The following is a 57,671-nucleotide window of genomic DNA, read 5'->3' on the forward strand; positions in this document are numbered from 1 at the left end:
ACACCGAAGCCGACGGCCACGCCCACGCCGACTCCCACGGTGAAGCCGACGCCCACCCCCACGCCGACCGCGACGCCCACCCCGACGGCCACGCCGGTACCCACCGCGAAGCCGCTGACCGTCGTGAGCCTCACCTTCGATGACGGCAACGCCGACCAACAAGCCGCGGCCACCACGATGGCGAACAACAACATGAAGGGCACGTTCTTCATCAACTCCGGCTTCATCGGCGGCACCGGCTACTTCACGGTGGCCGACCTCACCGCTCTCAAGGCGGCGGGAAACGAGATCGGCGGCCACACGGTGAGCCACCCCGATCTGACGACGCTGAGCGCGGCCGAGGCGAAACGACAGATCTGCAACGACCGCATCAATCTCACGAACTGGGGCTTCGCGGTTTCTGACTTCGCGTACCCGTTCGCGAGCAGCAACGCAGCGACCGAGTCGATCGTGAGCGCCTGCGGCTATAACAGCGCCCGAGGTCTCGGCGACCTGCAGACACGCTTCGGCTGCGCCGGCTGCGCTTACGCCGAGAGCGTGCCGCCGGCCGACAAGTTCTTGACCAAGGCGCTCGACGAGGTCGACAGCACCTGGACGCTCGCAGACCTGCAGAGCGCGGTCACCAACGCCGAGAAGACCGGCGGCTGGGTACAGTTCACGTTCCACCACGTATGTGACAACGTCTGCGACCCGCTAGCCATCACTCCTGCGCTGTTCAGTCAGTTCACGTCGTGGCTCGCGCCACGGGCGACCACGAACAATACGCAGGTCAAGACGGTGGCCCAGGTCATCGGGGGAGCGGTGAAGCCGACGGTGGCCGCCGCAGCGGTGCCGCCCGCTGCGGCGGGGGTCAACGGCATCCAGAACCCCAGCCTCGAGACGCTGAACACCACGACCGCTCTGCCGGGCTGCTGGATGATCGGCGGTTACGGCACGAACACCCCCGTGTTCTCGAACGTCTCACCGGGGCACACCGGAACCGCCTCTGAGAAGGTCGCGGTCTCGAATTACGCCTCCGGTGATGCGAAGCTGCTGCCCCAGTTCGACCTCGGCGCGTGCTCGCCCACCGTCGTGCCCGGACACACCTACTCGCTGCGATCGTGGTACACATCGACGGTCGTGACGCAGTACGCCATCTACCTGCGCGACAGCGTCGGCGTCTGGCGATACTGGACCTCGAGTCCGTGGTTCGCCGCCACCACGACGTACACCCAGGCGGCCTACACCACGCCGGCCATCCCGGCCGGAATGACGGGCATCAGCTTCGGCATGAGCGTGTTCTTGAACGGGTCCGTCACCACCGACGACTACGCGCTCTACGACAGTGTGGGTGCGCCGGCACTGGCTCCCGCCGCGGCCGCGGCGCCGACGCCGACCGTGGCACCGCCGGTCACGGGCAAGATCGAGATGCACGCCCCGACAGTCTCCGCCGACACCCCGGCGGGCTGAGAGGATGCGGTGCAGTTCACAATGACGCAGGCGGAGCCGGTGTGAACCGGGTGGCCTGGGTAGCCCTGGGGGTGGCGGTCACCACGATCGCCACCTCTCTCGGCGTTGCTGCGGCGCTGACGGCCCCGGGCATCCCGTCGCCGGCCGCGTCGAGCGGCACGGGGTCAGGGTCAGGAGGCTCGGGGTCAGGCAGCTCGGGTGCGGGCGCGTTGCCGACCGACGGATACCCGTGGCACACGAACATCGTCTCGACGACGTTCTGGGTCGGTGAGGTCTTCGACCCCAGCGCCGCCGACGGATCGCAGGTCTATTCGACCTACGACTCGAACTGGTACGCGAACTACGGCGGCTGCGACGGAACGATCGTCGGCGGGGTGTGCCAGACCGAGGCGCGAACGGCCGCCAACGGCTACTTTCCGAGCGCGTTCACCCCGAAACAGAATCCGTTCTACCTCGATTTACCCTTCGACGACGTCAACGACCCGGCCGCCTTCGCCCGACGCGGCTCGGTGATTCCGTGGGCCTCCCAGCCCGAATACGCCTCGCGCGTCGGCGACCCCTCGTACAGCCTTATGAAGAATCGCTGGGTCGAGCTGCGACGCGGATCGCAGACCTGCTTCGGTCAGATCGAAGACGCCGGCCCCGGCCAGTACAACGACGCCAACTACGTGTTCGGCTCGAACGACGCGCGCCCCGAGAACGCGCGGTACGGGGGAGCGGGAATGGATGTCTCACCCGCACTCAACGGCTGCCTCGGCTTCAGCGAGCTCAACGGCGACACCGACCAGGTGTCGTGGCGGTTCGTCGACGACGCGGATGTCGCGGCCGGGCCGTGGATGCAGGTGGTGACGACGAGCGGGGTGCAGTAGGCGCCGGCGGTGCTGCGAGCGGGCGCCGGTACGGGCATCCGCTCGCCTACTGATTCACCTTGCGGTAACCGCTCTCGAGCAAGGTGATTGCGCGGCCGCGGTACAACTCTTGAACGTGTTCGGGCGCCTCGGCCCACGAGTCGTCGGGCTCCATCGTGTGAAAGATGAGCCGCGCCAGCCGCTCGAGTTCGCGCGGGGTGGCGTCTTGGGCGCGCCACTCGTTGGCGATGCGGGTGACGGACTCCATGGTCTCTGCGTAGGACTGGGAGTGGTCGGCGATGGTCACGCGAATGCGCTCGACGAACGCCGCGTCGGGGGAGTACCGAGGTTCGATCGTCGCGTTTCGTCGCGGGTAGATGTTCCAGTCGGCACGTGCGTTGCCGTAGGGGGCCATGCGGGTGAAGCCTTTCGCGCATCGAGCCGTCGAGCCGCGTGTCGGCATCGACGAACCTTCACCCTACGAGAAGCTGGTGAAAACTCAACACCCCAGAACTGGGGCGTCTGTGTTTCTGTGGGCGATACCGGACTCGAACCGATGACCTCTTCGGTGTGAACGAAGCGCGCTACCAACTGCGCCAATCGCCCGAGTGTTCGACGCGGCCGGGGCCGGCACGAATCTCTTAGCTCGTCGATACTAGCCGACCACGGGCATCCCGTGCACATCGACGCGGCCGCGAGCGGGTGTGACGACACACGATCGGCACGGTTTGGTTTTGTCGCTCGCGTTCAGGTAGAGTCTTCCGAGCACGCAGTAATGCGAGCGAGCAACAGCAGAGCGGGTCGAGCGAAAGCACGGCGTGCGAATGCGGATGTGGCGCAGTGGTAGCGCACAACCTTGCCAAGGTTGGGGTCGCGAGTTCGAATCTCGTCATCCGCTCGAGTGTAGATGTACCTTTGGGGTTACCCTCCATATGGTGGCGTGGCCGAGAGGCGAGGCAGCGGCCTGCAAAGCCGTCCACACGGGTTCAAATCCCGTCGCCACCTCGCTCAAATTGTTTTCGACGCCCCCGTCGTCGAAAACATGATACTCATGTGAAGTTCGTGTTCAGATGCACGGGGAAATAAAAAGAACTGAAGAGCAAGCACATGTATTTGGGCGGTTGGCGCAGCGGTAGCGCGCTTCCCTGACACGGAAGAGGTCGCTGGTTCGATCCCAGTACCGCCCACAAGCAAAGTCCCCCGGAACTTCCCGGGGGACTTTTTTGTTTCGTCAGACCATCGATCTATATCATGAGAGTAGCTCGAATATGCTGAGCCCACTAAGCCGCAAACCGAAGGATGTAACCGACGTCAGGTTTTGACCCAGAATTGAATCTTATGGTCTATATTTGGTTCATAGGAGAATGATCATGAACCTTTCGCATCCACTGGACGACCTCGTCGGACGGAACGCCGGACGCCTTCTTGAGCGTTTGGCGAGCGTCGCAGATGGGCTCACCGGCCGCCGCCTGGCCGAACTGTCGGAGACCCCGGTCGGCACCACTCAACGCGCCCTGGCGCATCTCGAGCACGTCGGATTGGTGCGGTCGCGTCAAGTCGGGCGGGCAATCCTCCACACACTTAATCGTGATCACCTGCTCTGGGCCGTGCTGAGCGAAGCAATGAACTCTCGTGCATCGCTCGAGCAACGGATCGCCGAGCGAGGCCAGCAGCTCGGCGGCGTCGGCACGACCGTCGCCCTCTACGGATCTACGGCGCGCAATAGTGCCGACGGCGACAGCGACATCGACCTGCTGGTTCTGTGGGATGAGTCCCTCAGTCAGGACAAGCGCGATGGACTCCTCGCGGCGCTGAGCGACGACGTCAGTAATCTGACCGGCAATCCGACAGAGCTCGTCGATATTTCTGCTGCCGATCTCAAACGCTTGGTCTCTGCCAACGACCCACTTGTTGCGTCGTGGAAGCGTGATGCTCGTACCCTCAGCGGTCCCGACTTGAAGATGCAGATCCGATTGGCATCAGTGTGACGGCAAGAACCACCCGCATGTCGAAGTCTGACGTTCAGGCAAGAGCAGGGCACGCTGTCGCTTTCTTGACGGCGGCCGACCTCGTCGTTCAATTCGGCGAAGATGCAGGCATCGACGAAGCGAGCAATCTGATCGGTTCGCTGGCTGTTCTTGCCGGCATCGCCGCGTCAGATGCGATCTGTGGCACCTTGCTCGGCGAGCGAGCAGCAGGTGAGAATCACGGCGAAGCGATCGCTCTCTTGAGGCGGTGTGGTCCGAGAGCGGGAAGCGCAACCGCTCAACTCAAGCGCCTTGTCGACGCAAAGACAACGACGCAGTACAGCCCGATTCTCATCGGAGAAACAAAGGCTGATGCGCTGCTCACGGTAGCGAGGCGGATGATCGAGACGATGCATTCCGTCCGTATGGAGTCGATTTAGCGCGTTCGAGCGAGATCGCGGCCGCCCGCCCTAGAGGGTCAGCGGGATGCGCGCAGCGACTTCAGCGCACCGGTCGACCAGAGGGCCCAGGCCACGAGCAGCGGCTGGAACACGAGCCGCACGGCACGAGCGCGGTCGGAGTTGAGGCCGAACGCGTCGGTGTGCGTGACGAGCTGCGAGATGTTGCCCGGAAAGATGCCGGTGAAGAACGCGGCGGCGGCCCAGCCGACGGCCGTGCGCTGCTTCGGTAGGGCGATGAGGGCCGTGCCGAGGGCGATTTCGACGACTCCGGATGCCACGACCACCGTGTCAGCGTCGAGCGGAATCCACGTGGGCACCTGCGCCTGAAACTCCTCGCGCGCACGTGTGAGGTGGCTGATGCCGGCGAACGCGAGCACCCCACCGAGCAGCAGGCGCGCGGCCAGCTGTGGCTTGGAAACGGGTGTGCGGGTGAGAGCAGCGGGAAGTTTGGTCATACCCCATTGTCTCCGAATCGGCGTCGGCTGCAGCAGGCCGCGTCACGAAACGCACAAACGTGCGTCTCTTCAACGAGGCACCCGCCACGACGAAGGGGAGATCGTTGACGAAGAAGAAACCCAGGCCATCGCTACCGACTTTCACGGCCGTGCTGCAGTACCCGGGGGAGCCGCCGCGCTACTTTCACAGAGATTTCGAGCGCGTCACGACTCGGCCGCCCCGGACGCTCAGCCTGCCCTCGCTCGAGAAACCGACGTCGCAGGTCGATACCTTCGCCCTGACGAGTTCGGCCTCGTGGCCGACGGTGGCGATCTACACGCTCATCTCGTCGCCTCCGGCGGACTGACGGATGCCCGGCCGCGACATCCCTCGGATTCAGAACCCGAAGTCGCCGCCGAAGTCGCCGCCGAAGTCTGTGCCGGTGTCGTCGCCCGACGCGTAGTCGCCCGACGCATAATCGCCCGCCGCATAGTCTCCCGACGCGTAGTCGCCGCCGGAACTGTTATCGCCTCCGGCGGCGTCACCCGACGCATAGCCGTCAGAACTAGAAGAGTCGGCTGCGCTGTCTCCGCTCGAGTTGTCGGTCGATGAATCCGAACCCGAGTCGCCCGATGCGGACTCTGTGCCGACCGAGTCGGGGATGAACGCCTGGGCGATCGACGAACCGATGACGTAACCGGCGACCGAGCCGAGCAGCGAACTCGCGAACATCCCGCCGAAACCGATGCCGCCGCCACCCGCACCAACACCGCCACCCGCTGCACCGCCGCCCGCACCGACCCGACCGAACGACTTCTCGAGCAGACCGGGCTGCCGCAACTCCGACCGCGTCGCCGAACGGGCAAGCGCATCGGCCGAGTTGTCTGCAGGTGCATCACCGGCCGGAGCATCAGCCGTGAGCTGCTCGAACATGATGTCGCGCTGCTTCGGCGTCAACTTCGAGAACGCTTCGCGGTGCACCTCTTCGATCGACTCCGGGGGAGCCGTGCGCAGCAGGTACCGGTAGCGATCGACGGCGATTTCGTCTTCGCTCTTCGCTCGAGCCGAGGGTGCCGGGGGTGCCGAGGGTACCGGGGCTGGTGGGGCTGCAGAAGCGGGCGGCGAAGACGGCAGGGCCGCCGTCGAGGCCGGTTCGCGGCCCAGCAGGCGATCGAGAAATCCCATAGTGCTGCTCCTCACGTGACGGTGCAGCCACGATATTCCGGCCGCGTGCGCGAAGCCTGTGAGAATTGACAGAAAAGGGCCATCGCCTGACCCTAATATGCTGGAGCAGTGCGTAATTTCAGCTGCGAAACCTGCGGCGCTCTGGTCTTTTTCGAGGACTTCGTCTGTGGTACCTGCTCATCGACACTCGGCTTCCGGCCGGATGAACGGCAGGTCGTCACGCTGCGAGACGGTGTCTCGCCCTCCGACCACGGCAGCTGGCTCACCTGCAGCAACCGCGACTGGGGCTGCAACTGGCTCGTGCACGAAGACGCGGGCAGCGGCCAGTGCGACTCCTGCCGTATCACCCGGGAACGCCCGGCAGCCACCGACACCCTCGCCCTGGAGCAGCTCTCACAGGCGGGGTACCCGAAGCGGCGCCTGATGTTTCAGCTCTACGATCTACGGCTGCCGATCATCCCGTACTACCAGGTGGCAACGCACGGGCTCGCCTTCGATCTGCTGTCGTCTGCCACGGGCGAGCGGGTCATCACCGGGCATCTGAACGGGGTCATCACCCTCGACCTCGAGGAGGTGAACGACCCCTACCGCGAGGGCCTGCGGGTCGCGCTGAACGAACCGTATCGCACGATGCTCGGGCATTTTCGGCACGAAATCGGCCATTACTATTGGCAACTGCTCGTGGGCGACACGCCGCGCATCGACAGCTTTCGGGCGATGTTCGGCGACGAGCAGGCGAGCTACCAGGAGGCGATCCGCCGGCACTACAGCCAGGGCGCCCCCGCGGGCTGGCGCGAGAACTTCATCTCGGAGTACGCCACGATGCATCCGTGGGAAGACTTCGCGGAGTGCTTCGCGCACTACCTGCACATGCGTGACACGCTGCAGACCGCCGCCGCAACCGGGCTCGAAGTCGACGCCGCTGACACGCACCGCGCGCTGGGCAGCGGGCTCTACCAGCCGAAGCTCGACTACACGGGCGCCGAGTTCGCCGAGGTGCTCTCGACGTGGAACGTCTTCACCGTGGCCTTCAACGAGATCAACCGCTCGATGGGGATGCGCGACATCTACCCGTTCACGCTCTTAGCCCCCGTCGTCACGAAGCTGGCGTGGATTCACCAGCTGGTTCTGGATGCCCGGCTGCCGTAAGCGCCGAGACACCCGGATCGCCGATACGTTCGGCCGGCGCCGACGCGAACAGGTTGAGCCCGAGCAGATCGGAGAGAAACTTCGAGGCGAGCTGGCCGCGCACGCTGTTTCCGGCTTCGTCGAGCGGGGGAGAGTAGCTGGCGACGCCGCCTTTTCCGGGAGCGATAGTGATGATTCCGCCGCTCACGCCGCTCTTTCCGGGCAGGCCGATGTCGTACATCCACTCGCCCGAATGCTCGTAGAGGCCGGCCGTTGCCAGCACCGCGAGCACCCGCTTGCACGTATCCGCGCTGACGACGCGGATGCCCGTGAGGGGGTTCACGCCGCCGTCGGCCAGAGTCGCCGCCATCACCGCCAGATCGGTCACGTTCACGCGAATCGAGCACTGTTTTGTGTAGACATCGGTCGCGGCGATCGGATCGAAGTAGATGCGGTCGTAGCTGTCGAGCAGCTGGGCGATGCCCTCGTTGCGCGTGTTGCTCGCCGACTCTGAGGCGTACACCTCGTCGTCGAGTTCGAGCTGCCGCCCGGCGAACGCGGAGAGTCCGGCGAGCACAAAGGCCCACTTCTCGTCTGCCGTCTCGCCCGGGGTGAGGCTCGTGGTCGCGATCGCGCCGGCGTTGACGAGTGGATTCACGGTGCGGTCGTCGTTCAGCTCGATGGCCATGATCGAGTTGAACGGCAGGCCCGAGCTGTTGACGCCGATACGCTTGCGAGCCTCGTCGTAGCCGATGGTGTCGCAGACCAGAGCGAACACGAAGGGCTTCGACACGCTCTGAATCGAGAACTCGGCGTCATGGTCGCCCACCGCGAAGGTGCGTCCACGCACGCCCGCCACCGCGAGCCCGAACAGGTCGGGCGAGGCCTTCGCGAGCGCGGGAATGTAGTCGGCGACGTGCCCGTCGGTCACCGTACGGTACCGGGCGTGCGCCTCGATGAGCAGCGTGCGAACGCGCTCGCCCGAGGGCAGCTGGCCCGTCGAGATGACTGGTTCGTGGTCGCGCTCGTCGTCGCTCAGATCTGCATGCACGGCGCCAGCTTAATGCGAGGCGAGTGTCTCGGCCTCAGCCGGAACGGTCTATCTCTCCCGTGGGCTCAGGGCTTTCGTCGGACGAGACGCCGCATCCCCGCAATACGCGGACATGGCCCGTGAGCTCCGACCAAAGTCGCCCCCGCCCTCAGCGACGGCCGGCTGGAACGGCGTCAGCGCGTGCGCGAGTACTTGGTCAGCAACATGCTGCCAGCCAGCAAGACGTGGTCGAGGCGCAGCTGCTGCAGGTCGATCGCCTCACCCGGCGCGGTCACGATGCGCGGCCCCGAGCCGCCCTCGAGCAGCGGGCTCACCGTGAGGCACAGCTCGTCGAGCAGATCGGCCGCCACGAGCGAGCCGAGCAACGACGGGCCACCCTCGCAGTGCACCTGAACGAGCCCACGCTCGGTCAACGCCGCGACGAGCTGCCGCGGCTCGACTGTGTTCTCGCCGCACGTGATCACCTCGGCGACCGCCTCGAGGTGCGCTCGCTTCACCGGGTCGGCCGCGGCCGTGGTCAACACGATCGGCCGCACGGGAGCTGCCGCGAAGACATCGCTCGCCGGGTCGAGGTCGAGTCGCCCCGACACGATGGCAAAAGTCGGATGCTCGGCGAATCCGTGCGTGAGCCGCCAGGCCGTGGCGGCCGACGACACGCGCATCGCCCCGTAGCCCTCGGCCCGAACGGTGCCCGCTCCGACCAGCACCGCGTCGCAGACCCAGCGCTGCAGGTCGAAGACACGTTTATCGGCGGGGCCGCCGAGGTCACCCGAGAGCCCGGCCGCTGAAGCCGATCCGTCGACGGAGCTGATGAAGTTCGCCGACACCCTCGGTTGCCAGCGCTTCTCGGCCGCATACAGAGCGAGCAGATCGTCGTCGGTGAGGGCCGCGGGGTCGGAACGGGCATCCGGAGCTTCAGACTGCCGCGACAGGTCGACTGTTCGAGCCGGGTACAGCTGGGTGATGCGGGATTCGGTCATCGGTTCTCCAGCGCGGCTCGACGAACGTGCAGGCTCACACGTTGTGAACAGCGTAAGCGGGTTCGCGCCAGCCGAGAATCGCCTCGACCATGTGCATCGCGTCGACCGCGGCGGTGACATCGTGCATACGCACGATGCGGGCACCGAGCAGCGCGCTGACCGTCGCGGCGGCGAGCGAGCCGGCGAGCCGATCGGCCTTGTCGCGACCGAGGGTCTCGCCGATGAAGTCTTTGTTCGAGACCGCCGCCAGGGTCGGAAAACCGAGCGCGACGACCTCACCGAAGCGCCGCGTCAGCTCGAGCGTCTGCCGGGTGTTCTTGTTCAGATCGTGCCCCGGGTCGACGATGATGCGCTCGTCGGGCACACCGTGCGCGCGTGCCAGGTCGATTCGGTCGGCCAGAAACGCTGTCACGTCGCCCGCCACGTCTGCGTAGCGCGGCTTCGGGTACGGTTGCCGCGGGGCGGCGAGGCTGTGCGTGATCACCAGGCTCGCGGCGCTGTCGGCCACCACGTCGGCCAGCCGGGGGTCATGGATGCCCGTGGTGTCGTTGATGACCGCAGCACCGGCAGCGATCGCCGCTTCGGCCACCTCGGGCCTGAACGTATCGACCGAGATCACGACATCGCTCTCGGCGGCGAGTGCTTCGATCACCGGAATCACCCGGTCGAGCTCCTCAACCAGCGGCAACTCCGGGCCCGGAGCGAAGGGAACACCGCCGATGTCGACCCAGTCGGCTCCGTCATTCGCGGCCTGCACCGCCGCCTCGACCGCCCGGTCGAGCGCGAACGTGCGGCCCTGGTCGTAGAACGAATCGGGGGTGCGATTGACGATCGCCATCACGGCGATCTGCCGCGAGAAGTCGAAGGTGCGAGAGCCGATGATGCGCACAGGATGCGTTATCGAGGGCAGCTGGATGCTCTGCGATACTTCAGTCTCCACCCAGCTACTCCATTCGCGGTCTGGCCAAGTTTATAGCGGCACTAAAGTTGAAGCGTCTGAAACCAACTGCAGGGAGTACACGGTACGTGAGTGACATCATCCAGGTCGAGGCCGAATTCACCGGATTCGAACTGTTCACCGACCGAACGATCGTGGCCATGAAGGTCAACGGCGAACTGCGAGACCTCGCGACGACGGTGATCCCCGGCGACTTCGTGGAGCCGGTTCCGATTTCGTCACCCGACGGTCTGAACATTCTGCGGCACTCCGCAACGCACGTCATGGCGCAGGCGGTGCAGTCGATCAACCCGGAGGCCAAGCTCGGTATCGGGCCGCCCGTCACCGACGGGTTCTACTACGACTTCGACGTGACCACCGCGTTCACCCCCGACGACCTGAAGACGCTCGAAAAGGCGATGGAACGCATCATCCGCCAGGGCCAGCGCTTTGTGCGCCGGGTCGTCACCGACGACGAGGCGCGAGCCGAGTTGGCGGACGAGCCCTACAAGCTCGAGCTCATCGGCATCAAGGGCGGCTCGACCGCTGAAGACGAGTCGGTCGAGGTCGGCGGCGCAGAACTCACCATCTACGACAACGTCGACCCGAAAACGGGCGAGACGGTCTGGAAAGACCTCTGCCGTGGGCCGCACCTGCCCAATACCCGCATGATCGGCAACGGCTTCGCGCTCACCCGTCTCGCGGCCGCGTATTGGCGCGGGTCGGAGAAGAACCCGCAGCTGCAGCGCATCTATGGCACGGCGTGGCCGTCGAAAGACGAACTGCGCGCCTACCAGGCGCGTGTCGAAGAAGCGGCGAAGCGTGACCACCGTCGCATCGGCGCCGAGCTCGACCTGTTCTCGTTTCCCGAAGAGATCGGGTCGGGGCTCGCGGTATTCCACCCCAAGGGCGGCATCATTCGCCAGGAGCTCGAGGGGTACTCGCGGCAGCGGCACACCGAGGCCGGGTACGACTTCGTCAACACGCCGCACATCACCAAGGCGAACCTGTTCATGACGAGCGGGCACCTGCAGTGGTACTCGGAGGGCATGTTCCCCCCGATGCACCTCGACGAGGAGCGCGACGCCGAAGGCAACATCACCCGGCAGGGCCAGGACTACTACCTCAAGCCCATGAACTGCCCGTACCACAACCTCATCTTCCGGGCCCGCGGCCGGTCGTACCGCGAACTGCCGCTGCGGCTGTTCGAGTTCGGGTCGGTGTACCGCTACGAGAAGAGCGGCACCCTGCAGGGCCTCACCCGCGTGCGTGGAATGACGCAAGACGACTCGCACATCTACACCACGGCCGACCAGGTGAAGCCCGAGCTCACCTCGATTCTGAAGTTCGTGCTCGCGCTGCTGAAGGATTACGGTCTCGACGACTTCTACCTCGAGCTGTCGACGCGCGACGCCACCAACCCCAAGTTCTTGGGCCCCGACGAGCTGTGGGATTCGGCGACCGAGACCCTACGCGAGGTCGCTCTCGAGTCCGGGCTCGAGCTCGTGCCCGACCCCGGGGGAGCGGCGTTCTACGGCCCGAAGATCTCGGTGCAGGCGCGCGACGCCATCGGGCGCACCTGGCAGATGTCGACCATCCAGCTCGACTTCAACCAGCCCGAGAGGTTCGAGCTCGAGTACACCGGGCCCGACGGCGAGAAGCACCGCCCGGTGATGATCCACCGCGCGCTGTTCGGGTCGATCGAGCGATTCTTCGCCATCCTCACCGAGCACTACGCCGGGGCGTTCCCGGTGTGGCTGTCGCCGGTGCAGGTGGTGGGCATCCCGATCGCCGAGCAGTACGTCGACTACCTTCAGCCGGTCATCGACCGGCTCAAAGCGCGCGGCGTGCGGGCTCAGCTCGACTACTCCGACGACCGTATGCAGAAGAAGATCCGCACGCACACGAAAGAGAAGGTGCCCTTCCTGCTCATCGCCGGTGACGAAGATCGAAGTGCGGGTACCGTGAGCTTTCGGTTCCGCGACGGCACGCAAGAGAACGGTGTCTCCATCGATGACGCTATCGACCGAATCGTCGCCTCCATCGAGAACAAGGTGCAGGTCACCACGGCGGGCCAGATCTAGTGCCGCCCGAACCCTCTGAGGGCGCATCTGGCGGCGCGGATCCCCTCGCCCCCGGCATCCCCGACTTCGAAGGCGTCGAGATCACCGATTCGAGCCACCTGGCCGGGGTGCCCGACGAGTTCCAGCGACTCTGGACCCCGCACCGCATGGTGTACATCCAGAACGGAACGCAGCCACACGAAGAGCAGTGCCCGTTCTGCATCGCCCCGTCGATGTCAGACGAGGATGCCCTCATCGTCGCTCGCGGAACGCACGCGTATGTGCTGCTGAACCTGTTTCCGTATAACAGCGGTCACCTGCTGGTATGCCCCTACCGGCATGTTTCGCTCTATGACCAGGCCACGCCCGAAGAGACCGACGAGATCGCTACGCTGACGCAGACCGCAATGCGGGTGGTACGCCAAGTGTCGAAGAGCGACGGCTTCAACATCGGCATGAACCAGGGCCGCATCGCCGGTGCCGGCATCGCCGATCACCTGCATCAGCACATCGTTCCGCGCTGGGCGACCGACGCGAACTTCTTTCCGATCATCGCCAAGACCAAGGCACTTCCGCAGCTGCTGGGTGAGGTTCGGGCATCCATTGCCGCCGCCTGGCCGCTGGCGCACACCGAATAGAATAGAAAGCACTATGACTGACTCCACCCCCACCACCTCCGTCGGCTCGAGCCGAGTCAAGCGCGGCCTCGCCGAAATGCTGAAGGGCGGCGTCATCATGGACGTCGTCAACGCCGAGCAGGCCCGCATCGCCGAAGACGCCGGGGCTGTCGCCGTGATGGCGCTGGAGCGCGTGCCGGCCGACATCCGTTCGCAGGGCGGCGTTGCGCGCATGAGCGACCCCGACCTCATCGAGGGCATTCAGAAGGCCGTGTCGATCCCGGTGATGGCCAAGGCGCGCATCGGTCATTTCGTCGAGGCGCAGATTCTGCAGGCGCTCGACGTCGACTACATCGACGAGTCCGAGGTGCTTTCACCCGCCGACTACGTGAACCACATCGACAAGTGGAACTTCACCATTCCTTTCGTGTGCGGTGCGACCAACCTCGGCGAGGCGCTACGGCGCATCAACGAGGGTGCAGCCATGATCCGTTCCAAGGGTGAGGCCGGTACCGGCGATGTCTCTGAGGCGACCAAGCACATTCGCAAGATCTCGGGCGAGATCCGCGCGCTGAGCTCGATGGCACCCGACGAACTATACGTCGCCGCGAAAGAACTTCAGGCCCCGTACGAGCTCGTCGTCGAGATCGCCGAGACGGGCAAGCTCCCCGTCGTGTTGTTCACTGCGGGCGGCGTGGCCACCCCGGCCGACGCTGCGATGATGATGCAGCTCGGCGCCGACGGCGTGTTCGTCGGCTCGGGCGTGTTCAAGTCGGGCGACCCGGCGAAGCGCGCGGCGGCCATCGTGAAGGCGACGACGTTCTACGACGACCCGGCGGTCATCGCCGAGGCATCGCGTGGGCTCGGCGAGGCGATGGTCGGCATCAACGTCTCCGATCTGGCTGCGCCGCACCGCCTCTCTGAGCGTGGCTGGTAACGCCGCGCGCCCTGTCGGTGTCCTTGCCCTTCAAGGGGACTTTCGCGAGCACGTCGCCGTACTGAAGTCGTTCGGCGCCGACGTCATCACGGTGCGGCGGCCCTCCGAACTGGCACAAGTCTCTGGGCTCGTCATCCCCGGCGGCGAGTCGAGCGTCATCGACAAGCTGTCGCGTATGTTCGGGCTCGCCGACCCGCTGAAAGAGGCCATCGCCGCCGGCCTGCCCGTGTACGGCACGTGTGCAGGGCTCATCATGCTCGCCGACACCGTGCTCGACGGAATCCAGGGCCAGCAGAGCTTCGGCGGCCTCGACATCGCCGTGCGCCGCAACGCGTTCGGTACCCAGAAAGAGTCGTTCGAGGTCGAGATCGACATCCCCGAGCTCGGCGAGCCGCCCGTGCACGCCGTGTTCATCAGGGCTCCGGTTGTCGAGCGGGTGGGGGAGCGGGCATCCGTTCTGGGAGCGCTCGACGACGGGCGAGTGATCGCCGTCGAGCAAGACAACCTGCTCGGAACGTCGTTTCACCCTGAGATGACCGACGACCACCGTTTTCATCGCCGTTTCTACGACCGGGTGCTCAGCACGCAGTTCGGTTAGGCTAGGCGGAGAATTTTCAAGGAGATCACCATGTCAGGTCATTCCAAATGGGCCACCACCAAGCACCAGAAGGCCGTCACCGACGCCCGTCGTGCGAAGTCGTTCGCCAAGCTCATCAAGAACATCGAGGTGGCTGCGAAGCTCGGTGGTGCTGACCTCTCGGGTAACCCCACCCTCGTCGACGCCATTCAGAAGGCGAAGAAGACGTCTGTGCCGAAAGACCTCATCGACCGCGCGGTGAAGCGCGGCGCGGGCGTGGGCTCAGAGGCCATCGACTACCAGACCATCATGTACGAGGGCTACGCGGCCAACGGCGTGGCGATGCTCATCGAGTGCCTCACCGACAACAAGAACCGCGCGGCTGCGGATGTTCGGGCGATCGTGTCGCGTAACGGCGGCACCATGGGCGACCCGGGCAGCGTGGCGTACAACTTTCACCGCAAGGGTGTCATCAAGGTTGAGCACACCCCGACGCTGAGCGAAGACGACGTCATGCTGGCGGTGCTCGATTCGGGCGCCGAAGAGGTCATCGACCACGGGCCCGAGTTCGAGGTGCTGACCGACCCCTCCGACCTGGTGGCGAACCGCACCGCGTTGCAAGACGCCGGTATCGACTACGAGTCGGCCGACATCGAGTTCGTGCCCACCCTCAAGATCGAGGTCGACGCCGAGACGGCGCGCAAGGTGTTCCGTCTCATCGATGCGCTCGAAGACAACGACGACGTGCAGAACGTCTACTCCAACTTCGACCTCACCCCCGAGGTGCAGGCCGAGCTCGAAGAAGACTGACCCGCGCCGCTCCCGCACCGCGCGGTAGTCTGGCGCATGCGCGGTAGTTTGGCGCACGCGCGGTGATTTGGCGCACGCGCAGTGGTTCGGCGCACGGGCGGCGATTTGGCGCACGCGCGGTGGTTCGAACTACCGCAGAGGCGCCGAACCACCGCGTCAAGGCGCGAGACACGCAGCCGGGCGCGAGGGAGTTCGTATTCGGGGCCAGGTAGATTTGCGACGTGCGCGTATTAGGGATCGACCCAGGGCTGACCCGCTGCGGAGTCGGCATCGTCGATGTGTCGCAGAACCGGCGCGCCACGCTCGTGCATGTCACGGTCATCCGCACTCCCGCCGGTGAGCAGCACGAGACGCGCCTGCTGACCATCAGCGACGGCCTCGAACGGCTACTCGACGAGTTCAAGCCGCAACGCGTCGCCCTCGAGCGGGTGTTCGCCGACACCAACGTGAGCACGGTGATGGGCACCGCTCAGGTGAGTGGCATCGCCATGCTCGCGGCTGTCAAACGAAAGCTGCCGATCGGCATGCACACACCGACCGAGGTCAAGGCCGCCGTCACCGGCTACGGCCAGGCCGACAAGAAGCAGGTCGGCACGATGGTCGCGAAGATCCTGCGGCTCGAGGTCATCCCGAAGCCGGCAGACGCAGCGGATGCCCTGGCCCTCGCCATCTGCCACGCCTGGCGTTCACCGCTCGGCGCTCTGGCCGCGGCCGCCCCCACTTCGGACTTGCACGGTGGCGCCGCCTCCCGCCAGCAGCCCGTCGCGCGCCTCACCTCAGCCCAGGCCGCCTGGTTCGCCGCCGAGCAGGCCGCCAAGGCCGCGAGCCCTGAGCGGAGCGGGTTGCGGCAGCGTTAGTTCTGTGCGCCGCCGCCGCTGCGGCGCACAGTGCGACTGGATGCTCGACCGAAGTATTGGCCGCCACCACCGCGAAACGCGACGAGCGTCGTCGCCGCGTTCCGCCGACCACGCTTTGGTGCGCCGCCGCCCCTGGGCCCACGCCGGCCCGAGGCTCCGCGCGCCGCTAGCGGCGGGTGGAGGGGCCCGGTGGGGACGACGCACAGTGCGACTGGATGCTCCACCGAAGTATTGGCCGCTACCACCGCGAAACGCGACGAGCGTCGTCGCCGCGTTCCGCCGACCACGCCTGGCGCCCCCGCGCCCCCGCGCACAGGGCGACCGCGGAGCACCGCGGCGAAAACGGCGGAGAAATCGGTACGGCAGCCCGCATACGCGGGTAGACCCTTCGAATCTCCGCCGTTTCTCGCCAATCCCGGCGCGGCGGCCTACAAAAAGGCACGCCACGCCCGGGGAACATGTGTTCGAATGTCGGGGCGGGCACGTAGGGTGGAGGGGTGATCTCAAGTCTGCGCGGAACCGTACTCGACCTTTACGGCACGGGTGCCGTCATCGAGGTCGGCGGCGTCGGCTTTCAGGTGCAGCTGACGCCCGAACACTCGCTGTCGCTGCGTGTGGGCGAAGAGGCCCGCGTGCTCACCAGCATGATCGTGCGCGAAGATTCGCTCTCGCTCTTCGGTTTTCCCGACTCCGCGTCGCTCGAGATCTTCTCGCTGCTGGTCGGCGTCACCGGAGTCGGCCCGAAGTCGGCCATGGGTGTGCTCGCCTCGCTCTCACCCGACGAGATCGCCCGAGCCGTAGCGGCCGACGACGACGCCGTGTTCCGACGGGTCACCGGCATCGGCCCGAAGACGGCGAAACTCATCGTGGTATCGCTCACCGGCAAGGTCGCCGCCTACACTCGCCCCGCATCGGGCCGGCCCTCGTTCGCCTCGGCGAATTCGGTGCGCGACGACGTGCTGGTCGCGCTGGTGGGTCTGGGCTGGAGCGATCGCAGTGCATCCGAAGCTCTCGACACCGTGCTGACCGTCATCGCGGATGACGAGGCGCAGAACATGCAGGTCGTGCTGCGCCGCGCCCTGACCGAACTCGGCCCGCGGCAGAGCACGGCGGGCCCGCGATGACACCCGCAGACGAGTTGCTGCAGCCCGAGATGATGGGCTCAGAGGCCGAGGTGGCCTTCGAGGGCGCGCTGCGGCCGAAGAGCCTGGCCGAGTTCGTGGGGCAGCAACGGGTGCGCGGGCAGCTTCAGTTGCTGCTGGATGCCGCGACCATCCAGAACCGCACCCCCGACCACATTCTGCTCGCCGGTCCGCCTGGGCTCGGCAAGACGACGCTGGCGATGATCGTGGCGCACGAGAGCGGTCGCCCGTTGCGGCTGTCGAGCGGACCGGCCATCCAGCACGCCGGCGACCTCGCGGCGGTGCTGTCGAGCCTGGTGCCGGGCGAGGTGCTCTTCGTGGACGAGATCCACCGCATGGCGCGCTCCGCCGAGGAGCTGTTGTACCTGGCCATGGAAGATTTTCGCATCGACATCATGGTCGGCAAGGGCGCGGGCGCGACATCCATTCCCCTCGACCTGGCACCCTTCACGCTGGTCGGCGCGACCACCCGCTCGGGGCTGCTGCCGAACCCGCTGCGCGACCGCTTCGGCTTCACCGCACACTTGGAGTTCTACGACACCGATGAGCTCGTCGAGGTTCTGCGCCGCGCCGCAGTGTTGCTCGAACTCGCGATCGAACAGTCTGCTCTCATCGAAATCGCCCGGCGGTCACGCGGCACACCCCGAATCGCAAACCGTCTGCTGCGTCGCGTTCGCGACTATGCCCTGGTGCACGGGGGAGACGCGACACGCGCGGTGGTGCGATCGGCGCTCGAACTCTACGACGTCGACGAGCTGGGTCTCGACCGGCTCGACCGAGCGGTCATGAACATCTTGCTCACGCGGTTCAACGGCGGCCCCGTCGGGCTCAATACGCTCGCCGTGTCGGTCGGCGAGGAGTCCGAGACCATCGAATCGGTCGTCGAGCCGTTTCTCGTGCGCATCGGTCTCATCATCAGAACCCCGCGCGGCCGCATGGCCACCGCCGAGGGCTGGCGGCACCTCGGGCTTCAGCCGCCCGCCGGCGCCCTCCCCGGCCCCACCTCCAGCACCGGGCGAGCGGATGCCCACCCATCGTCGACCGGCGCCGAGCCGCTGTTCGACGATGAACTATAATTCAAGCTGACGTTCAGCCCCGCTCAGTATGCTGGGGCCGTCTGCACCCCAATTTTTGGAAGGCTCGAACTTTTTCATGGACCCGTTAACCCTCATAATGCTGGCCGTCTTGGCCGTACTCATCATCTTCATGGTGCGCAACAGCCGCAAGCGCAAGCGTGAGGCAGAAGAGCTCACCAACAAGATCACCGAGGGGGCGTACGTCATGACCAACTTCGGCGTGTACGGCACGATCCGCACCATCGACATCGAGAACAACTTCATCTTGCTCGAGACCTCGCCCGGCAACGTGCTCAAGGTGCACCGCCAGACCGTCACGCGTGTCGTTCCGACCGACGAGCCCGAGGCCATCACCGACGCCGAGACCATCGACGACGAGACCGAACCGGCGTTCGGCGAGCGTATTCACGAAACCAAGGCAGAAACATCGGGTACTGTTCTCAACGGCGTTCCGCTCGATGAGAACGGCAAGCCCCGCACCGATTCCACCAAGTCGGGCGAGTAGTCCTCAACCCCGTTCGCGACTTCGTACGACAGTTCTGCCTTCCAGCCTGACCGGCCATAGCTGACCGGTGCTCATTTTCGGCTCACCGGTGCAGTACAGTTTCACGGAGCCGTTATAGAAAGCTGAGTTTCGCAGGTGGCAAAATCAACCGCCGTCAAGAAAGCCAGGCGCACCCTCGTCTGGCTGCTTGTCATCTTCATCGCCCTCGCCGGCGTCAACGCTGCAGGGGCGATCTGGGGTGGCGGTTCATGGCTGCCGAAACTCGGCCTCGACCTCGAGGGCGGCACCGAGATCATTCTCGCGCCGAAGCTCGAGACGGGTCAGACGGTTTCTGACGACCAGGTGTCGCAGGCGGTGTCGATCATCCGGCAGCGCGTCGACGCCAGCGGCGTATCTGAGGCGCAGATCTCCACCCAGGGCGGCCAGAACATTGTCGTTTCGATTCCGGGCACGCCAGACGCCGCGACTCTTGCTCGCATCGAGGCGTCGGCGAAGCTCGAGTTCCGGCCGGTTCTGGTGACCGACACGGCGACCGTACCGACCACCACGCCCACGCCAGGCCTTGACAGCACGCCGACGGCCTCCCCGACGAATGCCAGCGATCTCTCCTGGGTCACCCCGGCGCTCGAAGACCAGTTCTTGAACATCGACTGCTCTTCGACAGCAGCCACGGATGCCGGCCAGGCCCCCGCAGAACAGCCTCTCGTCGCCTGTGGTGACGACGGCGCGAAGTACATCCTCGGCCCCGTCGAGGTATCGGGTGAGACCGTCACGAACGCCACGAGCGGTGTCGCTCAGACCAGCTCGGGCGCTTCGACCGGCCAGTACGTCGTCAACATCTTCTTCAACGACCAAGGCACCAGCGAATTCGCCAACGTCACGACCCGTCTCTCCGGCCTGACCGGCGCCCAGAACCAGTTCGCCATCGTGCTCGACGGCAAGGTCATCTCGGCACCTCGCACGCTCGCGGTCATCACCAACGGCCAGCCGCAGATCTCGGGCAACTTCACCGCTGAGACGTCGAAGACCCTCGCCGATCAGCTGAAGTTCGGCGCGCTGCCCATCAGCTTCACGGTGCAGAGCCAGAACACCATCTCCGCCACGCTCGGCTCGACGCAGCTCATCAGCGGCCTGATCGCCGGTCTTATCGGGCTCATCCTGGTGGTCGGCTACTCGATTCTGCAGTACCGCGTACTCGGCGCTGTGACCATCGCCTCGCTCGTCGTCGCCGGTACCCTGACGTTCCTCGTCGTCGACCTCTTATCGTGGCGAGCCGGCTTCCGGCTCTCGCTCGCCGGTGTCGCCGGTCTTATCGTGGCCATCGGTATCACAGCGGACTCGTTCATCGTGTACTTCGAGCGAATACGCGACGAGTTACGCGATGGCAGAGGTCTCGAATCTGCCGTTCAGGCGGGCTGGAAGCGGGCGATCCGAACGATTTTCGCCTCCGACTTCATCAACCTGATGGCCGCCGTGGTGCTTTACATCTTGGCCGTCGGCAGCGTGAAGGGCTTCGCCCTCACCCTCGGTATGACCACGGTCATCGACCTCGTCGTCGTGATCATGTTCACCCATCCGATCATGACGCTGCTCGCCGAGCTGCCCTTCTTCCGAGACGGACACAAAGCGAGCGGACTCGATCCGCGCCAGCTCGGTGCTGTGTATCGCGGTCGAGCGCAGTTCAAAACGCCGACCCCGGCTGTCGCGCGCGGCAAGCAGGCCTCGTCGAGCCGCGAAGCCGCACGTCGGCAGACAATCGCCGAGCGCCGCGCTGCCGGCGGGTCGACGTTGGTCATCGAGTCGCCGCCCGAGGCGCCCGAAACCGACATCGCAATCGACACGTCGCCCGAAATCGACGTCCCCGTGACATCCAGTGCTCCCGCCGACGATGCCACACCTACGGTCGGCCCGAACAACGATTCGGATGCCGCGACCGATTCGAGCTCAGCCACTCCGAGCTCAGCCACTCCGAGTACACCCAACCCGAGCACACCCAAACCGCCCGTGCGAAAGCCGTCGCCGAAGAGAAAGAAGCGCTGATGGCTCGCATGAGCGACCTGGGTAACGACCTTTACACAGGCAAGAAGTCCTTCAACATCGTCGGTCGATGGAAGCTGTGGTTCGGCATCGCGATCGTGCTCATTCTGATCTCGGTGATCGGGCCCTTCCTGCGCGGCGGGTTCGTGTTCGGCATCGAGTTCCGCGGTGGTTCACAGTTCTCCATCACGCAAGTCGCCGACCAGAGCCAGCAGCTCGGAATCGACGCCGTCAAGTCGGTGGATCCCTCTGTGGTTCCTGCGGTGACCACGCTCGGCCAGAATGGTGTGCGAATTCAGACCGACCAGCTGAGTGACGCTGAGAGCAGCCAGGTTCAAGATGCACTCGCTGCGGCGTACAACGTCGCTCCGACAGACGTCACCTACAACTTCATCGGGCCGACCTGGGGTGCAGACATCACCGGGCAGGCGATCCGAGGGCTGTTGATCTTCCTCGCGCTGGCGGCCATCTTCATGGCCATCTACTTTCGAACGTGGAAGATGGCGGCCGCAGCGATGATCGCGCTGCTGCACGACCTCGTCATCACCGCGGGAATCTACGGAATAACCGGCTTCGAAATCACCCCGGCTGCCGTCATCGGCTTCTTGACGATTCTCGGCTACTCGCTTTACGACACGGTCGTAGTGTTCGACAAGATCCGCGAGAATACCCGTCAGATGGGCGAGAAACCGACACGTACGTTCAGCGAGACGGTGAACCTCGCCGTCAACCAGACCCTGGTGCGGTCGCTGAACACCTCGGTCGTGGCCATGCTGCCCGTGGCATCCATTCTCTTCATCGGGGCCTTCGTGCTCGGCGCCGGAACGTTGCGCGACATCTCGCTCGCACTGCTCATCGGTATCTTCGTGGGCACCTACTCCACGATCTTCATCGCCTCGCCGATGTACGCACTGTTCCGCAGCAGCGAGCAGAAGATCAAGAAGCAGGATGCCCGGGTGCTCGCCGTGCGAGCGCAGAACGCGGCCGTGGCAGACACCGCTGCGCAGAACGAAAGCATTTCGGCCTAGCCGGCGTGCAATTCGCCGCGCAGGAGCCCGGGCTGAGAGCGAACACGCGCGTGGGCGTACGCCGCCGAGTGCGATAATGAATTCGGAGGCGGCCCATGACTGAAACCGTTGCACCGACCAATGCGTCGCTGCGAAGGCTCGTGCCGCGCCTCTTCTCTCGCGCCCAGCCCGCTGGCGCCGTCGACACCCTGATCAGAACGGTACGGGCCAATCACCCGAAGGCCGATCTCAGCATCATCGAGCGTGCGTACACGGTGGCTGAACGGGCTCACGACGGCCAGAAACGCCGCTCGGGCGAGCCTTACATCACGCATCCGGTAGCAGTGGCACAGATTCTGGCCGAGCTCGGCATGGGCACCAAGGCCGTCGCCGCCGCACTGCTGCACGACACTGTCGAAGACACCGACTATCGACTCGACGACCTTCGAGCGGAGTTCGGCGACGAGGTGGCCATGCTCGTGGATGGCGTCACCAAGCTCGACAAGGTGAAGTACGGCGAAAGCGCGCAGGCCGAAACGGTGCGCAAGATGATCGTGGCCATGTCGAAAGACATCCGCGTGCTCATCATCAAACTCGCCGACCGCCTGCACAACGCCCGCACCTGGGGCTTCGTCTCAACCGAATCCGCGACGCGTAAGGCGCAGGAGACGCTCGAGATCTACGCGCCGCTGGCACATCGGCTGGGCATCCAGGCCATCAAGTGGGAGCTCGAAGACCTGTCTTTCGCTGTTCTTTCACCGAAGCTCTATGTCGAGATCGAGAATCTCGTTCGCCAGCGCACGCCACAGCGCGAGGAGTACGTGCAGCAGGTCATCGACCTGGTCACCGAAGACCTGAAGTCGTCGAAGATTCGCGGCAAGGTTGCCGGCCGGCCGAAGCAGTACTACTCGATCTACCAGAAGATGATCGTGCGCGGTCGCGAGTTCGACGAGATCTACGACCTGGTGGGCATCCGTGTGCTCGTGAACTCGGTGCGCGACTGTTACGCCGTGCTCGGGTCGATCCACGCGCGGTGGACGCCAATGCCGGGCCGCTTCAAGGATTACATCGCGACGCCGAAGTTCAACCTCTACCAGTCGCTGCACACCACGGTGGTCGGGCCGGGTGGCCGTGCGGTCGAGATTCAGATTCGCACCAACGAGATGCACCAACGTGCCGAGTTCGGTGTGGCCGCGCACTGGAAGTACAAAGAGCGCGTCAACTCGGGCAAGACCAGCGGGGTAGACGACCGTGGCGACGCCGACATGGCGTGGCTCGCCCGTATTTCCGACTGGCAAGCCGAGACCGTCGATCCCGGCGAATTCCTCGACTCGCTGCGCTTCGAGATCGGTGCCAAAGAGGTCTACGTCTTCACGCCCAAGGGCCGAGTCATCGGTCTGCCGGCGGGCGCCACCCCGGTCGACTTCGCCTACGCCGTGCACACCGAGGTCGGTCACCGCACGATGGGGGCGAAGGTCAACGGTCGGCTCGTGCCGCTCGAGAGCACGCTGACGACGGGTGACGTGGTCGAGGTGTTCACCTCGAAGAATCCCGACTCTGGGCCCAGCCAGGACTGGCTGAGCTTCGTGCAGAGCCCGCGTGCTCGCAACAAGATTCGTCAGTGGTTCACGAAAGAACGCCGTGACGAGGCCATCGAACAGGGTCGCGACTCGATCGCCCGCGCGATGCGAAAGCAGAACCTGCCGTTGCAGAAGCTGATGAGCCAAGACGCCTTCACCGAGGTGGCCGCTCAGCTGAGTTACAACAACGTCGAAGCGCTGTACGCCGCCATCGGCGAGGGACACGTCTCGACGCAGTCGGTCATCGAGAAAGTGCTGCAGTCACTGCAGGCCGAAGTCGAGAGCGACGACAGCGACCTCGAGGTCGTCGTCGGCAGCCGGCGACCGCGTTCGACCCACAGCGAATCGGGCGTGCTTGTGCGTGGGGCCCCCGACATTCTGGTCAAGCTCGCCAAGTGCTGCACGCCCGTTCCCGGCGACGACATCGTGGGATTCGTGACCCGTGGCACTGGTGTCTCCGTGCACCAGAGTGACTGCCACAACGTGCAGTCGCTGCTGCAGGAGCCCGAGCGCATGATCGAGGTCGAATGGGCGCCGTCATCGAAGAGCGTCTTCCTCGTTCAGATCCAGGTTGAGGCTCTCGACCGTTCCGGGCTGCTCTCCGACGTCACGCGGGTGCTCTCAGAGCACCACGTCAACATTCTCTCGGCGACCGTCAGCACCTCGCGCGATCGTCTCGCCATCAGCCGCTTCGTCTTCGAAATGGGCGACACCACGCACCTCGACCGTGTACTCAACGCCGTTCGCCGCATCGACGCCGTCTACGACGTCTATCGCGTCAGCGGCGGCTGACCCGGCGACGCCCCGCCCTGGGCCGTGCCTTGACTGAATAGGCCCGCCCTGCACGAATCGACTTGACGAGTGATAAAAGCTCGCTTTAACGTTATCGTTGGTCATGCCTGTTGCAACGAATGACTATGCCGACCTCATGTCCATCGTCTTTTCGCTACTGATTTTGCTCTGCATATTCGCCGTTCCGATAGGCATCGTCGTGTTCTTGCTACTCATGCGCAAGCGTTCGCGACCCATCAGAAACGGCATTGCCGGCACTGCGCGCGTCATTTCGACGTCGTACGCCAGTGGAGGCGCCGTCTCTGAGAACTGCACCATGAACCTCGTGGTGCAGGCCCCGACGGTTCAGCCGACGGCGGTGCGATGGTTCGGCATGGTACGGCTCTCTCGCTGGCCGTCGATCGGCGACGACCTTCCGGTGTCGATCGACCCCCGCAACACCCAGAAAGTCTCGGTGCTCTGGAACCAAGTTCCGTCGACCCGCGATCGAGCTGCAGCGGAGGCGCAGCGGGTCGCCCAATCAATGCGAGACCGTGCATCAGGCGGCGACGGATTCGGCCAACGATAGTCAACTCTCGGTCGTGACAAGCGGCGGGGGGTCGGCGATGCTGGCGAAGCCGTCGTCGAGGGCGTAGACCTCGCCGTCGAGGCGGGCGGCGCAGAGTTCGGCTAACGAGAGTCCGTCGACGAAGGCGGCGAGGTGGTCGGGGATGCGTGCTGTTTGGGGGAGTAGAGCTGTCATGCATCCATGATCGAACAACCGGCACCGCGGAATTGCTCAACCGAGCAGATCTGTGGAGAACTGCCCAACGCTGCAGCAATCTTCGTGAGTGCTGCTCTGCTCCCGATCTCGCGCGTCGTTTTTCGTCGCTGAGTCACCCGTATAGCAACAAAAAACGACGCGCGAGTGAGGCCGGAACGGATCAGTTCAGGGCGTCGAGCCAGATCTTGCGGGCATCCAGAGCCTCTTGCAGCTCGGCGACCTTGGCCGCGTCGCCAGCGGCAGAAGCGGCGTCGATCTCGACCTGAAGTTTGGCGATGGCGTCGGTGAGCTGACCGGCGAGGCCTTCGGCCCGCGCCTTCTTCTCGGGGTTGTTCTTCTGCCAGAAGTCCTCGTCGAGCTTGCGCACGGCGGCCTCGACCCGGCGCAGCCGGTCGTCGACGTTCTTGACCTGATCGCGCGGTACCTTGCCGATCTCGTCCCAGCGACGCTGAATCGAGGTGAGCTTGTCACGCGCGACCGTACGGTCTTTCTCGGTGAGCAGAGTGTCGGCCTCGGTGAGCAGGGCGAGCTTCGCCGTGAGGTTCTCAGAGAACTCTTCGTCGTCTTTCGCGACGACCTCGCTGCGGGCGGCGTAAACCGCGTCGCCGGCGGCCTTGAACTTGTCCCAGAGCTGGTCGTCGACACGCTTGCCGGCGCGGCCTGCGTTCTTCCACTCGACGAGCAGGTCACGGTAGGCGTTCACTCCGTCGGCACCACGGGGGATAAGTGCTTCGGCGCGCTCGACGAGCTGCTGCTTTTTGCTGCGGGCGTCGCGGTGCGCGTTGTCGAGCTCGGCGAAGAACGCCTTGCGGTGCCCTTCGATGATGGTGCGAGCATCGCGGAACCGCTTCCACAGTTCACCGGCCTCGGCGCGGGGGAGCCGCGGGCCGTCTTGCTGGTGCTTCTGCCAGCGGGCGAAAAGATCGTCGAGCCGGGCGGTCACCTGCTTCCACTGCGCCTTCGCCGGGTCTTCGGCGGCCAGCGCCTCGACCTCTTCGACGATCGCGGTGCGCTCAGTGATCGCTTCGGCGAGCTGAGCCTTCGTCTCGACCTGCTGTTGCTCGGTGAGCGACGAGACAACGACGGTCAGGGCATCCACTCGCTTCTTCAGCGCGGCGAGGTCGCCGATGGCGTTCGCCGTCTCGATGGCGCCCGAGAGCGATGAGACCGCTTTGGAGACGTCGGCGGCCGATGCGCCGCGCTTGACCCGCTGCTCGAGCAGGGTGACCTGCCCGGCCAGGTCGGTGTACTTGCGTTCGAAGTAGGCGAGCGCCTCTTCGGGAGTGCCGTCGGGGTATTGGCCGACGACACGCTCGCCCGAAGCCTCACGCAGATAAACCGTTCCGGTTTCGTCTACGCGGCCCCACGGGTGCTGGTCACTACTGATCACGAAATTCACCCTACTGCACGGTGAGGCCGGTGATAGTGGTGGCGACGGCGGGCTTCTCGGTTCCCGACTGCACTCCGGCCGCGATGACGTCGGTCTGCAGCGTCGGCATTCCGCTCGTCACATTGCCGATGACCGTGTACCCGCCGGCAGTGTCGGCCGGAATCGTGCTGTCTTGGTAGACGATGAAGAACTGGCTGCCCTGGCTGTAGGCCGCATCCGACTGACGAGCCATGGCGATGGTGCCCGCAGGGTAGACGTTGTCGGCGGGTGCGTTCTCGACCGGGCCGTAGTAGTACCCCGGGCCGCCGCTGCCGTCGCCGTTCGGGTCGCCGCACTGCAAGACGTAGATGCCGGTCGTGGTGAGGCGGTGGCACGTGAGCCCGGTGTAGAAACCGGCCTGCGCGAGTGAGATGAACGACGAGACGGCTTGCGGGGCCGCTGCTCCGTCGAGCGTGATGGCGAGCGGGATGTTCGTGTTGAGGGTCATCGTGCCCGTCCACGGGCGCCCCTCTGCGAGGGTCGACGACGGCACGTTTCCGCTGTTCGCGGAGGCGTTGGGGGTGGCGGCCGCCGTCGGTGCGACCGACGCCGAGGCCTCCGGAACGGGCATTCCCGGTCCGCTCGAGAAGTAGAAGACCTGCACCACGATGGCGGCGATGATCACGACGAGCCCGACGATGACCGAGAGGAGGTTGTCACGCTTGCGACGAGTGATCTGTTTCGCGTGCACGGTCTGGCGAGCCTGGTAATTGCGCAGTCGCTGCTTCGACTCGCGCGCCTCGCGCTCGGAATTGCTGGGTGCCACGGATCCTCCACTGCCCGCGAAACGGGTCAGAACTTGTAGTGCCTGTTCCGCTGCCGAAAAGCACCGGACCCCCGAGAACTTTAGCTCGCTGATCAAAATACGTCGAAATCGCGTGTCGGTGGCTGCGACTAGCCTATGAGAATGGTCACTTCACAGCCCGGGCTGCACGCCGGCGCCGTGCCTCTCGCGGTGCGTATGCGCCCGAAGAGTCTCGACGAAGTGGCGGGGCAGAAGCACCTGTTGCGACCGGGTTCTCCGCTGGTGAATCTGGCGAGCGACAGCGGCCCGTCGCAGGGGTCGGTCTCGATCATCCTGTGGGGCCCGCCGGGCACCGGTAAGACCACTCTGGCTCAGGCCATCGCGCACAGTTCGAACCGTAAGTTCGTCGAGCTCTCGGCCGTGACGGCCGGCGTGAGAGATGTGCGCCAGGTCATGGAAGAGGCGTTTCGCAGCCGCGATCTCTACGGGGTGTCGACTGTTCTGTTTCTCGACGAGATACACCGCTTCTCGAAGGCGCAGCAAGACGCCCTGCTGCCCGGTGTCGAGAACGGCTGGGTCATTCTCGTAGCAGCGACCACCGAGAACCCGTCGTTCTCCGTCATCTCGCCGCTGCTCTCGCGATCGCTGCTCTTGACGCTCGAGCAACTGACCGACGACGATCTAGGGGTGCTGGTCGATCGGGCGGTGACGGATGCCCGGGGGCTCGCCGGGCGAGTGACGCTGTCTGACGAGGCCAGGGCCGCGATCATCCGTATGTCGTCGGGTGATGCCCGCCGAGCCCTCACTGCGCTCGAAGCCGCTTCGACCTCTGTGCTTGCTGGCGTGGACCCCGACGATGACGACGTACCCGAGATCACCGCCGAAGTGGTGGCGCAGGCGGTCGACCGGGCGCTGCTGCGCTACGACCGCAACGGCGACGAGCACTACGACGTGATCAGCGCGTTCATCAAGTCGGTGCGCGGGTCAGACGTCGATGCGAGCATCCACTATCTGGCACGCATGATCGAGGCGGGTGAAGACCCGCGGTTCATCTGCCGGCGCATGATCGTGCTGGCGGCCGAAGACATCGGCATGGCCGACCCGCAGGCGCTGCTCATGGCCACGGCTGCGGCCGATGCCGTGCAATACATCGGCATGCCAGAGGGGCGTATTCCGCTGGCTGAAGCTGTGGTGTATCTGGCGACGGCGCCGAAGTCGAATGCGTCGAACGTGGCCATCGATCGGGCGATCGCCGATGTGAAGGCCGGAAAGTTCGGCCGGGTGCCCAAACACCTGCGCGATGCGCACTATCCTGGCGCGAAACGGCTCGGCCACGGCAAGGGGTACAAGTACGCGCACGACTCCGATGTGGGTGTGGTCACGCAGCAGTACCTGCCCGACGAGCTGAAGGGTACCGAGTACTACCGCCCCACCGAGCACGGCAACGAACGCGACGTTTCGGCGCGCTTGGAGAAGATCCGCAGAATCACGCGCGGTGAAGGCTGAATCGCGCGAGAATCCGGGCTTGGTTGTGATAATCTTCTCGAGGCCTACTTTTGGGTGTCTTTAGCGCGGCTGCGAGAGACCCCAGTCAGGAAAAACCAGTTCTTTAGCCGAACGGTCCGGTCCATCCCTCTGATTTCGATAGACATCCGATATGTCTAGTCGTCAACAATTTCAGTGTCTCTATTTTGAAGGATGTTTGTGTCTACCAAGTCACGTACCCGCAGCAAGACCCGCCTTTCCCGGGCCCTCGGCATTCCGCTGACCCCGAAGGCGGCTAAGTACCTCGAGAAGCGTCCGTACGCTCCGGGCGAGCACGGCCGCACCAAGCGCAAGACCGACTCCGACTACGCGGTGCGTCTGCGTGAGAAGCAGCGTCTGCGCGCCCAGTACGGCATTCGCGAAGCCCAGCTGAAGATCGTCTTCCAAGAGGCCCGTCGCCAGAGCGGACTGACCGGTGAGAACCTGGTCGAGCTGCTCGAGATGCGTCTCGACGCGCTCGTGCTGCGTGCCGGCTTCGCCCGTACCACTGCACAGGCTCGCCAGCTCATCGTGCACCGTCACATCATGGTCGACGGCGCTCGTGTCGACCGCCCGTCGTTCCGCGTCAAGCCGGGCCAGCTCATCCACGTGCACCAGCGCTCAGAGGGCATGGAGCCGTTCCAGGTCGCAGCAGCCGGCGGTCACGTCGACGTTCTGCCCAAGACCCCGGGTTACCTCACCGTTGAGCTCGACAAGCTGCAGGCGCGCCTCGAGCGCCGCCCGAAGCGCGCCGAGGTTCCCGTGACGTGTGAAGTTCAGCTCGTCGTCGAGTACTACGCGGCTCGCTAGAGTTCGCACAGAGTTCTCAGCTACCAAGCTACGATTGGGGCGAGTCACCTTCGGGTGGCTCGCCTTTTTTCGTACCACACCTTTTCGTACCTCACCGAAGGAGTACCCATGTCGGGTGGAGACATCGCCGGACTGATCGCGGCAGGAGTGTTCGCCGTTCTCGTCGCCATCATCGCGCTGCCGCTGGTGAAGCTCGGCAAGGTGTTCGATGAGACCACGCTGGCCATTCGTGACGTCAGCAAGGGCATCGCTCCGATTCTCGAAGAGTCGACCACGACCATCCAGGAGGCCAACAAGCAGTTGGCGAGGGTCGACGCCATCACCACGAACGTCGCAGAGGTCACCGGCAACGTGAACTCGCTTGTCGCGCTCTTCGCGGCCTCGCTGGGCGGCCCGCTGATTGCGATCGCCAGCTTCGGCGGCGCGGTGCGTGCCGCCGTCAGAGGCACCCATGCCTTCGACGACGACGCGTCGGGGCGTGCGGAGCGTTCGCTGCGCAACGCCACGGCCAAGCCGAAGCGCGAAAAGAGCGAAGCGAAGAAGGCCTCGAAGGCCAGCAGAGCCGAATACTGAAACACCGTAGACTTAAATCCGCTTTTCATCTCACCTCAAGGAGTCACCCTTCGTGAAAAAAGTACTGTGGTTCAGCGCAGGTATCGCCGTGGGCTTTGTCATCGCCCACCAGCTCAACCAGACGGCCCAGGGCAAGAAGGCCTTCGGCAGCATCGAGGCGAAGGTCAAAGACTTCTCCGACGCTTTTGTCGAGGGGTATCACGAGCGTGAATCCGAATTGCGTTCCTCCATCGGCGGCGCGACGAAGTAGTGCTCACCGCAGACATTCGCCAGCGCTGGCTCACCTTCTTCGAAGACCGCGGTCACACGGTCGTTCCCTCGGCGTCGCTGGTCAGTGAAGACCCGACGCTGCTGTTCACGGTCGCGGGCATGGTTCCGTTCATCCCGTACATGTCGGGGCTGGTTCCGGCACCGTTCAAGCGTGCGACCAGTGTGCAGAAGTGCATCCGCACCCTCGACATCGAAGAGGTCGGCAAGACCACTCGGCACGGCACGTTCTTTCAGATGAACGGCAACTTCAGCTTCGGCGACTACTTCAAAGAGCAGGCCATCGAGTTCGCCTGGGAGCTGCTCACCACCAGCGAGGCCGACGGCGGACTCGGTTTCGAGCCGAAAGACCTCTGGGTCACCGTCTACGAAGACGACGACGAGGCGATTGCGTTCTGGAAGAAGACGGCCGGTCTGCCCGACCACAAGATCCAGCGCCTCGGCAAAGACTCGAATTACTGGTCGACCGGCCAGCCCGGCCCCGCCGGCCCGTGCTCCGAGATCTTCTACGATCGGGGACCCGCCTACGGTAAAGACGGCGGCCCGGCGGCCGACGAAGACCGTTACATCGAGATCTGGAATCTCGTGTTCATGCAGTACCTCATCGCCAACGTCACCTCGAAGTACGACTTCGACGTCATCGGTGAGCTTCCGCGCAAGAACATCGACACCGGCATGGGCCTCGAGCGCGTGGCGTTCATCAAGCAAGACGTCGAGAACCTCTACGAGATCGACCAGGTTCGCCCGGTGCTCGACCTGGCTTCCGCACTGTCTGGTCGACGCTACGGCGCGGTTCACGACGACGACGTACGGATGCGCGTGGTCGCCGACCACGTTCGCTCCGCCCTGATGCTGATGTCAGACGGAGTCACCCCGTCGAACGAAGGGCGCGGCTACGTTCTGCGCCGGCTGCTGCGCAGAACGGTGCGCAGCATGCGGCTGCTCGGCGTCGATCGCACGACGTTCCCCGAACTGTTCCCGGCCTCACGCGACGCGATGAAGTCGGCGTATCCCGAACTCGAGGCCGACTACGAGCGCATCTCGCGCACGGCGTACGCCGAAGAAGAGGCGTTTTTGCGCACGCTCTCGGGAGGCACGACCATCCTCGACCTCGCGGTGCAGAAGACCAAGGCCGACAAGAGCGTTGCGCTGGCCGGCGACACCGCGTTTCAGTTGCACGACACCTACGGTTTTCCCATCGACCTCACCGTCGAAATCGCCGAAGAGGCCGGCCTCACCGTCGACCGCGACGCGTTCAACCGCCTCATGACCGAACAGCGCCAGCGCGCGAAGGCCGATGCCAAGAACAAGAAGCTCGGCGCCAGCGACCTCTCGGCGTTCGCCGAGTTCCGCGCAGAGGGCGAGACGGTCTTCACCGGCTACACCGAGCTCGAAACCGACTCGCGCGTGCTGGGGCTCATCATCGACGGCACCTCTGTCAACACCGCGGTCACCGGTGAGCTGGTCGAAGTGATTCTGGCCGAGACCAGTCTGTACGCCGAATCCGGTGGTCAAGAAGCCGACTCGGGCACGATCATCAGCCTCGACGGGGGCCAGACCTTCGAGGTCGAGGTTCTCGACGTGCAGAAGCCGGTCAAGGGGCTCATCAGCCACCGCGGTCGCGTCGTCAGCGGTCAGATCTCCATCGGCGACGCCGCACGCAGTGTGGTCGACAAGAACTGGCGCAAGGGCGCGACCCAGGCGCATTCGGCGACGCACATCGTGCACGCTGCGCTGCGTGAGATTCTCGGCCCGACAGCCCACCAGTCGGGGTCGTACAACAAGGCCGGCTACATGCGGCTCGACTTCACCTGGAGCAATCCGCTGAGCCCGGAGACCAAGAGCGAGATCGAAGAGATCTCGAACACGGCCGTGCAGGCCGACTTCGACGTGATCACCCGCGAGATGGCGGTCGATGATGCGAAGGCTCTGGGCGCCATGGCCCTGTTCGGCGAGAAGTATGGCGACGTCGTGCGCATGGTGGAGATCGGCGGCCCCTGGTCGCGCGAACTCTGCGGCGGTACGCACGTCGTGCACACCTCCGAGATCGGGCTCATCAACCTGCTCGGCGAGTCGTCGATCGGGTCGACCAACCGCCGCGTCGAATCCCTCGTCGGGGCCGATGCATTCCGTGAGTTCGCGACGGAGCGCGCCATCGTGTCGCAGCTCTCGTCGTCACTCAAGGCTCCGCGTGACGAGCTCGTCAACCGCATTTCGACGCTCTCGGCAGACCTGAAGGCGGCCGAGAAGAAGATCGCCGCCTACGAGGCGAGCGCTCTGTCGTCGCGGGTGCCCGCACTCGTGGCGAACGCAGGCCGGGTCGGTGACGTGAACCTCGTCGCCGAATCCGTGGGCGAGCTGCGCTCAGCTGACGACCTGCGGATGCTCGTGACGAGCGTGCGCGAACGCCTCGGTTCCGACGCGAGCGTCGTGGCCCTCGCTGCCGACGTGGCGGGTAAGCCCGTCGTCATCGTCGCCACGAACGAGCAGGCTCGTGGAGCATCGCTGAAGGCGGGGGCCCTCGCGAAGCTGGCCGCCTCGATTCTCGGCGGTGGCGGCGGCGGAAAAGACGACCTGGCACAGGGCGGCGGGGCGAATGTCGGGGCGATCGAAGACGCGCTGACGGGCATCCGTTCGTCAATCACGGCGGCGAAGTAGCCGGTTTGCGCTCGGGAGTGCGGCTCGGCATCGACGTGGGCAAGGCACGTGTCGGTGTGGCGCGCTCCGACTTTCATGGAATGCTCGCGACGCCCGTCGAAACGGTGGCCCGGGCGGCATCGGGCGACACGGACATCAGGCGCATTCTTGCGATCGCGGCAGAGGTCGACGCCGTCGAGTTCATCGTGGGGTTGCCTTTATCGATGTCGGGCGGCACCACGGCATCGACTGACGATGCCGAGGCGTTCGCTCAGCGAATTGCCGACGTCACCGGGCAAGCTGTGCGCATGATCGACGAACGCCTGACAACCGTGTCGGCGCAGTCTGCGCTGCATCGCTCGGGTCGAAATACGAAGACTTCGCGTGCGGTAATCGATCAAGTTGCCGCCGTTATACTTTTGCAACAAGCGCTCGATGTCGAGCGTGCTTCGGGTAGACCGCCCGGTTATGTTGTCGATCCGGCTCCGCCGTCGACCAAACTCACGGGCGTCGACCCGAACGAAGGACGTGAATCGTGACTGACTCCAAGCTGCCCGGCGATCATCCGTTCGCCGAGTTCTTTCGTGAGGCACCTGCCGATGAAGGCCCGGCCGCCGCAAGCCGAACGGCCGCGGCGCAGGCCGCTGCGCCAGCCCCGACCGCCACTCAGGCAGCGGCGCCGGCACCGGGTACTCGGCGCGCGGCGCGTGCCGGCCAGGTGACGGGCGCCGCGGCGGGCAGCTCGGCGCCGTCGAACCCAGCCTCCGGGGTGTCGGCGACCACGACGATTCCCGGCACTCGCCCGGTCACCGGTGCAACAGACGCCTTCGACTCACTTCCCCCGCAGTCGCCACCGCCTGCCGGGCCGCCGCCGCGAGTCCGCGAGCCGCAACCGCCGCGGCGCCGACGAAGCCGCCGCGGGCTCTGGGCGCTCATCATCGCGATCGTGGTCGTGGCGGCTCTCGCCATCGCGGGGTGGTTCGTCTACACCTCGTACGCGCCGCAGATCGAGAAGATCTTCGGCGTCAAGACCGTCGAAGACTATTCGGGCACCGGAACGGGCGAGCAGGTGAGCTTCGTCATCGCGTCGGGCGACACCGGCACGAGCATCGCCGACAACCTGCAGAAGGCCGACATCATCAAGTCGTCGGACACCTTCTACTCGCTGGCGATCAAGAACCCCTCGCTCGTCTTTCAGCCTGGCACGTACACGCTGCAGAAGCAGATGAGCGCCCAGTCCGCACTGGATGCCCTGCAGAACCCTGCCAACGCCGTCACCAACACGGTCGTGATCACCGAGGGAACGATCGCCGCCGACGTGCTCACCCAGCTCGCCGACAAGACCGGCGTGCCGCTCACCGATCTGCAGACGGAAGCCGCGAACTACACCCAGTTCGGCATCGATGCGTCGGCGCCGAACATCGAGGGCTACCTCTTTCCGGCCACCTACACGTTCCAGCCGAATACCAGCGCGCACGACTTACTCAAGACGATGGTCGACCGTGCGTTCCAGTCGCTCGACGCCGCCGGGGTCGCCCCCGCCGACCGTGAGAAGGTGCTGACGATGGCCTCGATCATCCAGAAGGAGGGCGGCAGCACCGACGACTTCTACAAGGTCTCGCGGGTGTTCGCCAACCGCATCGCCGACGGCATGCCGCTGCAGTCCGATGCGACGGTGGCCTACGGCACCGGCTCGAAAGAAGTCGACACCACAGACGCGCAGCGCAACGACGAGTCGAACAAGTACAACACCTACGTCATTCAGGGCTTGCCGATCGGGCCCATCTCGAACCCCGGTGACGACGCCATCAAAGCTGCGCTGAACCCGGCCGACGGCACCTGGCTGTACTTTGTGACCGTCAACCTCGACACCGGCCTGACCTGTTTCTCCGACAATCTCGACGAGCACAACGCCGCCGTTCAGCTCTACCAGGCCGGCAACGCCACCTCCTGCCCATGACGTCGAGTGCGCCGGAAAGTCCGCCCGAGAGCTCGCGGCGGCCGACGGCTTGCCGTCTGGCGGTTCTCGGCTCGCCGATCGCGCACTCCAAGTCGCCTCAGCTGCATCTTGCGGCTTACCAGGCGCTCGGTCTCGATTGGGAGTACACCCGCGCCGATGTCGCCCCCGGTGAGCTCAGCGACTTCGTGCTCGGGCTCGACGAGTCGTGGCGAGGATTGTCTCTGACGATGCCGCTGAAAGAAGAAGTGCTCTCGCTCATCGACTCCGCCGACGTGCAGAGTCTGCTGACGGGCGCGGCGAACACGGTGTTGTTCGGCCGGAGTGGCGATGCGCTCTCGGTGCAGGGCTTCAACACCGACGTCGGAGGCATCGTCGACGCCCTCGCCGGCACGGGAATTTCGCGCAGCAGCGAGGTGCTGATTCTGGGCGCCGGGGCGACGGCACGGTCATCCGTCGTCGCCGCGGCCGAGCTCGGCGCCGAACACGTCACCATCGCTGCGCGATCGCCGCAGAAGGCCGAGCAGATCACCGCTGTCGCGACGAATGCCGGTGTGGCGGTCTCGGTGGTGTGGCTGGCCGATGTGCTGGGGGCCGAAGTCGACGCGCCGGTGACGATCAGCACGTTGCCCGGCGGGGCTCTGACCGCCGCCGACATCGCCGGGTTCGCGCCCACCCCCGGCGCCGCCCTGCTCGACGTGGCCTACGACCCGTGGCCGAGCCCGCTGGCCGAGGCGTGGCAATCGCGCGGGGGAGTCGCGGTCTCCGGGCTGTGGATGCTCGCCCACCAGGCCCTCGCGCAGGTTCGCATCTTCGTGAACGGCGACCCGCAGCTGCGGCTTGCCGACGAGCCCGCCGTCTTCGCGGCCATGACGCGCGCCATCGGGCTCACCGCCTGAGACGTGAGTCCACGCTCAGTTCGGCGCATCCGCGCCTGGTCGAGCAGCAGCGGATGCACCAAGCTGTGTCAACTCGCGGCGACGCCACGAACCCAGCGCCCGACTATGGGAGGATTGAGGCATGCTTCGTTGGCTCACCGCCGGTGAATCCCACGGCCCCGAACTCATTGCCATCATTGAGGGCCTGCCGTCTGGAATCCCGGTCACCCTGCACGATATCCGCACCGATCTGGCGCGCCGCAAACTCGGTTACGGCCGAGGCGCGCGCATGAAGTTCGAACAAGACGAGGTGACGGTCTCGGGCGGCGTGATCCACGGGCTCACCATCGGCAGCCCGGTCGCCATTCGCATCGGCAACACGGAGTGGCCCAAGTGGGTCGACGTGATGAGCTCCGAGCCCATCGAGAACTACGTTCCGAGTGCCGGCCGCGGGGCTCCGCTGACCCGCCCGCGCCCGGGGCACGCCGACCTGGTGGGCATGCAGAAGTACGGCTTCGACGAGGCCCGCCCCGTGCTCGAGCGTGCCAGCGCACGTGAGACCGCTGCGCGCGTCGCCCTCGGCGCCGTCGCGAAGAAGTTCCTCGGTGAGCTGGGCATCACCCTGGTCAGCCACACGCTTTCGATCGGCCCGGTGAGGGTTCCGGATGGCTCGCGCCTGCCCGTGCCGGCCGACGTCGACCTGCTCGACGCCGACCCCCTGCGCTGCTTCGACCCCGAGACATCCGCTCTCATGGTGGCCGAGGTCGATCAGGCTCACGAAGACGGCGACACCCTCGGCGGCGTGGTCGAGGTGCTCGCGTACAACCTGCCGCCCGGCCTCGGCTCGCACGTGCACTGGGATCGGCGTCTCGACTCGCAGCTGGCTGCCGCGCTCATGGGCATCCAGGCCATCAAGGGCGTCGAGGTGGGCGACGGCTTCGAGACCACGCGCCGCCGCGGGTCGCAGGCGCACGACGAGCTGTTCGAGATCGACGGCGAGATCGAGCGTTCGAGCGACAAGGCCGGCGGCACCGAGGGCGGCATGAGCACGGGAACCGTGCTGCGCGTTCGCGCCGGAATGAAGCCCATTGCGACGATTCCGCACGCCCTGCGCACGGTCGACGTCGCGACCGGTGAGGCCGCCGCCGCGCACCACCAGCGCTCCGACGTGTGCGCGGTGCCCGCCGCCGGCGTGGTTGCCGAAGCCATGGTGGCGCTCGTGCTCGCGAACGCCGTGCAAGAGAAGTTCGGCGGCGACTCGGTGCGTGAGACGAAGCGCAACCTCGAGGGGTACCTGGCCGCGATTCCGGATGCTCTGCGAACCGGTTCCGCGAGCGTCGGCGTGCCCGCCGAGCTGCCGTGACCGTCGTCATCATCGGGCCACCGGCCGCGGGCAAGACCCGCATCGGCCGGCGCATCGCGCACCTGCTCGAGCTGCCGTTCACCGACACCGACAAGCAGATCGTCGCCTTGCACGGGCCCATCCCTGCCATTTTCGAGGCGCAGGGCGAGCAGGCCTTCCGCACGCTCGAGCGGGCCGAGGTCGTTCGTGCCCTGGCGAGCGGCGGCGTGGTGTCGTTCGGCGGCGGCGCTGTGCTCAACCGCGCCACCCAGGCCGACCTCGACGGCTGCCTCGTCGTACTCTTCACCGCCACGGCCGAGGCAGTTTCAGCACGCCTCGGCAATTCCAAGCGCCCTCTCGTTCCCGATATCGACTCGTGGCAGCGGGTCGCGGATGCCCGGCACGACCTCTACGAGAGCCTCGCCGACATGACCATCGACACTTCGCACCGCAAGGCCGACGACATCGCTGCAGATGTAGCCGCCTGGGTGCGCACGCAGCTCGCCAAGGAGACCGTATGACCACCGACACCACGCCCGCGACCGCGAACGCGGCAGACGGCGCCGGCACGACACCGGACCCGGCCGCCGACATTCCCACGATCATCCGCGTCTCGGGGGCAGCGGGCGGTGCGGCGGGATCGTACGAGGTCGTCGTCGGCCGCGGAGTGCTGTCGAGCCTGCGCGACTCGTTCGCCTCGGGTGTGCGCAAGGTGCTCATCGTGCACGCTCCGCCGCTGGCCGACTGGGCGGGGGCGCTTCGCGACGAACTCAAGGGCGACTACGAGGTGCTGCTCGCCGAGGTTCCGGATGGTGAGGGCGCGAAGCGGGTCGAGGTGGCGTCGTTCCTCTGGCAGATTCTGGGGCAGGCCGACTTCACGCGCTCCGACGCCATCGTGGGCTTCGGTGGGGGAGCGACCACCGACCTCGCCGGGTTCGTGGCGGCCACCTGGCTGCGCGGCGTTCAGCTCATCCAGGCGCCGACAACGTTGCTCGGCATGGTCGACGCTGCCGTCGGGGGTAAGACGGGCATCAACACCGCCGAGGGCAAGAACCTCGTCGGCGCTTTCTACGCGCCCAGCGCCGTGATCGCCGATCTCGACACGCTCGTGAGCCTGCCGCGCAACGACCTGCTCGCCGGCTTCGCCGAGGTCGTGAAGTGCGGGTTCATCGGCGAGCCCGAGATTCTCGACATCATCGAGGCCGATGTCGAGCTCGCGACCGACCCGCTGTCGCCGCAATTCCGCCGGCTGATCGAGCTGTCGATCGGGCTCAAGGCGCGTGTCGTCAGCGAAGACTTCACGGAGTCGGGTCTGCGCGAGATTCTCAATTACGGGCACACCCTCGGTCACGCCATCGAGCACACCGAGCGGTACCAGTGGCGCCACGGGGCCGCAGTGTCGGTCGGCATGATGTTCGCTGCAGAGCTCTCGCGTCTCACCGGCACCCTCAGCGATACCGCGGTCGAGCGGCAGCGCCGCATTCTCGAGTCGCTGACGCTGCCCACGACGTACCCGGTCGGCCGGTGGAAGACCCTGCTTGCCGCCATGCAGCGCGACAAGAAGGCGCGCGGGTCGATGCTGCGCTTCATCGTGCTCGACGACATCGGCAAGCCGTCGGTGCTGGCCGGGCCCGAGACGTCGTTGCTGTTCGCGGCCTACCAGGAGGTCGGCTCATGAGCGAGAACGCGCCGGGCGCAGCCGGCGAGGGGGCCTCACCCCGGGCATCCAGTAGCGGCCAGACGCACGTGCTGGTGCTCAACGGACCGAACCTCGGCCGCCTCGGCAGCCGTGAGCCCGACGTGTACGGCAACCAAGACCTCGCCGCGCTCACCACCCTGCTCGAGCGCTCGGCGCCCGTGGGCTTCACCATCGAGGTGCGGCAGACCGACGACGAGGGTGAACTCATCGGCTGGCTGCACGGGGCGGTGGATGCCCGCACTCCGGTCATTCTGAACCCCGCCGCCTTCACGCACTACTCGTACGGGTTGCGCGATGCCGCCGCCATGGTGACGAAAGCCGGACTGCCGCTGATCGAGGTGCACATCTCGAACCCGCACGCGCGCGAGACGTTTCGGCACACGAGTGTGATCTCGGGCATCGCGACCGGAGTCATTGCGGGGTTCGGGTTCGAGTCGTATCGGTTGGCGCTGGATTACCTGGAGCGCACGCTGGGCTAGGTAGTCGTTCGCTCGGCGAGAGCCGGGCATCCACTCGCCGAGCGCTCTCTCAGCCTCGGCACGAATCCTCGACTACACTGGTATGTCGGGCCGATACTGGCCCCAGCTCTTTCTCAAATGAATGGATTCACCCATGGCTTCGACAAGCGACATCAGTAACGGCGTAGTGATGAAGATCGACGGGCAGCTCTGGGCTGTCGTCGAGTTCCAGCACGTCAAGCCCGGCAAGGGTGGGGCATTCGTTCGCACCAAGATCAAGAACGTGGTCTCGGGCAAGGTCGTCGACCGTACCTTCAACGCCGGCGCCAAGATCGAGACGGCCAACGTCGACCGCCGCGACTACACCTACCTCTACAACGACGGCCAGGACTTCGTGTTCATGGACACCGACACCTACGAGCAGCTGCCGGTCAGCGCTACCGTCGTCGGTGACGCCAAGAACTACATGCTCGAGAACCAGACGGCCACCATCGCGCTGCACGAAGATGCGCCGCTGTACGTCGAGCTGCCTGCGTCGGTCATCCTCGAGATCACCTACACCGAGCCGGGCCTGCAGGGCGACCGTTCCACCGGCGGCACCAAGCCGGCCACCGTCGAGACCGGCCATCAGATTCAGGTTCCGCTCTTTCTCGAGCAGGGCACCAAGGTCAAGGTCGACACGCGCACCGGAGACTACCTCGGCCGCATCACCGACAAGGGCTGATCGGCCTTGAGCGCACGAACCAAGGCGCGCAAGCGTGCCCTCGACGTTCTGTACGCGGCAGACGTGCGGCAGATCTCGATCAACGAATCCCTCGCCGCCGAGGCTGCTCGCGCCCTGACGCAGCCCGACCGTGAGTCGTCGTGGCTGTACGCCCGCGACATCGTCGACGGCGTCGTGGCGCACGGCTACGAGATCGACGAACTGATCGAGACGTACGCCGTCGGCTGGACCCTCGGCCGCATGCCGCACATCGACCGAGCCCTGCTGCGCATCGGCATCTGGGAGATCCTGTACAACGACGAGGTTCCGGATGCCGTGGCCATCGCCGAGGCCGTCGAAGCCGCCCAGTCGCTCTCCACCGATGCTTCTGCCGCCTTCATCAACGGCATCCTGGCCAAAATCGCCTCCTCGAAGGGCGTCGCCCACTAGCGACAAAAAGCTAGGAGATTTCGAGGGTGTAGCGGCCATACCGCGGTATCCCCTCGAAATCGCCTCTTTTCTTGCGCGTGCGGTCAGACCGAGGGCACAGCCAGGGCTGGTAATGTGGAAGTATACCGAAAACCTTTAAGTGCCGTCCTGTGAGGCGGGGAAGGGGGCGGAGTATGGCGCGAGTTGTGCTGTCTCAGGCCGATATGCAGCGGGCGTTGACCCGCATCTCGCACGAGATCCTTGAATCGAACAAGGGCGCGGCCGACCTGGTGATTCTGGGCATTCCCACGCGCGGGGTGTTTCTGGCGCAGCGCATTGCGGCGATCATCCAGCGCATCGAGCCCGACACGGCAGGTGCCGGCGGTGGCGATCTGAACCCCGGGGTCGGCAGCGGCTCGTCGATGGTGGGGGCGCTCGACGCCACGATGTACCGCGACGACCTCTCGCGAAACCGCACCCGCACACCCTCACCGACACAGATTCCGGCCGGGGGAGTCGACGGCAAGACCGTCGTGCTCGTGGACGACGTGCTGTACTCGGGGCGCACCATTCGCGCGGCGCTCGACGCGCTGAACGACATCGGGCGCCCGCGCGTGGTGCGACTCGCCGTGCTGATCGACCGCGGGCACCGCGAGCTGCCGATTCGCGCCGACTTCGTGGGCAAGAACCTGCCGACGTCGACGGATGAACGGATCAACGTGCGGCTCGCCGAGCTCGATGGCGTCGAAGAGGTCAGCATCGAGAACCGTGCCGCCGAGCATCCGGATGCCGGCACAGCGCCGACTACCCCGGCGAACACCAGCAACGCCACCGAGGCGAGCGCATGAGGCACCTGCTCACCACCAAACACCTGAGCCGCGACGCCGCGATCCAGATTCTCGACGTGGCCGAAGACATGGCCGACGTCGCCACCCGCGAGGTCAAGAAGCTGCCGACCCTGCGCGGTAAGACCGTGGTGAACCTCTTCTTCGAGGATTCCACCCGCACGCGCATCTCGTTCGAGGCTGCTGCCAAACGCCTCAGCGCCGATGTGATCAACTTCAGCGCCAAAGGCTCGAGCGTCTCGAAGGGCGAAAGCCTCAAAGACACCGCCCAGACGCTCGCTGCCATGGGCGCCGACGCCGTGGTGATTCGGCACCAGAGCAGCGGCGCCCCGCAGGTGCTCGCCGAGAGCGGCTGGATCGACGCGCCCATCGTGAACGCGGGCGACGGCACCCACGAGCATCCGACCCAGGCCCTGCTCGACGCCTTCACCATGCGCCGCCGCCTCTACAACGGCCAGAGCCGCGGCCGCGATCTCGACGGGGTCAGCGTGGTGATCGTCGGCGACATCCTGCACTCCCGCGTGGCCCGCTCGAACCTCTGGCTGCTCGAGACCCTCGGCGCGCACGTGACCTTCGTGGCCCCCGCCACGCTGGTACCGCTCGGCGCCGAGACCTGGCCGGTGACCGTGAGCTACGACCTCGACGCGACCCTCGCCGCCGAGAAGCCCGACGTGGTGATGATGCTGCGCATTCAGAGCGAGCGGATGAACGCGGCCTTCTTTCCCAACGCCCGCGAGTATTCGCGTGAGTGGGGTCTTGACGACGTGCGCTTCGCAGCGCTGCCCACGGATACGATTGTCATGCACCCCGGCCCGATGAACCGCGGGCTCGAGATCTCTGCGGCGGCCGCCGATTCCGCCCAGTCCACCGTGCTCGAGCAGGTCACCAACGGGGTGTCGATCCGGATGGCCGTGCTCTACCTGCTGCTCTCCGGCGACCGAGAGGCCCTGCTCTGATGACCACAAGCACCAGCTACCTGATTTCGGGCGCGACGCTGCCGAATGGCTCGCGCGCCGACCTGCTGGTTCAGGATGCCCGCATCACCGCCGTGGGCACGAACCTCGACACCGGCTCAGAAGTCACCGTCATCGACGCCGACGGACTCATCGCGCTGCCCGGCCTGGTCGACCTGCACACCCACCTTCGCGAACCCGGATTCGAGCAGAGCGAGACCGTGCTCACCGGGTCCCGCGCGGCCGCGGCTGGGGGCTTCACCAGCGTCTTCGCCATGGCCAACACCCTGCCCGTCTCCGACACCGCCGGGGTCGTCGAGCAAGTACAGGCGCTCGGTGACGCGGCCGGCTACGCCACCGTGCGCCCGATCGGGGCCGTGACCGTGGGCCTGGCCGGCGAACGGCTGAGCGAGATCGGCGCGATGGCGCACTCCCGCGCCCAGGTGCGTGTCTTCTCCGACGACGGCAAGTGTGTGCACGATTCGCTGCTGATGCGACGCGCTCTCGAGTACGTGCGAACCTTCGACGGCGTCGTCGCCCAGCACGCGCAAGACCCGCGGCTCACCGAGAACGCCCAGATGAACGAGGGCGCTCTCTCGAGCGAACTCGGGCTGAAGGGCTGGCCGGCGGTCGCCGAGGAGTCGATCATCGCCCGTGACGTGCTGCTGGCAGAGCACGTGGGAGCACGGTTGCACGTGTGTCACGTTTCGACCGCGGGCTCGGTGGAGGTCATCCGGTGGGCGAAGAGTCGCGGCATCACGGTGACGGCCGAGGCGACCCCGCACCACCTGCTGCTCACCGAAGATCTCATTCGCAGTTACGACGCGCGCTACAAGGTGAACCCGCCGCTGCGCCGCGATGAAGACGTGCAGGCGCTTCGCGAGGGTCTCGCCGACGGAACGATCGACATCATCGCCACCGACCACGCCCCGCACCCGAAAGAGTCGAAAGAGGCCGAGTGGGATGCCGCGAGCTTCGGCATGGTCGGTCTCGAGTCGGCGCTCAGCGTCGCGCAGACCGCCCTCATCGACACTGGCCTTCTGACCTGGGCCGACATCGCCCGGGTGCTCTCGCAGACTCCCGCCGACATCGGGCGCCTCGCAGACCACTCACACGACTTCGAAGTGGGAGCCCCGGCGAACTTCACGCTGGTCGACCCCGCGAACACCAGCACGTTCGACCTCGGCCGGCTCGCCGGCAAGAGCACGAACTCGCCGTACCTCGGGCGAACCCTCTCCGGCCGGGTGGAATACACGTTCCACCACGGCTATCCCACCGTCAGCGCCGCCGCCGTGCGGCCCGACGACGAGGTCGCCCGCGCGGCCGCAGCATGGAAAGCAGGTAACTGACATGGACCCGAACCAGATCGGCCCGGCCCTCATCGTTCTCGCGATTCTCGTGGTGATCTACCTCGGCATGGCCTGGGCGTGGCGAGCGCGCAAGCGCCGCCAGGCGGCCTTCGAGGTGAAGACCGAGACGCCCGTGGATGCCGGTGAGCTGCTGCTCGAAGTACCGATGCTCTACGTCGCCACGACGCCGGCCAACAAGCCGCTCGAACGCCTCGCGCTGCCCGGCCTCGCCTTTCGCGGCCGCGGAACGTTCATCGTGTGGCGCCGCGGCATCACCATCTCGGTGAACGGCGAGCCCGACGTGTTCGTGCCGCTCGAGCAGATCCGCTCCATCGGAACCTCGACCTACGCTATCGACCGCGTGGTCGAGAGCGGCGGGCTCACCCGCCTCGACTGGACCACCTCGCTCGCCGGTTCTGACGCCGACCGCTTTCGGGCCGCAACGGTCGGCGCGACTCGCCGCGAGAAGAAGGCCGCGATCGCTGCCGCCGTCTCGTCGGCGCACGACACCACAGAGGCACTGGCCGCCGTCGTCTCGGCGAGCGCCGAGGTAGAAGCCGAGGCACAAGCCGCCGCAGAGGCAGCCGCACAGGCCGAAGCGAAAGCCGCCGCTGCCTCTTCTGCACCGCGCCCGCACCTGACCGCCGACATCGAGTCGTACGTGCGCATCCTCGACTCCACCGATGCCCTGCGCGTTCTCAGCACCGTGCAGTCGCTGCTGCCGCAGCACGACCTCCCCAGCCAAGAAGGGCACCTCGCGTGATCGCACCCGAACCCGCAGTATTCGTTCTCGAAGACGGCAACCGCTACATCGGACGCGCCTACGGAGCGCGCGGCCGCACCTTCGGCGAGGCGGTCTTCGCGACCGGCATGACCGGCTACCAAGAGACCCTCACCGATCCCTCGTACGCCGGCCAGATCGTCATGATGACGGCCCCGCACATCGGCAACACCGGAACCAACGACGAAGACCTCGAGTCGTCGCGCATCTGGGTATCGGGCTATGTCGTGCGTGATCCTTCGCGCATCGTGTCGAACTTTCGCGCAACCCGCTCGCTCGACGACGATCTGATTCGTGACGAGGTGGTCGGCATCAGCGGAATCGACACGCGCGCGGTCACCCGGCACATCCGGTCATCCGGAGCCATGCGCGCCGGCATCTTCTCGGGCCCCGACTTCGAGCTGTCACCGGATGCCCAGCTCGACCTGGTGCGCGCCGGAGCCGAGATGACGGGGCTGAACCTGTCGAGCACCGTCTCGACGAACGAGCGCTACACCGTGCCCGCGGTGGGCGAACGGATCGGGTCGGTCGCGGTGCTCGACCTCGGCGTGAAGAAGTCCACTCTGAATTACCTCGCCCAGCGCGGGTTCGACGTGGAGGTGCTGCCGGAATCGGCCTCGACCGAAGAGGTGCTGGCGCTGGCCCCGAGCGCGCTGTTCTACTCGAACGGGCCGGGCGACCCCGAGGCATCCGAAGGTCACGTCGCCGTGCTGCAAGACGTGCTGCGCGCCGGGGTGCCGTACTTCGGCATCTGCTTCGGCAACCAGCTGCTCGGGCGCGCGCTCGGCTTCGGAACCTACAAGCTGCCGTTCGGGCACCGCGGCATCAACCAGCCGGTACTCGATCGCACTACCGGCAAGGTCGAGATCACGTCGCAGAACCACGGGTTCGCCGTCGACGCGCCGCGTGAGGGTGTCATCGAGTCGCCCGCCGGCTTCGGCCGGGTCGAGGTGAGTCACGTGAGTTTGAACGACGACGTGGTGGAGGGCATCCGCTGCCTCGACATCAACGCGTTCTCGGTGCAGTACCACCCCGAGGCGGCCGCAGGGCCGCACGACTCGATGTACCTGTTCGACCGGTTCAGAGACATGGTTCTCACCGGCAAACTCGACATCTCGACCGCTGGTGCCATCAGAGACACCACCGACACCTCCGCTCTTCCCGAGACAGCAGAAAGCAAGTAATGCCCAAGAGAGAAGACATCAAGAGCGTTCTGGTCATCGGATCGGGCCCGATCGTCATCGGTCAGGCCTGCGAGTTCGACTACTCGGGCACCCAGGCCTGCCGCGTTCTACGCGAGGAGGGCGTGCGCGTCATCCTCGTGAACTCGAACCCGGCCACCATCATGACCGACCCCGACTTCGCCGACGCGACGTACGTCGAGCCCATCACCTGGCGTGTCATCGAGAGCATCATCGCCAAGGAGAAGCCCGACGCGATTCTGCCGACGCTCGGCGGCCAGACCGCGCTGAACGCGGCCATCGACCTGCACAAGCACGGAATTCTGGAGAAGTACAACGTCGAACTGATCGGCGCCAACTTCGAGGCCATCAACAAGGGCGAAGACCGCCAGATCTTCAAAGAGCTGGTGCTGCAGTGCGGCGCCGACGTGGCCCGCTCGCACATCGCGCACACCGTCGAAGAGGCCGTGGGCTTCGCTCTGGATCTCGGTTACCCGTTGGTCGTTCGCCCCTCGTTCACGATGGGCGGGCTCGGCTCGGGTTTCGCATACACCGAGACAGAGCTGCGCCGCATCGTCGGCGACGGCCTGCACCAGAGCCCCACGACCGAAGTGCTGCTCGAAGAGAGCATTTTGGGCTGGAAAGAGTACGAGCTCGAGCTCATGCGCGACACGGCCGACAACACCGTGGTCGTGTGTTCGATCGAGAACGTCGACCCGGTCGGTGTGCACACGGGCGACTCGATCACCGTGGCTCCGGCGCTCACGCTGACCGACCGCGAGTACCAGAACCTGCGCAACATCGGCATCGACATCATCCGCGCGGTGGGCGTCGACACGGGCGGCTGCAACATCCAGTTCGCCATCGACCCCGCCAACGGGCGCGTCATTGTCATCGAGATGAACCCGCGCGTGTCGCGGTCGTCTGCGCTGGCCTCGAAGGCGACGGGCTTCCCCATCGCGAAGATCGCCGCGAAGCTCGCCATCGGCTACCGGCTCGACGAGATTCCGAACGACATCACTCGCGTGACTCCTGCTTCGTTCGAGCCGACGCTCGACTACGTGGTCGTGAAGGTGCCGCGGTTCGCCTTCGAGAAGTTCCCGGCCGCCGACCCGACCCTCACCACCACCATGAAGTCGGTGGGCGAGGCCATGGCCATCGGGCGCAACTACTCGACCGCCCTGCAGAAGGCGCTGCGCTCGCTCGAGAAGCGCGGGTCGTCGTTCCACTGGGACGGGCCGGCCTCTGAGCTGTCGAAGGATGAACTGCTCGCCATCGCCGCCGTGCCGACCGACGGGCGCATCGTCACGGTGCAACAGGCTCTCCGTGCCGGCGCGACCATCGACGAGGTGTTCGAGTCGACCAAGATCGACCCCTGGTTCATCGACCAGATCGTGCTCATCAACGAAGTAGCGGATGCCGTCGCCGCCGCCTCCGAGACCGACGAAGCCACGCTGCGCCTGGCCAAAGACCACGGCTTCAGCGATGTGCAGATCGCCGCACTCCGCGGGGTCGGCGAAGACGACATCCGTGCGCTCCGGCACTCGCTCGACGTGCGCCCGGTGTACAAGACGGTCGACACCTGCGCGGGGGAGTTCCCGGCGCTCACGCCGTACCACTACTCCTCGTACGACCTCGAGACTGAGGTCACCCCGTCAGAGCGCCGCAAGGTCGTCATTCTGGGCTCGGGCCCGAACCGCATCGGCCAGGGCGTCGAGTTCGACTACTCCTGCGTACACGCCTCGTTCGCGCTGAGCGACGCGGGTTACGAGACCATCATGATCAACTGCAACCCCGAGACGGTCTCGACCGACTACGACACCTCGGATCGCCTCTACTTCGAGCCGTTGACGCTCGAAGACGTGCTCGAAGTGATCCATGCCGAGCAGCAGAGCGGCGAGCTGGTGGGTGTGGTTGTGCAACTCGGCGGGCAGACCGCACTGGGGCTCGCCAAGGGCTTGAAGGCCAATGGCGTTCCGATTCTGGGTACGACCCCTGAAGCGATCGACCTGGCCGAAGAGCGCGGGTTGTTCTCGGGCATCCTGGATGCCGCCGGCCTGCTCGCACCGAAGAACGGCACGGCGCACGACTACCCCTCGGCGGTCACCGTGGCCGAGGAGATCGGGTACCCCGTGCTGGTGCGCCCGTCGTACGTGCTCGGCGGTCGCGGCATGGAGATCGTCTACGACAGCCCCTCGCTCGAGGACTACTTCGTGCGGGTCGCCGGTCAAGGCATCGTGGGGCCGACGCATCCGCTGCTCGTCGACCGCTTTCTCGACGACGCCATCGAGATCGACGTCGACGCGCTCTACGACGGCGAAGAGCTGTACATCGGCGGCATCATGGAGCACATCGAAGAGGCGGGCATCCACTCGGGTGACTCGTCGTGCACGCTGCCTCCGGTGACGCTGGGTCAGGATGTCATCGCTCGCGTGAAGAAGGCCACGCTCGGCATCGCGGAGGGTGTCGGCGTGCGCGGGCTGCTGAACGTGCAGTTCGCGGTGGGCGCGGGCATCTTGTACGTGCTCGAGGCGAACCCGCGGGCATCCCGCACCGTGCCGTTCGTGTCGAAGGCGCTCGGAATTCCGCTGGCGAAGGCGGCGTCGCGCATCATGGTGGGCGACTCGATCGCCTCGCTCAAGGCCGAGGGGATGCTGCCGCTCATCGACGGGTCGATCGTGCCGTTCGACGCGCCGGTCTCGGTGAAAGAGGCCGTGCTGCCGTTCAAGCGATTCCGTACCAAAGAGGGCCTCGTGGTCGACTCGGTGCTCGGGCCGGAGATGCGTTCGACGGGTGAGGTCATGGGTATCGACCGCGACTTTCCGCGGGCGTTCGCCAAGAGCCAGGAGGCCGCGTACGGCGGGCTGCCGACCTCCGGTGCGGTGTTCGTGTCGGTCAGCGACCGCGACAAGCGTGCCATCGTGCTGCCCGTGCTGCGGCTCTCGCAGCTGGGTTTCGAGATTCTCGCCACCATCGGCACGGCCGAGGTGCTGAACCGCAACGGAATCCGTACGCGAATCGTTCGTAAATACAGCGAGGGTGTCGACCTCACGAACGACGAGCCGAACATCGTGGACCTGATCAATCGCAATGAGGTCGACATCGTCATCAATACGCCCTCGGGCCGCTCGGCGCGGGCCGACGGGTACGAGATCCGGGCCGCGGCGGTGGCGGCCGACAAGCCGCTGTTCACCACGATCGCGCAACTCGGGGCGGCGGTGGCATCCTTCGACGGCATTCGTGACGGCTTCACCGTGACGTCGCTGCAGGAGTACGCCTGGGAGCGCGCCGAGGCCCTCGAAAAGGCCGAGCTGCTGGCCGCGGCGGCCCTATGACCAGCACCGAAGACGGGGAGGGCGCCCCGCTCACTGTTCCTGGCGCGATCGACTTTGCGAAAGTGCCCCCAAAATCTGAAGGTTCGGGCACTTTTCGCGAAGTCGATTCCGTCGCGGGGGGAGGAGGTGCGCGCGGGTTCGGCGCGCGCCTCGAGGAGGTTTTTGCGCGGTACGGGCAGCTGTGCGTGGGCATCGACCCGCACGATTATCTGCTCGACGCGTGGGGGCTGCCGCGCTCGGCCGAGGGGGTGCGCGAGTTCGGCCTGCGGGTCGTGGATGCCGCCGCCGGCCTGACGGGCATCGTCAAGCCTCAGGTCGCCTTCTTCGAGCTCTACGGCGCTGCCGGGTTCGCGGCGCTCGAAGAGGTTCTGGCGGCTGCTCGAGCAGCGGGTCTGCTTGTCATTGCCGATGCCAAGCGCGGCGACATCGGCAGCAGCGTCGAGGCGTACGGACGAGCATGGCTCACCCCGGGTTCATCCCTCGAGGTCGACGCGATGACCCTGACGGCCTATACCGGAGTCGCATCGCTGACGGCGGTTTTTGACCTCGCTGAGTCGACCGGCAAGGGTGCGTTCGTTCTGAGCGCCACGTCGAATCCCGAGTCGTTCACGCTTCAAACGGCGCGTTCGGGCGAGTTATCCACAGCCGGGTTGGTGGCCTCAGAAGTGTGCACATTCAATCGGGTTCGCGTCTCGCAGAGCGGTGACCTCGGTAACATCGGACTCGTGCTCGGTGCAACCAAGAACCTCCTCGATTACGGCGTCGACCGCGACCTGCTCGCGACGACCCCGGCTCCTCCGGTGCTCGCCCCGGGTTTCGGCTTTCAGGGCGCCACCTTCGACCAGGTGCGCTCCGTGTTCGGCCCGCTGGCCTCGGCGACTGTGGTAGCGGTGTCTCGGTCGGTGCTGCAGAGCGGTGCGCAGGGCCTCGGCGCGAGCATCCGGCAGCAGGCAGCTGAGCTGGCCGAAGCACTGGCGGCTACGGCGGCCACAGCGTGAGGCCCCCCGAGGTCGACCGTGTCGCCGCCTCGAAGGCCGCCGTTGCCGCTCGGCGCGCTCGAGCGGCGGTGAAGAACGCGGTGGTCGAGGGCACCCGCTCGGCGTCAGATGTCGTGCAGGCGGGGCTCGCAGATCAGAGTTCTGCCGAGGGCGGTCTGCGTGTTCGCGAGCTGATGCTGTGTCTGCAGGGCCTCGGCCCGGTGCGGGTGGATCGCACGCTTCAGCAGCTCGGCATCTCGCCGTCGAAACGTATCGGCGGGCTCGGCCGGCACCAGCAGCCCAAACTGCTCGAGTACCTCGACTCACGCGAACGCCGTGCCACGGGCGCGGCGGATGCAGCGGCGGATGCGGCTGCGGACGCAGCGGGCTCGCTCGACTCGGCAAGCGCACGCGGTCGGGCCACGGCGGTGACGCCGACCAGGCTCGTCGTGCTTGCGGGCCCGACGGCCGTCGGCAAGGGAACGGTATCGACGTACATCCGCGAGAACTATCCGGATGTTCGGCTTTCGGTATCGGCGACCACCAGATCCCCACGCCCCGGCGAGGTCGACGGAGTCAGCTACTACTTCGTGACCGACGCCGAGTTCGACCGCATGGTCGCCGAGGGCGAGTTTCTCGAGTGGGCCGTGGTGCACAATCAGTCGAGGTACGGCACACCGCGCTCCCCCGTTCAGCAGGCGCTCGATGCCGGCAAGAGTGTGCTGCTGGAGATCGATATTCAGGGTGCACGGCAGGTACGGGCATCCATGCCCGAGGCGGTGCTGGTGTTTCTGCTGCCGCCCACGTGGGAAGAACTGGTGCGCCGGCTCATCGGCCGCGGCACCGAATCGAGCGAGGAACAGGCGCGCCGATTGGCCACCGCGAAGGTCGAATTGGCGGCTCAAGACGAGTTCGATTACCGCGTCGTGAACAGCAAAGTCGAAGATGCGGCCCGAGAGGTCGTAGACTTGATGAATATTTCGTAGGCCCGCCGCGGTCTTGCGTGCGCCGCACCTCACCTCGCGTGACTGCAACTCGTCTCGTGTGAGCGAGCGGCGCCGTGATCTTCCCTCGATTCAAGGAGTAACCTCATGCCTTCCAAGCCACTCGGCATCATCGACCCGCCCATCGACGAACTGCTCTCGAAGGTCGACTCCAAGTACGCCCTCGTCATCTTCGCCTCGAAGCGTGCTCGCCAGATCAACGACTACTACGCCGACCTGCACGAAGGCAGCCTGTTCGACAACGTCGGCCCGCTGGTCGACTCCGGCATCGACGACAAGCCGCTGTCGATCGCGCTGCACGAGATCAACGAAGACAAGCTGACGGTGAAGGCCAACGAGCCTATCGCCGAGGTCAACTAAGCTTTTCGCACTTTCACAAGGCCCTCCGTTCGCGCGGAGGGCCTTTTGTGTCGTGGCAGAGTAGAGGCATGAACATCGTCGTCGGCATCACCGGGGGAATCGCGGCCTACAAGGCGGTCGGCGTCGTCAGAGGGTTTGTACTCGCGGGTCACACCGTTCAGGTCATCGCCACCGAACACGCGCTGCGATTCGTCGGCAAGCCCACGCTCGAGGCCATCTCGCGCAACACGGTGCACACCGACCTCTACGAGGGTGTCTCCGAGGTGCGGCACGTCGCCATCGGGCAGGCGGCCGATCTCATCGTGATCGCGCCCACCACCGCGAACACTCTCGCGAAACTCGCGGCGGGCATCGCCGACGACCTGCTCGGCAACACCGTGCTGGCCACGAAGGCGCCCATTCTCTTGGCTCCCGCGATGCACACGGAGATGTGGATGAACGCGGCCACGGTCGCGAACGTCGCCCTCTTGCGTGAGCGGGGCTTTCGGTTCATCGGTCCGGCGTCGGGGCAGCTGACGGGCTCCGACTCGGGGCCGGGGCGCATGGCGGAGCCCGACGAGATCGTGGCAGAGGGGCTGCGGATGCTCGGGGGAGGCGCGGCGCCGGCCGGGCATCCCCTCGGCGGCCAGCCGCAGGTCGAGCAGGGGAGCGAGCATCCGCTACCCGCGTCAGACGCTGCGCCCGTGGCGCGCGACCTGGAGGGCGTGAACATTCTGATCTCTGCGGGCGGCACGCGCGAGCCGCTGGACCCCGTGCGGTTCATCGGTAACCGATCGAGCGGCAAGCAGGGCGTCGCCCTCGCCGACGCGGCGGTCAGTCGTGGAGCGCGGGTCGTTTTCGTCGGGGCGCACCTCGAAGTGGAGGCGCCGCGGGGCGCGGAGATCCATTCGGTGGAGACGGCGGAGGAGCTGCGGGTGGAGATGATCGCCCTTGCGCCCGAAGCAGACCTGATCATCATGGCCGCGGCCGTGGCCGATTACCGGCCGCGGGCGGTCGCTGAGGCAAAGATCAAGAAGGAACAGGTCGGTGACACCCTGACTCTCGAGCTGGTGAAGAACGCCGATATTCTCGCGGAGCTCGCGACCGACGCGGGCGCGCACCAGACGATTGTGGGCTTTGCGGCCGAAACGGCGGCCACCTCTGACGAGCTTCTCGCGCTCGGCCGCGCGAAGATCGCACGCAAGGGCTGCGACTTCTTAGTTATCAACAGGGTGGGGTGGCACGAGGGTTTCACCACAGACGGTAACGAAGTCGTGGTCGTGGATAAGACCGGGCATATAGTGATCGAGGTCGCCGGAACGAAAGTGTCGGTGGCACACAGCATTCTGTCTGCTGTTGTCTGACTGTTGTTAGCTGAATCTCGTTTTCCAGAACCACCACGCACACCGGAGCACAATGACGAACCTTCGCCTCTTCACGTCCGAGTCGGTCACTGAGGGCCACCCCGACAAGATCTGCGACCAGATCTCCGACAGCATTCTCGATGCACTTCTCGAGGTCGACCCCAGCAGCCGGGTAGCCGTCGAGACTCTGGTGACCACCGGACTGGTGCATGTCGCGGGCGAGGTCACCACGAAGGGGTACGTCGACATCCCGACCATCGTGCGAGACAAGGTCACCTCCATCGGCTACACGTCGTCTGACATCGGGTTCGACGGCGCGAGCTGCGGCGTTTCGGTGTCGATCGGGGCACAATCGCCCGACATCGCACAGGGCGTGAACAACGCCTGGGAGACCCGTCAGGGTGTGCCCGACTCCGACCCGCTCGACCGGCAGGGCGCCGGCGACCAGGGCATCATGTTCGGCTTCGCCACCACCGAGACCCCGCAGCTCATGCCGATTCCCATCTGGCTGGCGCATCGGCTCGCCGAGCGTCTCGCCGAGGTGCGCAAGACGGGGGCGCTCGACTACCTTCGGCCCGATGGCAAGACGCAGGTCACCATCGGCTATGAGGGGCTGATTCCGCGCACGGTCGAGACCGTTGTGCTCTCGACGCAGCACACTCCGTCGGTCACCACCGAACAGCTGCAGCACGATGTGGCCGAGCTGATCATCCGCCCCGTTCTCGAGAACACCCCGCTCGACTCGGCGAGCACCCAATTGCTCATCAACCCGACAGGCCGCTTCGAGATCGGTGGCCCGCAGGGCGACGCCGGCGTCACGGGCCGCAAGATCATCGTCGACACCTACGGCGGCGCGAGCCGGCACGGCGGCGGGGCGTTCAGCGGAAAAGACCCGTCGAAGGTCGACCGTTCTGCCGCCTACGCCATGCGCTGGGTCGCCAAGAATGCGGTCGCCGCGGGTTTCGCCGACAAGCTCGAGGTGCAGATCGCATACGCCATCGGCAAGGCGGCTCCCGTGGGTCTCTACGTCGAAACCTTCGGCACCGGCCACGTGCCCGACGAGCAGATCATCGCCGCGATTCGTGAGGTCTTCGACTTGCGCCCGGCAGCGATCATCTCCGACCTCGATCTCTTGCGCCCCATCTACGCCCAGACGTCCACGTATGGCCACTTCGGCCGCGACCTGCCCGACTTCACCTGGGAACGCCTCGACCGGGTCGAGGCCCTGCAGGGCGCCGCGCGGTTGTGACCGCGAGCGGCTCCGCCCCGGCGGCCGGCGCCGAGGCGGTAGCGGTGCCCAGTGCCGCGACGGGAGGCGCCGCGGAGGTTGCGGTGCCCCATGCCGCTGCGACGGCGGGGGCCGCGCGGGCCAGCGAGTCGGCACCCGCGAGTGATGCGGTTCGCGACTCGCAGGCGGCCTCTGGGCCAAGGGTGGGTGTTCGGGTCGCACGCGTGATGCTCGAGTCACCGCTGCCGCAGCTCGACAGGCTGTTCGACTACCGCATTCCTGACGCGCTGGTTGCGCAAACGCACCCCGGAGTGCGCGTGAAGGTGCCCTTGCGCACCGCCGGCCGCGTCTCGCGCGGCTACGTGATCGACATCACTGACCACGCCGATTTCACCGGCAACCTCAGCGACATCGAAGAGGTCGTCTCGGCTGCGCGTGTGCTCACTCCCGAGGTCTGGGCCCTCGCTCGGCGTGCCGCCGACCGGGCTGCCGGAACCGCGAGCGATATCGTGCGCCTCGCCGTTCCTCCGCGCCAGGTGCGCGTCGAAAAAGCCTGGCTCGCCCGTCGCGCGAATGCGACGGCGAAAGCAGCGTCTGGTGACGATACGAACACATCGCTAACGGCCGCAAACTCTATCGACGGTCATCCTACGGAGCCCAGCACCACCCGCACCCCGTCACCATCCTTTGCCGAAATCGTCTCCAGCAGTGGACTCCCTGGTGTCGCGGACTCGGTAGCGGGCACCTCACGCGTGCCTGCGTACATCGAGGGATACGGCGCCGGCGTGATCGAACGCGCTCTCGAACGCGGCGACCGCATCGCGGTTACGGCGATTCCCACGGTGCGCCGGGTCGCTGACGTGCCAGACCGACCGGTCTTAGCACGCCCGCGCAACCCCAGCACAAACACGACCACTGCCCCCGCCACGACTCGCGCCTCCGCCGCCACAGGCCCCGCCACCGACAGCGCCGCGGCCTCCGCCTTCGACACCGCGGCCTCCGCCACCGACGCGAAGCATCCGGCCCCGAACGACAGCCAGCCGCCCTCCGCCACGGCCACTGCGCCCGGCAGCCCCACGCACGACAGCGCTGCTCTCGCCAACGCGAATCCGGCCGGCGCGCCTCTGGGCACCGCGTGGGTCGGAGCGTGGGCCGCCACGATGGCCGAGATGGCGGTTTATACGCTCGGGCTCGGCCGGTCATCCATTCTGGTGGTGCCCGACTACCGCGACCAGGAGCAGCTCGAAACCGCTCTGCGCGCCGCACTCGCAACGCAACCGACGGCCGCCCCCGCCGCACGTGCAACGCAACCGGCAGCCGCCCGCCCCGCCCCCGCCGCCGACCACGCCCCCGGCGCCGTCTCGAGCACCGGCACGCGCGCTGCCGGTGAGATCGGCATCGTCGCGCGGCTCGACGCCCGCCAGACCAACCCCGAGCGGTACGCGAACTTTCTGGCCTGCCTCGACGAGCAACCGCGTATCGTCGTCGGAACACGCTCGGCCGTCTACGCACCGGCACACAACCTCGGCCTCATCGCTCTGTGGGACGAAGCCGATCCACTGCACGAAGAACCGCTCAGCCCGTACGTCTCCTCGCGCGACGTCGCCCTCATCAGGCAAGAGCAGTCGGGCTGCGCGCTGGCCTTCGTCTCGCATTCGCGCAGCACCGAAGTGCAACGGCTGGTCGAGCTCGGCTTTGTCGACGACATTCCGCAGAGTCGGCGTTATCTGCCCAAAGTCGTGCCGACGTCGGCCCAAGGCGCCACAGACGCGCACTCCCAGAACACCCGCATACCGTCTTCGGCCTGGAACATCGCCCGCACGGGTCTCGAGACCGGGCCCGTACTCATTCAGGTCGCCCGACCGGGGTACTCGCCGGTTCTGGCCTGCGCCAGCTGCACCAACCCGGCCCACTGCCTGGTCTGCGACGGCCCGCTGCGAGCAACCAGCCGAAAGGCCCCGCCCTCGTGCGCCTGGTGCGGAGCAATAGCCGCCCAGTGGCAGTGCCGGCACTGCGAGGGCACGACCTTCACCCACATCGGCCAGGGCAGCACCCGCACCGCCGAAGAACTCGGGCGAGCGTTCCCCGCGACCCGCATTATCGTCTCCGACGGATCACGATCGTTAGGCGTCGTCGGCTCCGCACCGGCGCTCGTCGTGGCCACCCGAGGGGCCGAGCCTGTCGCCGCCGGCGGCTACAGCGCCATTCTGCTTCTCGACGGCGAACGGATGCTCGCCCGCGAGTCGCTCACGGTCGCCGAAGACTGCCTGCGGTGGTGGTCGAACGCCATCGCCCTGGCAGCGCCCCGAGCCCCGACGGTCATCGTCGGCGTCGGCGGTGAGCTCGCTCGCACCCTCGTCACCTGGCAGCAACCGCGTTTCGCAAGCGAAGAGCTGGCCGATCGCCGCCGTCTGCGGTTTCCGCCGGCGGTTCGTGTCGCGACCGTGCGTGGCACCCCAGAAGCCCTAGCAAGTGCTGTGAGAGAGCTTCAGGATTCGGTGCACGGCGAAGACAGCGCGAAGATAGATGTGCTCGGTCCGGTTCCCGACGCGTCACCCGACGAGATCGGCTTCGTCAGATCGATCGTTCGTTTCGACTACTCCGTCGGCCAGGTCGTGGCGAGCACGCTGAGGTCTGTCGTCATCAAGAACGCGACGAGCAGACGCAAGACCCCGGGCAGACCAACGAACTACCGCACCCCGCCCACCCTCCGGGTGCACTTCGACGACAGAGAGATCCTCGATTGAGAATTGTCTTCGCCGGCACTCCCGCCGTTGCCGAACCGACGCTGCGCGCCCTCGCCGCGGCCCACGACATCGTGGCAGTCATCACCCGAGCGGATGCCCCGCAGGGCCGTAAGCGAGTGCTGACCCCGTCGCCCATTGCCGACGTCGCCGAGGCTCTCGGCCTGCCCGTCATCAAGGCCAACAAGCTCGACGCCGACGTCACCGCCCAGATCGAGGCTCTGCAGCCCGACCTCGGCGTGATCGTGGCGTACGGGGGGTTCGTGCGGGAACCGCTGTTGCACACGCCGCGCCTCGGCTGGATCAACCTGCACTTCTCCCTGCTACCGCGCTGGCGCGGGGCGGCTCCGGTTCAGCACGCGGTCATCGCGGGCGACTCCGTCACCGGATCGAGCGTATTTCAGCTCGTCGAGGCCATGGACGCCGGGCCCGTGTTCGCCACGACCAGTGTCACGGTCGGCGCTCACCAGACCGCCGGCAGCCTGCTCGAGAACCTCGCCGTCGATGGGGCCGCTTTGACGCTCCGGGTCGTCGACGACCTCGCGGCCGGCACCGCCGTGTCCGTTCCGCAGCAGGGTGAGCCCACGCTCGCCCCGAAACTCATGCTCGAAGACGCCCACCTCGACTTCACCACGACACGGGCCGAAACCTACCAACGACTGCGGGGCGTGACCCCCGAGCCGGGCGCCTTCACCCTGCTGGGTGGTGCGGATGATCGGCTCAAGCTGCTCGAAGCCGAACCCGCGCACGACGCCGCCCCGCTGCCGGCCGGGCGCATCCGGTCGGTTTCGGGCGCGGTGCTGGTCGGCACGGCAGATCTTCCGCTGCGGCTCGTGACCGTGCAACCCGCGGGCAAAAAGCCCATGGCCGCAGCCGACTGGTGGCGCGGGCTCGCAAACCAGCCCAGTTCCACAGA

Annotated in this window: 55 protein-coding genes and 4 tRNA genes (2 of these 59 only partly in view); 49 read left to right on the forward strand and 10 right to left on the reverse strand. The window is 66.1% G+C overall.

Going from position 1 to position 57,671, the window contains the following annotated elements:
• Both LQ955_RS05710 and LQ955_RS05715 read left to right on the forward strand, forming a co-directional pair.
• Nucleotides 1–1,449 carry the 3' portion of a polysaccharide deacetylase family protein gene (locus LQ955_RS05710; protein ID WP_231027224.1) on the forward strand. 312 nt of this gene lie to the left of the window's left edge, so the window shows 1,449 of its 1,761 coding nt (coding positions 313–1,761); the start codon falls outside the window, past its left edge; its stop codon occupies nucleotides 1,447–1,449.
• Nucleotides 1,450–1,490: 41 nt separating this feature from the next.
• Complete coding sequence (locus LQ955_RS05715; protein ID WP_231027225.1) at nucleotides 1,491–2,318, forward strand: hypothetical protein; 828 nt, start codon at nucleotides 1,491–1,493, stop codon at nucleotides 2,316–2,318.
• 46 nt (nucleotides 2,319–2,364) lie between these two features.
• Here the strand turns inward: LQ955_RS05715 and LQ955_RS05720 are convergent, their stop codons facing one another.
• Nucleotides 2,365–2,712 (reverse strand): hypothetical protein, encoded by a 348-nt coding sequence (locus LQ955_RS05720; protein ID WP_231027226.1) that lies wholly within the window; start codon nucleotides 2,710–2,712, stop codon nucleotides 2,365–2,367.
• Nucleotides 2,713–2,830: 118 nt separating this feature from the next.
• A tRNA-Val gene (locus tag LQ955_RS05725) sits at nucleotides 2,831–2,903 on the reverse strand.
• A gap of 220 nt (nucleotides 2,904–3,123) precedes the next feature.
• On the opposite strand from LQ955_RS05725, the gene LQ955_RS05730 reads away from it, so the two are divergent.
• From LQ955_RS05730 to LQ955_RS05750, 5 genes are all read left to right on the forward strand, one after another.
• Nucleotides 3,124–3,195 (forward strand) — tRNA-Gly (locus LQ955_RS05730).
• A gap of 36 nt (nucleotides 3,196–3,231) precedes the next feature.
• Nucleotides 3,232–3,302 (forward strand) — tRNA-Cys (locus LQ955_RS05735).
• Nucleotides 3,303–3,412: 110 nt separating this feature from the next.
• A tRNA-Val gene (locus LQ955_RS05740) sits at nucleotides 3,413–3,484 on the forward strand.
• 183 nt (nucleotides 3,485–3,667) lie between these two features.
• Entirely contained in the window at nucleotides 3,668–4,285 is a 618-nt protein-coding gene (locus tag LQ955_RS05745; protein ID WP_231027227.1) for a nucleotidyltransferase domain-containing protein, read from the forward strand.
• Between the two features lie 65 nt (nucleotides 4,286–4,350).
• Entirely contained in the window at nucleotides 4,351–4,704 is a 354-nt protein-coding gene (locus LQ955_RS05750; protein WP_231027228.1) for a hypothetical protein, read from the forward strand.
• A gap of 38 nt (nucleotides 4,705–4,742) precedes the next feature.
• On the opposite strand, the gene LQ955_RS05755 is transcribed toward LQ955_RS05750, so the two are convergent.
• Nucleotides 4,743–5,180, reverse strand: a complete 438-nt coding sequence (locus LQ955_RS05755) for a DoxX family protein (RefSeq protein WP_231027229.1) — start codon at nucleotides 5,178–5,180, stop codon at nucleotides 4,743–4,745.
• 104 nt (nucleotides 5,181–5,284) lie between these two features.
• Between LQ955_RS05755 and LQ955_RS05760 the strand changes: the two genes are divergently transcribed.
• A complete protein-coding gene (locus tag LQ955_RS05760) occupies nucleotides 5,285–5,527 on the forward strand; it encodes a hypothetical protein (RefSeq protein WP_231027230.1) in 243 nt (80 codons plus the stop codon).
• A gap of 29 nt (nucleotides 5,528–5,556) precedes the next feature.
• On the opposite strand, the gene LQ955_RS05765 is transcribed toward LQ955_RS05760, so the two are convergent.
• A complete protein-coding gene (locus LQ955_RS05765) occupies nucleotides 5,557–6,345 on the reverse strand; it encodes a hypothetical protein (protein WP_231027231.1) in 789 nt (262 codons plus the stop codon).
• A gap of 108 nt (nucleotides 6,346–6,453) precedes the next feature.
• On the opposite strand from LQ955_RS05765, the gene LQ955_RS05770 reads away from it, so the two are divergent.
• A complete protein-coding gene (locus tag LQ955_RS05770) occupies nucleotides 6,454–7,494 on the forward strand; it encodes a zinc-binding metallopeptidase family protein (RefSeq protein WP_231027232.1) in 1,041 nt (346 codons plus the stop codon).
• Here LQ955_RS05770 and glsA read toward each other — a convergent pair.
• From glsA to folP, 3 genes are all read right to left on the reverse strand, one after another.
• Entirely contained in the window at nucleotides 7,442–8,524 is a 1,083-nt protein-coding gene (glsA, locus tag LQ955_RS05775; protein ID WP_231027233.1) for a glutaminase A, read from the reverse strand. The genes LQ955_RS05770 and glsA overlap by 53 nt on opposite strands.
• Nucleotides 8,525–8,697: 173 nt before the next feature.
• Nucleotides 8,698–9,504, reverse strand: coding sequence for a pyrimidine reductase family protein (locus tag LQ955_RS05780; RefSeq protein ID WP_231027234.1), 807 nt, complete (start codon nucleotides 9,502–9,504; stop codon nucleotides 8,698–8,700).
• A 34-nt stretch (nucleotides 9,505–9,538) separates the two neighbouring features.
• Nucleotides 9,539–10,444: a dihydropteroate synthase gene (folP, locus tag LQ955_RS05785; protein ID WP_231027235.1), complete on the reverse strand. Its 906-nt coding sequence runs from the start codon at nucleotides 10,442–10,444 to the stop codon at nucleotides 9,539–9,541.
• A 158-nt stretch (nucleotides 10,445–10,602) separates the two neighbouring features.
• Here folP and thrS point away from each other — a divergent pair, with 158 nt between their 5' ends.
• The 13 genes from thrS to LQ955_RS05850 all read left to right on the forward strand — a co-directional run bounded on the left by thrS (nucleotide 10,603) and on the right by LQ955_RS05850 (nucleotide 25,009).
• A complete protein-coding gene (thrS, locus tag LQ955_RS05790; protein ID WP_231028061.1) occupies nucleotides 10,603–12,525 on the forward strand; it encodes a threonine--tRNA ligase in 1,923 nt (640 codons plus the stop codon).
• A gap of 56 nt (nucleotides 12,526–12,581) precedes the next feature.
• A complete protein-coding gene (locus LQ955_RS05795) occupies nucleotides 12,582–13,142 on the forward strand; it encodes an HIT family protein (RefSeq protein ID WP_231028062.1) in 561 nt (186 codons plus the stop codon).
• A 13-nt stretch (nucleotides 13,143–13,155) separates the two neighbouring features.
• Nucleotides 13,156–14,058 (forward strand): pyridoxal 5'-phosphate synthase lyase subunit PdxS, encoded by a 903-nt coding sequence (gene pdxS, locus LQ955_RS05800; protein ID WP_231027236.1) that lies wholly within the window; start codon nucleotides 13,156–13,158, stop codon nucleotides 14,056–14,058.
• Nucleotides 14,048–14,656 carry a pyridoxal 5'-phosphate synthase glutaminase subunit PdxT gene (pdxT, locus tag LQ955_RS05805; protein ID WP_231027237.1) on the forward strand — a complete coding sequence of 203 codons (609 nt, stop codon included), beginning with the start codon at nucleotides 14,048–14,050 and terminating at the stop codon, nucleotides 14,654–14,656. The genes pdxS and pdxT overlap by 11 nt, the downstream gene beginning before the upstream one ends.
• 30 nt (nucleotides 14,657–14,686) lie before the next feature.
• Complete coding sequence (locus tag LQ955_RS05810; RefSeq protein WP_231027238.1) at nucleotides 14,687–15,445, forward strand: YebC/PmpR family DNA-binding transcriptional regulator; 759 nt, start codon at nucleotides 14,687–14,689, stop codon at nucleotides 15,443–15,445.
• 221 nt (nucleotides 15,446–15,666) lie between these two features.
• A complete protein-coding gene (gene ruvC / locus LQ955_RS05815) occupies nucleotides 15,667–16,302 on the forward strand; it encodes a crossover junction endodeoxyribonuclease RuvC (protein WP_231027239.1) in 636 nt (211 codons plus the stop codon).
• A gap of 497 nt (nucleotides 16,303–16,799) precedes the next feature.
• A complete protein-coding gene (gene ruvA, locus LQ955_RS05820; protein ID WP_231027240.1) occupies nucleotides 16,800–17,426 on the forward strand; it encodes a Holliday junction branch migration protein RuvA in 627 nt (208 codons plus the stop codon).
• Between the two features lie 14 nt (nucleotides 17,427–17,440).
• The gene (gene ruvB / locus LQ955_RS05825) at nucleotides 17,441–18,520 is read left to right on the forward strand and encodes a Holliday junction branch migration DNA helicase RuvB (RefSeq protein ID WP_231028063.1); all 1,080 of its coding nucleotides are present in this window, start codon (nucleotides 17,441–17,443) and stop codon (nucleotides 18,518–18,520) included.
• A 76-nt stretch (nucleotides 18,521–18,596) separates the two neighbouring features.
• Entirely contained in the window at nucleotides 18,597–19,025 is a 429-nt protein-coding gene (locus LQ955_RS05830; RefSeq protein ID WP_231027241.1) for a preprotein translocase subunit YajC, read from the forward strand.
• A 135-nt stretch (nucleotides 19,026–19,160) separates the two neighbouring features.
• Nucleotides 19,161–21,065, forward strand: a complete 1,905-nt coding sequence (gene secD, locus LQ955_RS05835) for a protein translocase subunit SecD (protein WP_231027242.1) — start codon at nucleotides 19,161–19,163, stop codon at nucleotides 21,063–21,065.
• Complete coding sequence (gene secF, locus LQ955_RS05840; protein WP_231027243.1) at nucleotides 21,065–22,090, forward strand: protein translocase subunit SecF; 1,026 nt, start codon at nucleotides 21,065–21,067, stop codon at nucleotides 22,088–22,090. The genes secD and secF overlap by 1 nt, the downstream gene beginning before the upstream one ends.
• A gap of 95 nt (nucleotides 22,091–22,185) precedes the next feature.
• Nucleotides 22,186–24,441, forward strand: coding sequence for a RelA/SpoT family protein (locus LQ955_RS05845; protein ID WP_231027244.1), 2,256 nt, complete (start codon nucleotides 22,186–22,188; stop codon nucleotides 24,439–24,441).
• Nucleotides 24,442–24,544: 103 nt separating this feature from the next.
• On the forward strand, nucleotides 24,545–25,009 hold the full coding sequence (locus tag LQ955_RS05850; protein ID WP_231027245.1) for a hypothetical protein: 465 nt from the start codon (nucleotides 24,545–24,547) through the stop codon (nucleotides 25,007–25,009).
• Here the strand turns inward: LQ955_RS05850 and LQ955_RS05855 are convergent, their stop codons facing one another.
• From LQ955_RS05855 to LQ955_RS05865, 3 genes are all read right to left on the reverse strand, one after another.
• On the reverse strand, nucleotides 25,010–25,183 hold the full coding sequence (locus tag LQ955_RS05855; protein ID WP_231027246.1) for a hypothetical protein: 174 nt from the start codon (nucleotides 25,181–25,183) through the stop codon (nucleotides 25,010–25,012). It lies immediately after the preceding gene.
• A 181-nt stretch (nucleotides 25,184–25,364) separates the two neighbouring features.
• The gene (locus LQ955_RS05860) at nucleotides 25,365–26,594 is read right to left on the reverse strand and encodes a DUF349 domain-containing protein (RefSeq protein ID WP_231027247.1); all 1,230 of its coding nucleotides are present in this window, start codon (nucleotides 26,592–26,594) and stop codon (nucleotides 25,365–25,367) included.
• A 10-nt stretch (nucleotides 26,595–26,604) separates the two neighbouring features.
• Complete coding sequence (locus LQ955_RS05865; protein ID WP_231027248.1) at nucleotides 26,605–27,399, reverse strand: peptidylprolyl isomerase; 795 nt, start codon at nucleotides 27,397–27,399, stop codon at nucleotides 26,605–26,607.
• 141 nt (nucleotides 27,400–27,540) lie between these two features.
• On the opposite strand from LQ955_RS05865, the gene LQ955_RS05870 reads away from it, so the two are divergent.
• From LQ955_RS05870 to fmt, 27 genes are all read left to right on the forward strand, one after another.
• Entirely contained in the window at nucleotides 27,541–28,884 is a 1,344-nt protein-coding gene (locus LQ955_RS05870; protein WP_231027249.1) for a replication-associated recombination protein A, read from the forward strand.
• A 198-nt stretch (nucleotides 28,885–29,082) separates the two neighbouring features.
• Nucleotides 29,083–29,712: a 30S ribosomal protein S4 gene (gene rpsD / locus LQ955_RS05875; RefSeq protein WP_231027250.1), complete on the forward strand. Its 630-nt coding sequence runs from the start codon at nucleotides 29,083–29,085 to the stop codon at nucleotides 29,710–29,712.
• 108 nt (nucleotides 29,713–29,820) lie between these two features.
• Nucleotides 29,821–30,285 carry a DUF948 domain-containing protein gene (locus LQ955_RS05880; protein WP_231027251.1) on the forward strand — a complete coding sequence of 155 codons (465 nt, stop codon included), beginning with the start codon at nucleotides 29,821–29,823 and terminating at the stop codon, nucleotides 30,283–30,285.
• A gap of 52 nt (nucleotides 30,286–30,337) precedes the next feature.
• Nucleotides 30,338–30,535 carry a hypothetical protein gene (locus tag LQ955_RS05885; RefSeq protein WP_231027252.1) on the forward strand — a complete coding sequence of 66 codons (198 nt, stop codon included), beginning with the start codon at nucleotides 30,338–30,340 and terminating at the stop codon, nucleotides 30,533–30,535.
• Entirely contained in the window at nucleotides 30,535–33,210 is a 2,676-nt protein-coding gene (gene alaS / locus LQ955_RS05890; RefSeq protein ID WP_231027253.1) for an alanine--tRNA ligase, read from the forward strand. The genes LQ955_RS05885 and alaS overlap by 1 nt, the downstream gene beginning before the upstream one ends.
• Nucleotides 33,211–33,215: 5 nt before the next feature.
• Nucleotides 33,216–33,728, forward strand: a complete 513-nt coding sequence (gene ruvX / locus LQ955_RS05895; protein WP_231027254.1) for a Holliday junction resolvase RuvX — start codon at nucleotides 33,216–33,218, stop codon at nucleotides 33,726–33,728.
• Nucleotides 33,725–35,149 (forward strand): endolytic transglycosylase MltG, encoded by a 1,425-nt coding sequence (gene mltG, locus LQ955_RS05900; protein WP_231027255.1) that lies wholly within the window; start codon nucleotides 33,725–33,727, stop codon nucleotides 35,147–35,149. The genes ruvX and mltG overlap by 4 nt, the downstream gene beginning before the upstream one ends.
• Entirely contained in the window at nucleotides 35,146–36,045 is a 900-nt protein-coding gene (locus LQ955_RS05905) for a shikimate dehydrogenase (protein WP_231027256.1), read from the forward strand. Before mltG ends, LQ955_RS05905 begins: the two co-directional genes overlap by 4 nt.
• A gap of 121 nt (nucleotides 36,046–36,166) precedes the next feature.
• Nucleotides 36,167–37,387 carry a chorismate synthase gene (gene aroC / locus LQ955_RS05910; RefSeq protein WP_231027257.1) on the forward strand — a complete coding sequence of 407 codons (1,221 nt, stop codon included), beginning with the start codon at nucleotides 36,167–36,169 and terminating at the stop codon, nucleotides 37,385–37,387.
• The gene (locus LQ955_RS05915) at nucleotides 37,384–37,887 is read left to right on the forward strand and encodes a shikimate kinase (protein ID WP_231027258.1); all 504 of its coding nucleotides are present in this window, start codon (nucleotides 37,384–37,386) and stop codon (nucleotides 37,885–37,887) included. The genes aroC and LQ955_RS05915 overlap by 4 nt, the downstream gene beginning before the upstream one ends.
• Nucleotides 37,884–39,044 (forward strand): 3-dehydroquinate synthase, encoded by a 1,161-nt coding sequence (gene aroB, locus LQ955_RS05920; protein WP_231027259.1) that lies wholly within the window; start codon nucleotides 37,884–37,886, stop codon nucleotides 39,042–39,044. The genes LQ955_RS05915 and aroB overlap by 4 nt, the downstream gene beginning before the upstream one ends.
• Nucleotides 39,041–39,544 (forward strand): type II 3-dehydroquinate dehydratase, encoded by a 504-nt coding sequence (locus LQ955_RS05925; RefSeq protein ID WP_231027260.1) that lies wholly within the window; start codon nucleotides 39,041–39,043, stop codon nucleotides 39,542–39,544. The genes aroB and LQ955_RS05925 overlap by 4 nt, the downstream gene beginning before the upstream one ends.
• A 133-nt stretch (nucleotides 39,545–39,677) precedes the next feature.
• The gene (efp, locus tag LQ955_RS05930; protein WP_231027261.1) at nucleotides 39,678–40,247 is read left to right on the forward strand and encodes an elongation factor P; all 570 of its coding nucleotides are present in this window, start codon (nucleotides 39,678–39,680) and stop codon (nucleotides 40,245–40,247) included.
• A 6-nt stretch (nucleotides 40,248–40,253) separates the two neighbouring features.
• The gene (gene nusB, locus LQ955_RS05935; RefSeq protein ID WP_231027262.1) at nucleotides 40,254–40,676 is read left to right on the forward strand and encodes a transcription antitermination factor NusB; all 423 of its coding nucleotides are present in this window, start codon (nucleotides 40,254–40,256) and stop codon (nucleotides 40,674–40,676) included.
• Nucleotides 40,677–40,849: 173 nt separating this feature from the next.
• A complete protein-coding gene (gene pyrR, locus LQ955_RS05940) occupies nucleotides 40,850–41,503 on the forward strand; it encodes a bifunctional pyr operon transcriptional regulator/uracil phosphoribosyltransferase PyrR (protein WP_231027263.1) in 654 nt (217 codons plus the stop codon).
• Entirely contained in the window at nucleotides 41,500–42,456 is a 957-nt protein-coding gene (locus LQ955_RS05945; protein ID WP_231027264.1) for an aspartate carbamoyltransferase catalytic subunit, read from the forward strand. Before pyrR ends, LQ955_RS05945 begins: the two co-directional genes overlap by 4 nt.
• A complete protein-coding gene (locus tag LQ955_RS05950) occupies nucleotides 42,456–43,802 on the forward strand; it encodes a dihydroorotase (RefSeq protein ID WP_231027265.1) in 1,347 nt (448 codons plus the stop codon). The genes LQ955_RS05945 and LQ955_RS05950 overlap by 1 nt, the downstream gene beginning before the upstream one ends.
• Nucleotide 43,803: 1 nt before the next feature.
• Nucleotides 43,804–44,565, forward strand: coding sequence for a PH-like domain-containing protein (locus tag LQ955_RS05955; protein WP_231027266.1), 762 nt, complete (start codon nucleotides 43,804–43,806; stop codon nucleotides 44,563–44,565).
• Complete coding sequence (gene carA / locus LQ955_RS05960; protein WP_390623443.1) at nucleotides 44,562–45,767, forward strand: glutamine-hydrolyzing carbamoyl-phosphate synthase small subunit; 1,206 nt, start codon at nucleotides 44,562–44,564, stop codon at nucleotides 45,765–45,767. Before LQ955_RS05955 ends, carA begins: the two co-directional genes overlap by 4 nt.
• Nucleotides 45,767–49,099, forward strand: a complete 3,333-nt coding sequence (gene carB / locus LQ955_RS05965; RefSeq protein ID WP_231027267.1) for a carbamoyl-phosphate synthase large subunit — start codon at nucleotides 45,767–45,769, stop codon at nucleotides 49,097–49,099. The genes carA and carB overlap by 1 nt, the downstream gene beginning before the upstream one ends.
• The gene (pyrF, locus tag LQ955_RS05970) at nucleotides 49,096–50,097 is read left to right on the forward strand and encodes an orotidine-5'-phosphate decarboxylase (protein WP_231027268.1); all 1,002 of its coding nucleotides are present in this window, start codon (nucleotides 49,096–49,098) and stop codon (nucleotides 50,095–50,097) included. Before carB ends, pyrF begins: the two co-directional genes overlap by 4 nt.
• On the forward strand, nucleotides 50,094–51,062 hold the full coding sequence (gene gmk, locus LQ955_RS05975; RefSeq protein WP_231027269.1) for a guanylate kinase: 969 nt from the start codon (nucleotides 50,094–50,096) through the stop codon (nucleotides 51,060–51,062). The genes pyrF and gmk overlap by 4 nt, the downstream gene beginning before the upstream one ends.
• 105 nt (nucleotides 51,063–51,167) lie before the next feature.
• Nucleotides 51,168–51,440, forward strand: coding sequence for a DNA-directed RNA polymerase subunit omega (rpoZ, locus tag LQ955_RS05980; RefSeq protein ID WP_231027270.1), 273 nt, complete (start codon nucleotides 51,168–51,170; stop codon nucleotides 51,438–51,440).
• Nucleotides 51,441–51,508: 68 nt separating this feature from the next.
• Nucleotides 51,509–52,783, forward strand: coding sequence for a bifunctional phosphopantothenoylcysteine decarboxylase/phosphopantothenate synthase (locus LQ955_RS05985; RefSeq protein WP_231027271.1), 1,275 nt, complete (start codon nucleotides 51,509–51,511; stop codon nucleotides 52,781–52,783).
• Nucleotides 52,784–52,835: 52 nt separating this feature from the next.
• Nucleotides 52,836–54,032, forward strand: coding sequence for a methionine adenosyltransferase (metK, locus tag LQ955_RS05990; RefSeq protein ID WP_231027272.1), 1,197 nt, complete (start codon nucleotides 52,836–52,838; stop codon nucleotides 54,030–54,032).
• 44 nt (nucleotides 54,033–54,076) lie between these two features.
• The gene (locus LQ955_RS05995) at nucleotides 54,077–56,758 is read left to right on the forward strand and encodes a primosomal protein N' family DNA-binding protein (protein ID WP_390623444.1); all 2,682 of its coding nucleotides are present in this window, start codon (nucleotides 54,077–54,079) and stop codon (nucleotides 56,756–56,758) included.
• Nucleotides 56,755–57,671 carry the 5' portion of a methionyl-tRNA formyltransferase gene (gene fmt, locus LQ955_RS06000; RefSeq protein WP_231027273.1) on the forward strand. Its footprint extends 25 nt past the window's final position, so only the first 917 of its 942 coding nucleotides appear in the window; the start codon lies at nucleotides 56,755–56,757; its stop codon lies beyond the right edge, outside the window. Before LQ955_RS05995 ends, fmt begins: the two co-directional genes overlap by 4 nt.

This window comes from Subtercola endophyticus, from assembly GCF_021044565.1.
Lineage (GTDB): Bacteria > Actinomycetota > Actinomycetes > Actinomycetales > Microbacteriaceae > Subtercola > Subtercola endophyticus.

Bases quoted from the DNA above. Each gene is read 5' to 3' on its own strand.
- LQ955_RS05720 (WP_231027226.1), bottom strand. From the start codon at position 2,712: ATGGCCCCCTACGGCAACGCACGTGCCGACTGGAACATCTACCCGCGA.
- LQ955_RS05745 (WP_231027227.1), top strand. From the start codon at position 3,668: ATGAACCTTTCGCATCCACTGGACGACCTCGTCGGACGGAACGCCGGA.
- LQ955_RS05755 (WP_231027229.1), bottom strand. From the start codon at position 5,180: ATGACCAAACTTCCCGCTGCTCTCACCCGCACACCCGTTTCCAAGCCA.
- LQ955_RS05765 (WP_231027231.1), bottom strand. From the start codon at position 6,345: ATGGGATTTCTCGATCGCCTGCTGGGCCGCGAACCGGCCTCGACGGCG.
- LQ955_RS05780 (WP_231027234.1), bottom strand. From the start codon at position 9,504: ATGACCGAATCCCGCATCACCCAGCTGTACCCGGCTCGAACAGTCGAC.
- thrS (WP_231028061.1), top strand. From the start codon at position 10,603: ATGAAGGTCAACGGCGAACTGCGAGACCTCGCGACGACGGTGATCCCC.
- pdxS (WP_231027236.1), top strand. From the start codon at position 13,156: ATGACTGACTCCACCCCCACCACCTCCGTCGGCTCGAGCCGAGTCAAG.
- LQ955_RS05810 (WP_231027238.1), top strand. From the start codon at position 14,687: ATGTCAGGTCATTCCAAATGGGCCACCACCAAGCACCAGAAGGCCGTC.
- LQ955_RS05830 (WP_231027241.1), top strand. From the start codon at position 18,597: ATGGACCCGTTAACCCTCATAATGCTGGCCGTCTTGGCCGTACTCATC.
- secF (WP_231027243.1), top strand. From the start codon at position 21,065: ATGGCTCGCATGAGCGACCTGGGTAACGACCTTTACACAGGCAAGAAG.
- LQ955_RS05845 (WP_231027244.1), top strand. From the start codon at position 22,186: ATGACTGAAACCGTTGCACCGACCAATGCGTCGCTGCGAAGGCTCGTG.
- LQ955_RS05850 (WP_231027245.1), top strand. From the start codon at position 24,545: ATGCCTGTTGCAACGAATGACTATGCCGACCTCATGTCCATCGTCTTT.
- LQ955_RS05855 (WP_231027246.1), bottom strand. From the start codon at position 25,183: ATGACAGCTCTACTCCCCCAAACAGCACGCATCCCCGACCACCTCGCC.
- LQ955_RS05870 (WP_231027249.1), top strand. From the start codon at position 27,541: ATGGTCACTTCACAGCCCGGGCTGCACGCCGGCGCCGTGCCTCTCGCG.
- LQ955_RS05880 (WP_231027251.1), top strand. From the start codon at position 29,821: ATGTCGGGTGGAGACATCGCCGGACTGATCGCGGCAGGAGTGTTCGCC.
- LQ955_RS05905 (WP_231027256.1), top strand. From the start codon at position 35,146: ATGACGTCGAGTGCGCCGGAAAGTCCGCCCGAGAGCTCGCGGCGGCCG.
- aroC (WP_231027257.1), top strand. From the start codon at position 36,167: ATGCTTCGTTGGCTCACCGCCGGTGAATCCCACGGCCCCGAACTCATT.
- aroB (WP_231027259.1), top strand. From the start codon at position 37,884: ATGACCACCGACACCACGCCCGCGACCGCGAACGCGGCAGACGGCGCC.
- LQ955_RS05925 (WP_231027260.1), top strand. From the start codon at position 39,041: ATGAGCGAGAACGCGCCGGGCGCAGCCGGCGAGGGGGCCTCACCCCGG.
- efp (WP_231027261.1), top strand. From the start codon at position 39,678: ATGGCTTCGACAAGCGACATCAGTAACGGCGTAGTGATGAAGATCGAC.
- pyrR (WP_231027263.1), top strand. From the start codon at position 40,850: ATGGCGCGAGTTGTGCTGTCTCAGGCCGATATGCAGCGGGCGTTGACC.
- LQ955_RS05945 (WP_231027264.1), top strand. From the start codon at position 41,500: ATGAGGCACCTGCTCACCACCAAACACCTGAGCCGCGACGCCGCGATC.
- LQ955_RS05950 (WP_231027265.1), top strand. From the start codon at position 42,456: ATGACCACAAGCACCAGCTACCTGATTTCGGGCGCGACGCTGCCGAAT.
- LQ955_RS05955 (WP_231027266.1), top strand. From the start codon at position 43,804: ATGGACCCGAACCAGATCGGCCCGGCCCTCATCGTTCTCGCGATTCTC.
- carB (WP_231027267.1), top strand. From the start codon at position 45,767: ATGCCCAAGAGAGAAGACATCAAGAGCGTTCTGGTCATCGGATCGGGC.
- pyrF (WP_231027268.1), top strand. From the start codon at position 49,096: ATGACCAGCACCGAAGACGGGGAGGGCGCCCCGCTCACTGTTCCTGGC.
- rpoZ (WP_231027270.1), top strand. From the start codon at position 51,168: ATGCCTTCCAAGCCACTCGGCATCATCGACCCGCCCATCGACGAACTG.
- LQ955_RS05985 (WP_231027271.1), top strand. From the start codon at position 51,509: ATGAACATCGTCGTCGGCATCACCGGGGGAATCGCGGCCTACAAGGCG.
- metK (WP_231027272.1), top strand. From the start codon at position 52,836: ATGACGAACCTTCGCCTCTTCACGTCCGAGTCGGTCACTGAGGGCCAC.